The sequence below is a fragment of the Brevibacterium sp. UMB1308A genome (assembly GCF_030230605.1).
GTDB lineage: Bacteria > Actinomycetota > Actinomycetes > Actinomycetales > Brevibacteriaceae > Brevibacterium.
Window position 1 is genome coordinate 1 of the sequence record NZ_JASPDO010000006.1, and the last position, 57,671, is coordinate 57,671.

48 protein-coding genes, 1 tRNA gene and 1 pseudogene (1 of these 50 running past the window's edge) are annotated in these 57,671 nt (G+C 57.0%); 29 read left to right on the forward strand and 21 right to left on the reverse strand.

From position 1 onward, the window contains the following. Positions 1-358 (reverse strand): annotated as a pseudogene (locus QP868_RS04360) (HNH endonuclease signature motif containing protein); the annotation flags it as partial. A gap of 598 nt (positions 359-956) precedes the next feature. Here QP868_RS04360 and QP868_RS04365 point away from each other — a divergent pair. Then, positions 957-1,469: a hypothetical protein gene (locus QP868_RS04365; RefSeq protein ID WP_284925398.1), complete on the forward strand. Its 513-nt coding sequence runs from the start codon at positions 957-959 to the stop codon at positions 1,467-1,469. On the opposite strand, the gene dapD is transcribed toward QP868_RS04365, so the two are convergent. Continuing rightward, on the reverse strand, positions 1,386-2,318 hold the full coding sequence (gene dapD, locus QP868_RS04370) for a 2,3,4,5-tetrahydropyridine-2,6-dicarboxylate N-succinyltransferase (protein WP_284925399.1): 933 nt from the start codon (positions 2,316-2,318) through the stop codon (positions 1,386-1,388). The two genes, QP868_RS04365 and dapD, sit on opposite strands and share 84 nt — an antisense overlap. 51 nt (positions 2,319-2,369) lie before the next feature. Here dapD and dapE point away from each other — a divergent pair, with 51 nt between their 5' ends. The 5 genes from dapE (at position 2,370) to QP868_RS04395 (ending at position 6,023) form a co-directional block, all read left to right on the forward strand. Continuing rightward, the gene (gene dapE / locus QP868_RS04375; RefSeq protein ID WP_284925400.1) at positions 2,370-3,461 is read left to right on the forward strand and encodes a succinyl-diaminopimelate desuccinylase; all 1,092 of its coding nucleotides are present in this window, start codon (positions 2,370-2,372) and stop codon (positions 3,459-3,461) included. Further along, a complete protein-coding gene (locus QP868_RS04380) occupies positions 3,458-4,204 on the forward strand; it encodes an LOG family protein (RefSeq protein ID WP_284925401.1) in 747 nt (248 codons plus the stop codon). Before dapE ends, QP868_RS04380 begins: the two co-directional genes overlap by 4 nt. 2 nt (positions 4,205-4,206) lie before the next feature. Beyond that, positions 4,207-4,605 carry a hypothetical protein gene (locus tag QP868_RS04385; RefSeq protein ID WP_284925402.1) on the forward strand — a complete coding sequence of 133 codons (399 nt, stop codon included), beginning with the start codon at positions 4,207-4,209 and terminating at the stop codon, positions 4,603-4,605. Beyond that, the gene (locus tag QP868_RS04390; protein ID WP_284925403.1) at positions 4,602-5,768 is read left to right on the forward strand and encodes a hypothetical protein; all 1,167 of its coding nucleotides are present in this window, start codon (positions 4,602-4,604) and stop codon (positions 5,766-5,768) included. Before QP868_RS04385 ends, QP868_RS04390 begins: the two co-directional genes overlap by 4 nt. A gap of 84 nt (positions 5,769-5,852) precedes the next feature. Next, entirely contained in the window at positions 5,853-6,023 is a 171-nt protein-coding gene (locus QP868_RS04395) for a DUF3117 domain-containing protein (RefSeq protein ID WP_239271796.1), read from the forward strand. Positions 6,024-6,130: 107 nt separating this feature from the next. Here the strand turns inward: QP868_RS04395 and QP868_RS04400 are convergent, their stop codons facing one another. Then, positions 6,131-6,763 (reverse strand): O-methyltransferase, encoded by a 633-nt coding sequence (locus tag QP868_RS04400; RefSeq protein WP_284925404.1) that lies wholly within the window; start codon positions 6,761-6,763, stop codon positions 6,131-6,133. A 53-nt stretch (positions 6,764-6,816) separates the two neighbouring features. Here QP868_RS04400 and QP868_RS04405 point away from each other — a divergent pair, with 53 nt between their 5' ends. Continuing rightward, positions 6,817-7,218, forward strand: a complete 402-nt coding sequence (locus QP868_RS04405; RefSeq protein WP_350309967.1) for a twin-arginine translocase TatA/TatE family subunit — start codon at positions 6,817-6,819, stop codon at positions 7,216-7,218. Here QP868_RS04405 and QP868_RS04410 read toward each other — a convergent pair. Next, positions 7,215-8,312 carry an Mrp/NBP35 family ATP-binding protein gene (locus QP868_RS04410; RefSeq protein ID WP_284925406.1) on the reverse strand — a complete coding sequence of 366 codons (1,098 nt, stop codon included), beginning with the start codon at positions 8,310-8,312 and terminating at the stop codon, positions 7,215-7,217. The two genes, QP868_RS04405 and QP868_RS04410, sit on opposite strands and share 4 nt — an antisense overlap. A gap of 98 nt (positions 8,313-8,410) precedes the next feature. Here QP868_RS04410 and QP868_RS04415 point away from each other — a divergent pair, with 98 nt between their 5' ends. Beyond that, positions 8,411-8,872 (forward strand): YflT domain-containing protein, encoded by a 462-nt coding sequence (locus QP868_RS04415; protein WP_284925407.1) that lies wholly within the window; start codon positions 8,411-8,413, stop codon positions 8,870-8,872. Here the strand turns inward: QP868_RS04415 and QP868_RS04420 are convergent. Together QP868_RS04420 and QP868_RS04425 are read right to left on the reverse strand one after the other, a co-directional pair. After that, entirely contained in the window at positions 8,869-9,924 is a 1,056-nt protein-coding gene (locus QP868_RS04420) for a P1 family peptidase (RefSeq protein ID WP_284925408.1), read from the reverse strand. The two genes, QP868_RS04415 and QP868_RS04420, sit on opposite strands and share 4 nt — an antisense overlap. Beyond that, positions 9,908-11,431: an aminopeptidase P family protein gene (locus tag QP868_RS04425; RefSeq protein ID WP_284925409.1), complete on the reverse strand. Its 1,524-nt coding sequence runs from the start codon at positions 11,429-11,431 to the stop codon at positions 9,908-9,910. The genes QP868_RS04420 and QP868_RS04425 overlap by 17 nt, the downstream gene beginning before the upstream one ends. Positions 11,432-11,509: 78 nt before the next feature. Here QP868_RS04425 and QP868_RS04430 point away from each other — a divergent pair, with 78 nt between their 5' ends. Continuing rightward, positions 11,510-12,349 (forward strand): PHP domain-containing protein, encoded by an 840-nt coding sequence (locus QP868_RS04430; RefSeq protein ID WP_284925410.1) that lies wholly within the window; start codon positions 11,510-11,512, stop codon positions 12,347-12,349. A gap of 17 nt (positions 12,350-12,366) precedes the next feature. On the opposite strand, the gene QP868_RS04435 is transcribed toward QP868_RS04430, so the two are convergent. Continuing rightward, entirely contained in the window at positions 12,367-13,740 is a 1,374-nt protein-coding gene (locus QP868_RS04435; protein ID WP_284925411.1) for a DEAD/DEAH box helicase, read from the reverse strand. Between the two features lie 56 nt (positions 13,741-13,796). Here QP868_RS04435 and QP868_RS04440 point away from each other — a divergent pair, with 56 nt between their 5' ends. Further along, positions 13,797-14,408 (forward strand): ferritin-like fold-containing protein, encoded by a 612-nt coding sequence (locus QP868_RS04440; protein ID WP_284925412.1) that lies wholly within the window; start codon positions 13,797-13,799, stop codon positions 14,406-14,408. Positions 14,409-14,471: 63 nt separating this feature from the next. On the opposite strand, the gene QP868_RS04445 is transcribed toward QP868_RS04440, so the two are convergent. Then, entirely contained in the window at positions 14,472-14,696 is a 225-nt protein-coding gene (locus QP868_RS04445; protein ID WP_284925413.1) for a DUF3107 domain-containing protein, read from the reverse strand. Between the two features lie 25 nt (positions 14,697-14,721). Further along, a complete protein-coding gene (locus QP868_RS04450; protein WP_284925414.1) occupies positions 14,722-15,357 on the reverse strand; it encodes a TetR/AcrR family transcriptional regulator in 636 nt (211 codons plus the stop codon). Between the two features lie 61 nt (positions 15,358-15,418). Here QP868_RS04450 and QP868_RS04455 point away from each other — a divergent pair, with 61 nt between their 5' ends. After that, a complete protein-coding gene (locus QP868_RS04455) occupies positions 15,419-18,544 on the forward strand; it encodes a PD-(D/E)XK nuclease family protein (protein WP_284925415.1) in 3,126 nt (1,041 codons plus the stop codon). Beyond that, entirely contained in the window at positions 18,541-21,852 is a 3,312-nt protein-coding gene (locus QP868_RS04460) for an ATP-dependent helicase (RefSeq protein ID WP_284925416.1), read from the forward strand. The genes QP868_RS04455 and QP868_RS04460 overlap by 4 nt, the downstream gene beginning before the upstream one ends. A 29-nt stretch (positions 21,853-21,881) precedes the next feature. Here the strand turns inward: QP868_RS04460 and QP868_RS04465 are convergent, their stop codons facing one another. Beyond that, complete coding sequence (locus tag QP868_RS04465; RefSeq protein ID WP_284925417.1) at positions 21,882-22,973, reverse strand: phosphotransferase; 1,092 nt, start codon at positions 22,971-22,973, stop codon at positions 21,882-21,884. A 126-nt stretch (positions 22,974-23,099) separates the two neighbouring features. Between QP868_RS04465 and nudC the strand changes: the two genes are divergently transcribed. Both nudC and QP868_RS04475 read left to right on the forward strand, forming a co-directional pair. After that, positions 23,100-24,080: an NAD(+) diphosphatase gene (nudC, locus tag QP868_RS04470; RefSeq protein ID WP_284925418.1), complete on the forward strand. Its 981-nt coding sequence runs from the start codon at positions 23,100-23,102 to the stop codon at positions 24,078-24,080. After that, positions 24,077-26,113 (forward strand): ATP-dependent DNA helicase UvrD2, encoded by a 2,037-nt coding sequence (locus tag QP868_RS04475; protein WP_284925419.1) that lies wholly within the window; start codon positions 24,077-24,079, stop codon positions 26,111-26,113. Before nudC ends, QP868_RS04475 begins: the two co-directional genes overlap by 4 nt. Here QP868_RS04475 and QP868_RS04480 read toward each other — a convergent pair. Further along, positions 26,074-26,970 (reverse strand): hypothetical protein, encoded by an 897-nt coding sequence (locus QP868_RS04480; protein ID WP_284925420.1) that lies wholly within the window; start codon positions 26,968-26,970, stop codon positions 26,074-26,076. The two genes, QP868_RS04475 and QP868_RS04480, sit on opposite strands and share 40 nt — an antisense overlap. Before the next feature lie 519 nt (positions 26,971-27,489). On the opposite strand from QP868_RS04480, the gene QP868_RS04485 reads away from it, so the two are divergent. After that, positions 27,490-28,038, forward strand: coding sequence for a M48 family metallopeptidase (locus QP868_RS04485; protein WP_284925421.1), 549 nt, complete (start codon positions 27,490-27,492; stop codon positions 28,036-28,038). On the opposite strand, the gene QP868_RS04490 is transcribed toward QP868_RS04485, so the two are convergent. Both QP868_RS04490 and QP868_RS04495 read right to left on the reverse strand, forming a co-directional pair. Next, a complete protein-coding gene (locus QP868_RS04490; RefSeq protein WP_284925422.1) occupies positions 28,004-28,555 on the reverse strand; it encodes an NUDIX hydrolase in 552 nt (183 codons plus the stop codon). The genes QP868_RS04485 and QP868_RS04490 overlap by 35 nt on opposite strands. Then, positions 28,552-29,862, reverse strand: coding sequence for a zinc-dependent metalloprotease (locus QP868_RS04495; RefSeq protein WP_284925423.1), 1,311 nt, complete (start codon positions 29,860-29,862; stop codon positions 28,552-28,554). Before QP868_RS04495 ends, QP868_RS04490 begins: the two co-directional genes overlap by 4 nt. Positions 29,863-30,090: 228 nt before the next feature. Here QP868_RS04495 and QP868_RS04500 point away from each other — a divergent pair, with 228 nt between their 5' ends. The 8 genes from QP868_RS04500 (at position 30,091) to QP868_RS04535 (ending at position 42,841) form a co-directional block, all read left to right on the forward strand. Continuing rightward, positions 30,091-31,122 (forward strand): YlbL family protein, encoded by a 1,032-nt coding sequence (locus QP868_RS04500; RefSeq protein ID WP_284925424.1) that lies wholly within the window; start codon positions 30,091-30,093, stop codon positions 31,120-31,122. 12 nt (positions 31,123-31,134) lie between these two features. Next, positions 31,135-34,119, forward strand: coding sequence for a UPF0182 family membrane protein (locus tag QP868_RS04505; RefSeq protein WP_284925425.1), 2,985 nt, complete (start codon positions 31,135-31,137; stop codon positions 34,117-34,119). Positions 34,120-34,242: 123 nt separating this feature from the next. Then, a tRNA-Met gene (locus QP868_RS04510) sits at positions 34,243-34,319 on the forward strand. A gap of 171 nt (positions 34,320-34,490) precedes the next feature. Further along, a complete protein-coding gene (locus tag QP868_RS04515; RefSeq protein ID WP_284925426.1) occupies positions 34,491-36,491 on the forward strand; it encodes a type I restriction-modification system subunit M in 2,001 nt (666 codons plus the stop codon). Beyond that, positions 36,484-37,584: a restriction endonuclease subunit S gene (locus tag QP868_RS04520; RefSeq protein WP_284925466.1), complete on the forward strand. Its 1,101-nt coding sequence runs from the start codon at positions 36,484-36,486 to the stop codon at positions 37,582-37,584. The genes QP868_RS04515 and QP868_RS04520 overlap by 8 nt, the downstream gene beginning before the upstream one ends. Before the next feature lies 1 nt (position 37,585). Continuing rightward, the gene (locus tag QP868_RS04525) at positions 37,586-41,125 is read left to right on the forward strand and encodes a type I restriction endonuclease (RefSeq protein ID WP_284925427.1); all 3,540 of its coding nucleotides are present in this window, start codon (positions 37,586-37,588) and stop codon (positions 41,123-41,125) included. A 69-nt stretch (positions 41,126-41,194) separates the two neighbouring features. Further along, positions 41,195-41,671 carry a GNAT family N-acetyltransferase gene (locus tag QP868_RS04530; RefSeq protein ID WP_284925428.1) on the forward strand — a complete coding sequence of 159 codons (477 nt, stop codon included), beginning with the start codon at positions 41,195-41,197 and terminating at the stop codon, positions 41,669-41,671. Between the two features lie 36 nt (positions 41,672-41,707). Further along, entirely contained in the window at positions 41,708-42,841 is a 1,134-nt protein-coding gene (locus QP868_RS04535; protein WP_284925429.1) for an aminotransferase class V-fold PLP-dependent enzyme, read from the forward strand. 88 nt (positions 42,842-42,929) lie between these two features. On the opposite strand, the gene QP868_RS04540 is transcribed toward QP868_RS04535, so the two are convergent. From QP868_RS04540 to QP868_RS04560, 5 genes are all read right to left on the reverse strand, one after another. After that, complete coding sequence (locus tag QP868_RS04540) at positions 42,930-44,156, reverse strand: aminotransferase class I/II-fold pyridoxal phosphate-dependent enzyme (RefSeq protein ID WP_284925430.1); 1,227 nt, start codon at positions 44,154-44,156, stop codon at positions 42,930-42,932. Next, positions 44,153-44,926 carry a histidinol-phosphatase gene (hisN, locus tag QP868_RS04545; RefSeq protein ID WP_284925431.1) on the reverse strand — a complete coding sequence of 258 codons (774 nt, stop codon included), beginning with the start codon at positions 44,924-44,926 and terminating at the stop codon, positions 44,153-44,155. Before hisN ends, QP868_RS04540 begins: the two co-directional genes overlap by 4 nt. Before the next feature lie 71 nt (positions 44,927-44,997). Further along, complete coding sequence (rsgA, locus tag QP868_RS04550; protein ID WP_284925432.1) at positions 44,998-46,014, reverse strand: ribosome small subunit-dependent GTPase A; 1,017 nt, start codon at positions 46,012-46,014, stop codon at positions 44,998-45,000. Further along, on the reverse strand, positions 46,011-47,288 hold the full coding sequence (aroA, locus tag QP868_RS04555) for a 3-phosphoshikimate 1-carboxyvinyltransferase (protein ID WP_284925433.1): 1,278 nt from the start codon (positions 47,286-47,288) through the stop codon (positions 46,011-46,013). Before aroA ends, rsgA begins: the two co-directional genes overlap by 4 nt. 5 nt (positions 47,289-47,293) lie before the next feature. Further along, positions 47,294-47,767 (reverse strand): DoxX family protein, encoded by a 474-nt coding sequence (locus QP868_RS04560; protein WP_284925434.1) that lies wholly within the window; start codon positions 47,765-47,767, stop codon positions 47,294-47,296. Between the two features lie 164 nt (positions 47,768-47,931). Between QP868_RS04560 and QP868_RS04565 the strand changes: the two genes are divergently transcribed. Both QP868_RS04565 and rsrA read left to right on the forward strand, forming a co-directional pair. Then, on the forward strand, positions 47,932-48,561 hold the full coding sequence (locus QP868_RS04565; protein ID WP_284925435.1) for a sigma-70 family RNA polymerase sigma factor: 630 nt from the start codon (positions 47,932-47,934) through the stop codon (positions 48,559-48,561). Then, positions 48,558-48,833: a mycothiol system anti-sigma-R factor gene (gene rsrA / locus QP868_RS04570; protein WP_284925436.1), complete on the forward strand. Its 276-nt coding sequence runs from the start codon at positions 48,558-48,560 to the stop codon at positions 48,831-48,833. Before QP868_RS04565 ends, rsrA begins: the two co-directional genes overlap by 4 nt. A gap of 68 nt (positions 48,834-48,901) precedes the next feature. Here rsrA and QP868_RS12135 read toward each other — a convergent pair whose 3' ends face one another. From QP868_RS12135 to QP868_RS04580, 3 genes are all read right to left on the reverse strand, one after another. Beyond that, the gene (locus tag QP868_RS12135; protein WP_102238326.1) at positions 48,902-48,976 is read right to left on the reverse strand and encodes a 50S ribosomal protein bL37; all 75 of its coding nucleotides are present in this window, start codon (positions 48,974-48,976) and stop codon (positions 48,902-48,904) included. A gap of 85 nt (positions 48,977-49,061) precedes the next feature. Then, the gene (locus QP868_RS04575) at positions 49,062-49,670 is read right to left on the reverse strand and encodes a GDSL-type esterase/lipase family protein (RefSeq protein WP_284925437.1); all 609 of its coding nucleotides are present in this window, start codon (positions 49,668-49,670) and stop codon (positions 49,062-49,064) included. Further along, a complete protein-coding gene (locus tag QP868_RS04580) occupies positions 49,671-53,399 on the reverse strand; it encodes a multifunctional oxoglutarate decarboxylase/oxoglutarate dehydrogenase thiamine pyrophosphate-binding subunit/dihydrolipoyllysine-residue succinyltransferase subunit (RefSeq protein ID WP_284925438.1) in 3,729 nt (1,242 codons plus the stop codon). A gap of 110 nt (positions 53,400-53,509) precedes the next feature. Here QP868_RS04580 and guaB1 point away from each other — a divergent pair, with 110 nt between their 5' ends. The 4 genes from guaB1 to QP868_RS04600 all read left to right on the forward strand — a co-directional run. Beyond that, on the forward strand, positions 53,510-54,955 hold the full coding sequence (gene guaB1 / locus QP868_RS04585; protein ID WP_284925439.1) for a GMP reductase: 1,446 nt from the start codon (positions 53,510-53,512) through the stop codon (positions 54,953-54,955). Between the two features lie 107 nt (positions 54,956-55,062). Beyond that, positions 55,063-56,370: a hemolysin family protein gene (locus tag QP868_RS04590; RefSeq protein ID WP_284925440.1), complete on the forward strand. Its 1,308-nt coding sequence runs from the start codon at positions 55,063-55,065 to the stop codon at positions 56,368-56,370. Continuing rightward, positions 56,367-57,425: a hemolysin family protein gene (locus QP868_RS04595; protein WP_284925441.1), complete on the forward strand. Its 1,059-nt coding sequence runs from the start codon at positions 56,367-56,369 to the stop codon at positions 57,423-57,425. The genes QP868_RS04590 and QP868_RS04595 overlap by 4 nt, the downstream gene beginning before the upstream one ends. 202 nt (positions 57,426-57,627) lie before the next feature. Further along, positions 57,628-57,671: the 5' portion of a M15 family metallopeptidase gene (locus QP868_RS04600; RefSeq protein WP_284925442.1), read on the forward strand. 856 nt of this gene lie beyond the right edge of the window; 44 of the gene's 900 nt are visible here — the first part of the coding sequence; it begins with the start codon at positions 57,628-57,630; its stop codon lies beyond the right edge, outside the window.

A 57,671-nucleotide genomic window follows, 5' to 3' on the forward strand; every position in this document is an offset into this window, starting at 1 on the left:
CGACACTGGCCACTGTGGCCACCTCACCCGTAGGCAACACCACACACGCCACCACATCATCCACACCCACAGACCCAAAAGCGGTCGGGGCTGCACTTGAACTTACTCCCGCGGCCTCGTTTGTTGCTCCGCCTGTGACGAGTGGGCCAGCCCCGGGATTAGAGGTAAACACTGCGTGTAAACCATGAGTGAACTCATCTACTGGGGTGATGTGGGCGCTAATCACAGCAGCTACGGCTTCGGCTTGTTTCACACTCGCTTCGTCCATCATCCGTGTGGTGTTTTTGACTGTTTCGAATAGTTCAGCAGCCGGGCCGTCGTGCATGTCGTTGCGCGTATCCGCGTGTGTTGTGGTCATGTGGGTTCACCTCCTTGATTTCTTCTATTCTATTTGCGTTCGATTGGCGGGTCAAGAGTTTCAGTCGTTTTGTTTCTATTTGTGTTCGAACGAGCGTTCAGTCGCACACACATCCGAACGGGGCTTTCAGAACGGAGGTAACAGTGCTGAATAAGAGGAGACGCGGACGCCTGCAAACGGACACCAACAGAGGTTTTGAAGGTGTGAAGGCAACAACGCTTTACTTCGCACGCCAGAACAACCTCGGCAGCGTCACTTCACTGGCGCGAGATTGCGCTTAGCGGCTAGGCAAGCTGGGCGCCCGGACAAGAAACAGCCCCAACCAGACGAAACGGCGCAAAGCGAACAAAACTGCGCAATATAACGCGCCGTATCGCTCGCTTGGCGCCCTTTGGTCATGAAAGATATGCCAAGCACAGAAGCCCCCTGCGAACAGGAATCCTGCAATCTGGCAATGAAATAACACGGCAACCCGCCCTCCGCACATAGCGTGACCGAACCCGTGTGGCTAAACAAGCACACACTTAACACCTTCTGACACTCCAGAAGTGAGAGCGTAAAAACAACGAACTCTTAACGAAGTGGAGCACAAACGAAAATGAAAACATTCAAGTGGATCGGAATTGGCTGTCTGATCGTATCCATCGCAGCCGGAATCATTGCGTGCACGTTTCATCTGACAACATGGACCGGGCCAATAGGCACCCCACTGCGTCTGCTTGACGACATCAACGCGCTTACGGTCCTGATCCTTATCGTCCTCTTTGTGCTCCCTGCCAGCGGGACCCTCGTAGCGCTCATTTACAAAAAACCGCTTACCCCAGCCATTCTCGCTGCAACAAGCGCTCTGCTCTTGCTAATAGGAACACTGACTTTGGCAGATGTGGTGACCTCAGGCGTTCTGATGTGGGACGGCCAAGCACCGGACGGCAGACCAATCGGTGGCACGGAAACAACACGGCCAGCTACAGGGTACTTCGCGCTGGTATGCGCGAGTATCCTCCAGCTGGCCGCGACTGTGTTCCTCTTAGTGCAGGTCAGGGTTGAGAGAAACGCCCGAGGTGCGAGGAAGGGCCTCGACGACACCGGACTCGGAGTTTCGGCGCAGTAGCATATCGCTCTGACCAGACAGCTCCGACGCCTTTACGACGGTTCCGTCCTCCAGAGTGACGCGGGTACCTGCAGTCACGTACAGGCCGGCTTCAACAACGCAGTTGTCGCCAAGCGAGATTCCAATACCTGCGTTGGCGCCCAAAAGGCACTTCTCACCAATTGTGATCTTGGACTTACCGCCACCAGACAGGGTGCCCATAATCGAGGCTCCACCACCAATGTCTGAACCATCGCCCACGACGACGCCCTGCGAAATACGCCCCTCAACCATCGCAGCACCCAAGGTGCCCGCGTTGAAGTTGATGAAACCTTCGTGCATGACAGTCGTTCCGGGGGAGAGGTACGCGCCCATCCGCACACGGTCAGCATCGGCGATGCGCACACCAGACGGCACTACAAAGTCGGTCATGCGCGGGAACTTGTCGATCCCGTACACCGCTACCGGCCCATTTGCCTGCAAACGCACCCGGGTGGCCTCGAAATTCTCAGGCGAGCAGGCACCTCGGGACGTCCACACAACGTTCTCCAACTGCCCGAAAATGCCATCCACATTCACCTCATTAGGGCGAACCAGCCGGTGCGACAGCGCGTGCAGACGCACGTACGCGTCCTCGGCGCCCTGCGGAGCCTCATCCACCGCAACGGTGACGGTCACGATCTCGGAAGACACACCTCGGACGGGGTCTGTTCCAGTCAAAGGACTCAAGTCCAAATCTTGAACGGCAACCTCTGCGGCACTTTGGGCTTTTTCTTCCGTGTCTTCAAGCACGGGAGCCGGGTACCACACAGCAAGCGTCGTGTCCTGATACTTGGTCGCCACACCTGTGGCAGAAATATACGAACTCATAACACCAACCTTAACGGCCACGCGAAAGTCAGGCAGGTAGGCTTAACAAACATGACTGATGTTTCACGGCTCATCCCACATTTGGCAGACCCAGTAGGCCTGACGCGCGAACTCATTGACATCGAATCCGTGTCGGGCAACGAAAAACCAATCGCCGACTCTGTTTACGCGGCTGTCGAACACATCAGCGACACAGGCGTTGAACTGGAACTCCTGCGTGACGGAGACACCATCGTTGCTCGCACCCACCAAAACCGCGGGCAACGCATCGTCATCGCAGGCCACCTAGACACCGTCCCCATCGAGAACAACGTCCCCTCCACCCAAAGCGACGACACCATCTACGGACGCGGAGCCTGCGACATGAAGTCCGGAGTCGCCATGCAGTTGTGCGTAGCCGCCGCGCTACGCCAACCCGCATACGACGTGACCTGGGTGTTTTATGACCACGAAGAAGTCGACGCCTCACTCAACGGCCTGGGGCGCGTGGCGCGCAACCACCCCGAATGGCTCCTCGGCGACTTCGCCATTCTGGGCGAACCTTCAAACGCAGGAATCGAAGGTGGCTGCAACGGAACCATCCGAGTAGAGGTGCGCGCACAAGGCGTGCGCGCCCACTCAGCACGCGCTTTCGTGGGAGTCAACGCGATCCACAAAATCGCCCCTGCACTGGCCAAACTTGCTGACTTCGAAGCCCCCACCATCACCGTTGACGGGCTGGACTACCGCGAATCCCTTTCGGCCGTTGGGATCACCGGCGGTGTCGCAACCAACGTGATCCCTGACGAATGCGTCCTCACCGTCAACTACCGCTTCGCCCCATCGAAGTCCGTGGACGAAGCTGAACAGTTCCTGCGCGACTTCTTCGCCGACTACGACGTCACCGTCACAGACGTGTCACCGGGCGCTCGTCCCGGCCTGGACCAAGACATGGCCACCGAGTTCGTGAAGACCGTCGGGCAGGAGCCCAAACCCAAGCTGGGCTGGACCGATGTTGCGCGCTTCTCAGAACTGGGCATTCCCGCGGTCAACTACGGCCCAGGCGACCCGCTGTATGCCCACCGCGCCGATGAGCAGGTGCCCGTTTCCGATATCATCACGGCAGTTGAAAAACTTCACGCATTTCTTGAGGCTGATGCATGACCGACCAGAATGTCTACCGCAAGGGGCCCATGTACTTCAAGGGCCGCCACGTCCCAACCACTACAACGGATCAGCGACTTTTAGCTCCGCAGTCCGAGGTGTCATGGCTTCACGAGGACCCATGGCGCGTGCTGCGCATCCAAGCGGAGTTCGTCGAAGGTTTTAGTTCTCTGGCGGAGCTGGGCCCGGCCATTTCGCTGTTTGGCTCGGCTCGTCTGCGTGAAGGCACGCCGGAGTATCAGTGCGCACGCGACGTGGCCGCCGGAATTGCGGAGGCCGGGTACGCCGTCATCACGGGCGGTGGCCCGGGGCTCATGGAGGCGGGTAACCGTGGGGCCGCCGAGGTGGGTGGCACCTCTGTTGGTTTGGGTATCGAGTTGCCGTTCGAGCAGGGCATGAACCAATACGTAGAGATCGGAATGAATTTCCGGTACTTCTTCGTCCGCAAAACCGTGTTCTTGAAGTACTCGCATGGTTTTGTGGTGCTTCCCGGCGGGTTTGGGACCCTCGACGAACTGTTTGAGGCCCTCACCATGGTGCAGACCAAGAAGATGATGGCGTTTCCTATTGTGCTCGTGGGCCGATCGTACTGGTCGGGTCTTCTTGAATGGATCCGCGAACAGCTTTTGGCTCACCAGACGATCTCACCGAACGACCTTGACTATGTGACGCTGGTGGACACTGCTGAAGAAGCGGTTGCCGCCGTCACGCGTGGGCTCGGCCCGCACTCAAAGGTGAACTAATCATGTGGATACTTCTGGGAATCATCGCCGCTCTTGCCGTGCTAGCCGTAGCTGTCGCGGGCTCAATGGGTCTGTTCGACTCGCCCATGACTCAGAATCCTGATCAGCTATCTGAACTGGACATCACGGACGAGAATCCTCGTTTCGCCCCTGCGATGTTCGGGTACAGCCGCAATGATGTGGACACGTACGTCACTCGGCTCCACGACCGTATTCGCGAGTTGGAAGGTGCGTCGGGGGAGCCGGGGGAAACCAGCGCTCCGGGTGAGCAAGGGGATCCGAAGGAAGGTTCCCCCGAGGTGGCAAAGGACTCGTCAGAGTCGGCAGAAAGTTCCCCCGAGGCGGCACAGGTTGCCGATGCCACCTCGGCTCGTGTGAAGAATTCGGCACGTGACAAGTGACACGTGACGCTGTGGCCACCCGCCTGATGCGGTCGCCTGTGTGGGCCCAGGCGCTTGTCGTTTATGTCTTGTCGCGGTTGCTTACGCTCATGATCGTGGCCAGTGCTGCGGGCCACCAAGGCGAAACCCCGTGGAACGGCCCAGGCGGCCCAAGCCTCATTGAGTACCTCAACTTTTGGGACGCAGGCTGGTATGAACGGATCTGGACCGAAGGGTATCCGGCCCCATTGCCTCTGAGGGAAGATGGCTCCGTAGCCCAAAACGCGTGGGCCTTTTATCCGTTGTACCCGTGGTTAGTGGGCGCTCTGAGCTCGGCAACGGGACTGGACTTTCAGACCCTGGCTGTTATCACCTCGGTGGTGTGCACGGGCGCGGCATCCGTAGTGATTCTCTACCTGTTCAGGAAGTTCGCTGACCCTGCCCAAGCTCTCACCGGGCTCGCGTTCTTCCTGGTGTTCCCGGCGACCGCGACCCTCATGGCAGGCTATGCGGAAGCCATGGCCATCCTTTTCCTTGCCCTTGCTCTGCTGCTCATCGCCCAGCGCCGCTATCTGCTCGCCATCCCCGTAGTTGTCCTCATGGACATCACCCGCCCCATCGGTGTGGGCTTTTCATTCTTCATGCTGATCCACTTGCTGTGGCGCTGGCTGGGCCCGGAACCGTACCCCAAGCGTGAAGTCATCACCTCGTGGACGCTAGGCATTCTCAGCTGTGTTGCGGCCCTACTGCACCCTGCGTTTGCGTGGTGGAAGACCGGCCAGTTTGATGCGTACACATCAACGGAATCTGCATGGACCGGGCACTCTGATGTGTTCATCCAGTGGATCGACCGGGCAGACCGCATGGCCGGGCCACTGGGCATCGTCGTGTTCCTAGCGCTCCTGGCCGTAGGAGCAGTGATCCTGTTTACTGCCCCCGGAAAAGCGATGGGCCACGTCAACCGCCAGTTCGTCCTGGGCTACTCCGTGTACCTCTTGCTTTTTTTCACGCCACAGACCTCAACTTTTAGGCTTCTGCTCCCGCTGTTTCCGTTGGCACTGGTGATTGCGCGCCCAGCGTCGTGGACTCTGCGGTGGGTTGTTGTAGTGGCGTCGGCGCTCTTACAGATCTGGTGGGTGACGTCGCTGTGGAGCTTGGGCGCCTCACCCGGTTCGCCACCATAAACCTGCGTTCATGACATTGTGTATGCACAACCTCGCGCGATAGTGGATAATTAGAAGCACAATTCGTGATTGAAAGGATTCTTCATGGCAGCTCAGAAGCCACGCACCGGTGACGGTCCCCTCGAAGTGACGAAAGAAGGCCGTGGCCTGGTTCTACGTCTCCCCATTGAAGGTGGCGGACGCTTGGTCATTGAGGTCAGTCAGGAAGAAGCACAGGATCTGGCTCAAACCTTGAATGAAGCTCTCGGGCAGTAACCGTCAGGCTTGTACGGGCAGAATTTCCCGCGGTTCTCCGCGGGATTTTTTGTGCCCTGGAAGCGCCCCGTTTACCCCTACTGTCCCAGCGCCCCGGCTTACACCGCTCAGTCCGCACGGATGAGCGCCAACAGTCCAGCGTCTACAGGTAACAGGACACGCTCGGTGTTGGGCACCTCGGATACGTAGGTGAGCATCCTGCGGGTCGCCGAGGTGGTCGCTGAGCGGTCTGCCGGGTTGGCGACCGCACCGGCTGCCATCGCGTTGTTCACCACGATCAACCCACCTGCGCGGAGTTTGCTTAACGCCATGGGGAAGATTTCGAGGTGATTGAGCGGCTCGGTGTCTAAAAACACCAGGTCATAAGAGTTCTCAGCCAGTCGTGACAAAACGTTTTGGGATTGGCCGGTGATCATGCGGGCGCGGTGTCGCGAAATGCCTGCCACGTCAAAAAGTTCGGGCACCACTGCTTGCCGCTGCGGGTCAGTGTCGATCGTGGTGAGAACCCCGCTGGGCGGCATTGCAGAAAGAATAGTGACCGCTGAAACTCCCGTCCCCGTTCCCACTTCAATCGCCGAGGTGGGTCGGGCTAGCCGTGTCAGCATCGACAGAACGTGGGTGGACGTGGCTCCCAGCGGGGCGCAGTGGAATTCGGAAGCGAGCGAACGTGCCGCGTCAATCACTGCGTCACTGTGGTGAAAACGGTCCGCAAACTGTGCAGCGGCTGGCAGATTGCGCACGCATCCCTCCTGTTCTTTTCCGGTTAAGTCTAACGGTAGATAGAATGGACGGCATGTTTGGCATCAACGGAACAGAGATGATCATTCTGATCGTCTTGGCCCTGATAGTCATAGGGCCATCGCGGATGCCAGAGTACGCAAAAAAGTTAGGCGAATTCGTTAAAACCTTTCGCCGGAAAGCCCTGGACGCGCGCCGTGCAGTCCGCGAAGACTTTGGCGACGAATTCGACCTTGATTGGCAGAAGCTCGATCCACGCCAGTACGACCCCCGGCGCATTGTCCGCGAGGCACTAGCCGAAGAAGACGGCCAACATGCCCAACAGATTCAGCAGGGACATCAGAGTCAAGCGGCCACCCAAACAGCAGTCACGGTGAGTCCCATTGAACGCTACATGGAACAGGCCAAGAAACGTGACCGTTCCAAACCGGCCCCCTTCGATTCTGAAGCCACTTAAGACGGGGTGACGCCCAAGGAGCGGCCGGAAAGACCTCGGGAGCGGTGGGACAGCTCATGCGCCATGTCACTGAACACAGTAGAGGCCACGGACTCCGGGTGCGCAATCACCGCGGGGGTTCCGTCGTCACCACCTATCCGAACCGGCGGGTCTAGGGGAACCTGACCCAAAACGCGCACCGAGTAATCCAGGGTGTCCGTGAGGTTTTGCGCGACGTCGTCGCCACCTCCGGAGCCAAACACGTCGAGGGTGGAACCGTCGGGCATGGTCATGTGCGACATGTTTTCAATCACGCCTGCTACTTTTTGGGACGTCTGCACTGCGATTGAGCCCGCGCGTTGCGCCACCTGGGCTGCCGCGTGTTGAGGCGTGGTGACCACCAGCAGTTCAGACTGGGGGAGCAGCTGGGCTACCGAGATCGCAATGTCCCCGGTCCCTGGTGGCAGGTCCAGAAACAGCACGTCCAAATCGCCCCAGTGAACATCGGTGAGGAACTGTTCAAGCGCGCGGTGCAACATGGGCCCACGCCACACAATCGCCTGGTTGGTTCCAATGAACATACCGATACTCATGACCTTCACGCCGTGGGCCACACGTGGCAGGATCATGTCGTCAACCCGGGTGGGCTGCCCAGTGATACCGAACATGCCCGGAATCGAGAACCCGTAAATGTCAGCGTCGATGACTCCCACTTTGAGGCCCTGTTTGGCCATTGCTGCAGCCAAGTTAGTGGTCACTGACGACTTGCCCACGCCACCTTTTCCAGAAGCAACGGCGTAAATGCGGGTCAGGCTGTCCTTAAACGGGTTGGAACGTTTGAGCTTATTGCGCAGTTCGGCCCGCTGTTCGGGTGTCATGGTACCTAAGTGGACTGTCACTTCGGTGACTCCATCGACGGCCGAAACCGCCTGTTCAGTGTCGCGAGTAATGGTGTCTTTGAGCGGACAACCCGCAATGGTGAGTAGAACAGTCACCTCAACGTGACCGGAGTCTACTTTGACGGTGTCCACCATTCCCAGCGTGACAATATCCACGCGAAGTTCAGGGTCAATGACGGTGCTCAGAGCCTTCATTACCGCGTCGCGGTCAACCACTACAACCTCCTCATAGGTCTTTTTCACTCTACCGTCTGACTGCGGCTGGCCTCAGTCGGGTGATTTAATCTGCGGGGCAGAACCACCATAATGGGAGTATGAGCATGCAACGTAACGTGATGCCCACGGGCGAAATTTTAGGCACTTATCGTAGTCGTGAAGAAGCCCAGGCTACGATCTCGTATCTCGCTGAGAACGGTTTTAACGTGCGCGCGCTGTCGATTGTGGGATCCGACGTCCGCATCGTAGAGACGGTTATGGGGATCACGTCATGGGCACAAGCAGCCGGCCGAGGTGCTCTGACAGGCGCGTGGCTGGGTCTTCTGTTCGGTTTGCTCATGTCTTTCTTTTCAGGCGAAGAAACCCTCAGCTCAGGTGGCCTGCTGCCAGGCGTCATCATTGGTGTAGGACTGGGAATGCTGTGGGGAATTGTCACCCGCGCAATCATGGGACGCAAAAACAAAGTCATCGCCCGCCCGCAGGTGATTGCAAACGAGTTTCAACTGCTGTGCAACCCCATGCAGGCAAACGAAGCGCGAGCCCTGCTGAGCAAACGCTAACTTCTGGCCGACTCCCACGCGGACACCGTTTCCGGTGCGAACTGACGCACCGCAGGAATAGCCAACGGGCCCCAATCCTCTTGCGCTTGTGCACTCAGAACCGCGTCAATGCACGCCAAACTCATCGCATCGGCCGCCGCGGCACCCACATACGTGAGCGCCGGTGACGTGTAATCGTTGAGTTTCGAAGCGTCTGCGTCAGTGGCTGGAACAGACGCAGCGAACACCGTGTCGCCGTCAAACAGTGTGTGCGACGGGTAGATCGCCCGTGACAAACCTGCGTGTGCACTGGCCGCCACGCGGGTGATCTGCGCGTCCGTTAACGGCGCATCCGTGAGCAGACACGCAATCGTAGTGTTCGTAGCTGAAGCGCTGAGCGCGCGGGCACGCTCAACCTGTTCATTCAGTACCGCCACGGGTACGGCAGGCACCTCAATGTCATACTCCGCAAGGATACCTGCAGCGTGCAACCGGCCACGGGCATCAAAAATCGACCCCATCGGATTGGCCGTCACAACAGCTGTCACTCGCCACCCATCAGAGGTGGACACGGACGCAACGCCTGTGCCGCCTCGGGCGAACCCGCGGCCAGACCACGCACCCAAACCAGCACCCACAGAACCCCGGCACGCCCCGTCACTGTTGTGCGCTGCCAGCGTGGCTGCCGCGCCCGTGTCCGCGTCGGGGGCCTGGGAGGCACCTCGGCCGAGGTCGAAAACAGCAGCCGCGGGAACGATAGGCACGCGGATCCCGGGGAGGGGCTCGCAACCAATCGAGGATGTCGCAAGCGCGTCCTGGACACCTCGGGCCGCACTGAGTCCTAAGGCAGAACCTCCGGTGAGAACCACGGCGTCAGCCCCATAACCCAAGGTGCCGGGCGCCAAAATATTCGTTTCGTGCGTGGCCGGGCCACCGCCTCGGGAATCAACCCCCACAGTGGACCCGGGAGGTAGCAACAGCACCGTGGTGCCTGACAGACCCCCAGGAACCTCGGCGCACCCCATCCGCACGCCAGCGGGCAGGCTGAGCGAAAAGTCAGCCGCGAGCGCCACGGATCCACTCCTCGATTTCAGCACGTGTGCGTGGGAAGTTCGCTGACAGGTTTTCAACACCGTCTTCGGTTACCAGAATGTCGTCCTCAATGCGCACACCAATCCCACGGAACTCTTCAGGGATCAGCAGGTCCTCGTCCTTAAAGTACAAGCCCGGTTCAATCGTGAACACCATGCCTGGCTCCAGGTGCGCGTCGGTGTACATCTCAGCGCGTGCCTGGGCGCAGTCGTGCACATCCAAGCCTAAGTGGTGGCTGGTTCCGTGCACCATCCACCGGCGGTGTTGCTGCCCTTCTGGACTCAAAGCTTCCTCGGCCGAAACCGGGAGCACCCCAAACTCTTCGAGCTTGTGGGCAATCACGTGCATGGCAGCGTCGTGGACCTCGGAGAACTTTACCGGGCGCTGGACGTGCTCGCCAGCCTTGGCGAACGCAGCCTCGCAGGCCTCGAGGACAGCGTCATAGATCTTCGCCTGGACCTCTGTGAACGTTCCGTTAGCTGGGAGTGTGCGAGTGATGTCGGCCGTGTAGAGTGTGTCCACTTCAGCACCCGCGTCTACCAGCACCAGGTCGCCGTCACGCACCTGACCTGTGTTCTTAATCCAGTGAAGCGTACACGCGTGGTTTCCGGACGCTGCGATCGTGTCATAGCCGACCCCGTTGCCGTCGGTACGGGCAGCCAGTTCAAATGCCGTTTCGATGACGCGTTCACCGCGTGCGTGCTCAATGGCGCGGGGGAGGGACTGCACAACGTGATCAAACCCGGCGCGGGTGACATCAACCGCGTGGCGAATCTGGCCGATCTCGAAATCGTCCTTGATCAGGCGCATTTCTGAAAGCGTCTGGGCGAGTTCGTCGTCACCGACTGTGGACACATCAGAGTCGGCACCCACCTGCGCCCTGGCCTGGTCGATCTGCGCATCGATAGTGGTGTCTGCGCCACGGACAACACGCACTGAGATGGACCCCAGATCTTTGGTGAACGCGTCGGAAGCAACCGCGATGTTGTCACACGCAATTCCGGTTTTGGTTGCCATAGTTTCAAGGTCCTCACGTGGACCTACCCAGAACTCGCCGTAGCGGGAGTCTGAAAAGTATTCCTCGGTGTCCGCACCAGCGCGGGGACGGAAGTAGAAGGTGACGTCGTGGCCGTCTTCTGTAGGTTCAAAAACCAGGACGGAATCTGGTTCTGAGTCCATTTCCAGACCGGTCATGTGGACGAACGCTGAGTGCGCACGGAACCGGTAGTCGGTGTCGTTGGAACGGACTTTCAACCCACCCGCCGGGATGACCAGGCGTTCCCCGGGGAAGGCCCGAGACAAGGCTTCGCGGCGTTGCAGCGCGTAGGGGGCAACTTCCATGGGTTGAGCTGGAACAGGTGTGCGGTCCCACCCGCTTGCAACAAATTCGCGGAACGCCTTGGTTGCTGGCCTGCGCGAACGGTTGTTGACGCGGTCTGACAAAGGCTGGTCGTTAGATGCGGTCGAAGAAGCGGTATCTTTTGTCATACGGCCAGTCTATGCACTAAGCCCATATGAGGCACGAAGACCATATAAGTGTCCACACGTGGGCACTAGACTTTGAGCATGATCGATCTGCACACTCACTCAGCGTTCTCTGACGGCACCCAGACACCTGAGGAGCTGCTCGCACAAGCGTCTGATGCAGGGGTGACGACGCTGGGGCTTACCGACCACGACACGGTCGCTGGATGGAGCGAAGCGGTGCAGGCAGCGCGCATCCACGGCGTTCAGCTGGTCCGTGGCATGGAAGTGTCGTGCCGTTTTCAAGGTGTGAGCGTGCACATGCTCAGCTATCTGCACAACCCTGACGGCGCTCGCCTGACAGATCAGACGGAAGAGATCCGCAAAGCCAGAGTCACCAGAACACGCAAGATTGTTGACCTGCTCAGCGCAGATTTCCCTATCGCCTGGGAACACGTATGTGAGCACGTGGGAGAAGGCGCAACCGTTGGCCGTCCGCACATTGCTGACGCCTTGGTCCACCAGGGGATTACGCGTGATCGCTCAGAAGCCTTTGCCACACTCCTTCACCGCGACAGCCCCTACTACGTTTCCATGCCGGTCATTTCGCCCATTGAAGCCATCGACATGATCCATGAAGCAGGGGGTGTGGCAGTGTTCGCGCACCCGGCGGCCAGTTCGCGCGGGCAGGTCGTCACTGATGCCGGCATGCGCACCATCATCGAAGCTGGCCTCGACGGACTCGAAATCGATCACCGTGACAACCCGCTAGCTGAACGTCAGAAGCTTCGCGAACTCGCACAGGAATACGGACTCATCATCACCGGTTCGAGTGACTACCACGGGGCAGGGAAACCCAACCAGTTAGCTGAAAACACCACCAGTCCACACATGCTTGAGCGCATCCTTGAACGTGCGCACGGTGTAGATCTGGTGGTGTAAAAGAAGCGCTTGCGCGCTTAGTTGTCAGCCTGGGAGCGCTGGGTACGCTGGGTGGGCTTGCCACCTCGGGTCCGGCGCCGAGGTCGTTTCTGCGCCCGCGGTTTCCGCTGAGGTGCGTTGCCCCGAGCCGAACGGCCCTTAGCAGGCGCTTTCGAGCGGGACTGTGCGTCGTCCGCGTCCTTGGCGCGTGGCATGCGACCCTTTGTGCCCTTAGCGATGTTGAGATCGCTAAACAGGTGAGGTGACGTGGAGTACGTCTCCTCCGGGTCGTCAAAGTCGAGCCCCAGTGTGCGGTTGATGAGCTTCCACTTAGCGACGTCTTCCCAGTCGATCAGGGTGACAGCGATACCTGTGTTACCTGCTCGCCCGGTGCGTCCAATGCGGTGCACATACGTCTTGTCGTCTTCTGGGCACTGGTAGTTGATGACGTGCGTAACGTCGTCGATGTCGATTCCGCGGGCAGCAACGTCGGTTGCGACCAGCACGTCAGTGGTGCCGTCGCGGAACCGCTTGAGCGCCTTTTCACGCATGTGCTGGTTGAGATCCCCGTGGAGTGCTTGTGCCTGGAACCCGCGATCCTTGAGTTCGTCCGTCAGACGGTCGGCTGTGCGCTTGGTGCGCGCGAAGATAATGGTGCGTCCGCGGCCTTCGGCCCGCAGGATCCGCCCCACAAGTTCGGTCTTGTCCATTGAGTGTGCGCGGTAGACGAACTGTTTGGTATTGACCGAGGTCGTAGAAGTGTCCGACGCTTGCGTGGCACGGATGTGGGTGGGTTGCGACATGTAACGGCGAGCAAGCGCGATCACCTGACCCGGCATGGTTGCTGAGAACAGCATGGTCTGACGCTTCGCTGGCAGGGCAGCCACGATCTTTTCGACATCAGGGAGGAACCCTAAGTCGAGCATTTCATCGGCCTCGTCAAAGACCGCGGTAGAGATCTGTGAAAAGTTGAGCACTCGACGCCCATACAGATCCAGGAGACGCCCGGGAGTACCCACAACGACATCGGCGCCGTCCTTCAGAGCACGAATCTGCGGCTCAAAGTCCTTACCGCCGTAAATGGTGACGATCGAAGGTGAGAACGTGCGCGAAGCCACGCGCAGGTCATCAGCGACCTGGTGGGCAAGTTCACGCGTAGGCACCACGACGAGGGCTCGCGGAGCACGACCCTGCTCGCGGGACTGCTCACCCAAAATGCGCTGCAAAAGCGGGATTCCAAAACCCAGGGTCTTTCCGGTTCCGGTTTTAGCCTGACCAATAATGTCAGCACCCGTGAGCGCTACCGGAAGGGTCAAAGCCTGAATGGGGAACGGGTGCGTAATGCCGGCGTTCGTCAGCGACTCGACGATGGGCGCTTCAACACCCAGATCAGCAAAGGTTTCTTGTGTCACAAAAGTCCTCGTTGTTGTGTGTACCAGGGGATTTACTGTGCGGATAGGCTAGGAGCATGCACAACGACGCCCCAACCGCGATCCTGGCCACTTTGGCTCTCTATGAACTGTCCGTCTTCCAAAGCACTGCAACGGATGCGCAGTTCGCTCCTCATGTGCGAGACACAGTCGAGCTATCTCGCGTCAGCGGCTACGCGCTCAACCACTTTGAAGCGCTCATGGAACGCATTGGACAGTTAGGTGGCGATGCGCTGGCGCTCATGGAAGAAAGGGCGCCGTCTTTAACTGCATTCAACGAACGCACGCAACCGAAGGATTGGCACGAGAGTCTCATGAAGTCCTACGTCCACGACGGACTGTTGCGGGACTATGCCAAAAGCTCTCTTCCGGCACTCGATGCGGACAGTAAAAACGTCATCACCGCCGTACTCGATGATACACGTCGCGAAGAACTGTTGCGCGCTCGCCTGGGCGAGCTTATTAACGACCAGGATATTTTGGGGTCACGCCTCGCCTTGTGGGGGCGCAAACTCGTTGTCGAAACGGCGAAACGTCTAACAGAAATTGTCGAACTCACGACCGACCATGAGCACCTGGACGCAAAAGCCTGGCAGAGTGCCCTTACCGGGCACTCGCGACGCATGAGCGCAATTGGCCTAGTCGCTTAAGTTGGCGTAGCTGCGCTAGCTTTCGCTGATGCGTCCTAGCAGTTGTGTACTAGCCGCTGCGTCCTAGCCGATTCCGAATCCCACGCGGTGAGCAGTCTCGGATCCGACTTCGACGTACGCGAGGGCCTGAGCGGGAACCAGGACCGTACGGTTCTTCGCATCCTTAAGCGAAATCACTGTTCCCTGCGAGATTGCCTCGTTGACCTGCGCGGTGATGTCTTCAACACTTGCGTCAACATCGAGGGTAAGTTCACGGTTGGACTGGCGAATTCCGATCTTAATTTCCATGTGAGCTAGTCTAGCCGGAATGAATCTAGGATGAGTGCTGGCCCGGGGTAGGCTTGCGAGTCAGCGTGAACTGGGATTTCTCAACACCGGAGAGTCCTTCGAAGGCCATTTTGGCGGTAAGACGGGCGACTTCTTCAACATCCACGTCGTCGTAATCGATGCACACCTGCGACGCCTGTTCAGCCATGCCAGCGATCGCACGACCCATGACATAGGCTTGAACGTCGTCTAAGTTGTTCCTGTCGCGAATAGACTCTGAAATGATCTCAACGTAGGTGTCGACAGCACGGCTCCACCGCGTGCGCGCATCGCTGAGTTCACTACTGGTCCGCGACATGACGATGAAGGCGCTACGGTTTTCTTTCACGAACTCAAAGTACCCGTAAAAAGACTGGTGTACTCGTTCTTCGCGGCTGTCCACGGTTTCCAGAGTTGTCGTGAGACGCTCAGCAAGTTCTTCGATCGCACTGTCCATGATTGTGGTGAACAGTTCGTGCTTCGACTCAAAGTGCTGATAAAGAATGGGTTTGGACACTCCCGCTTCGAGCGCAATGTTGTCCATTGATGTCGCGTGGTACCCCTGACGAGCGAAAACCTCAGTGGAGACGCTGAGAAGTTGGCTTCGACGTTGTGCCCGGGGCATGCGTTTTTGGGAGGTCATAGGCGCAAGTGTAATTGACTCATATGCCAACTGTGTCAGTGCCTCGTGATGGAATGGCTACATGAAGGATTTTTTCAGCGTCCGCACCGCCACTGACGCAGTCGTCGACAGCCTGAACCGTGGCGACTCACTCGCTGTTCTGGGAGTTCCCGGGGCAGGCAAAAGTACTGTCATGAAGAACAGCTTCGCGCGTTTGGCTGCAAGCCGAAACGCCGACTCGGTGCTCGTGCTCACCCCAAACCGTGAACATGCGGACGTTTTGCGTGACGAATTGAAGTCTCCTGTTCGTTCATCTGCTACAGCGCGTTCAGTTCACTCATATGCGTTTGGAATCGTTGCCGCGCACACGGCGACTACGACGGGCGTCCCCGCACTGTTTGTTTCTGGTGCCGATCAAGACGTGCGTTTAGCTGAGCAACTTCAAGGGTATTTTGACTCCACGGTGGCAGGCCCTCAATGGACCAGGTCAATGACGCCTGAACTGGCACGCACAGACGTATTTCGCACTCAGCTGCGTGACTCTATTTCAGAAATCATGGGTCACGATTTCTCATATGACCACATTGTCGAGCTCGCGCACACTCATAACCGACCCGAATGGGAAGTTCTCTCATTCATTGGCCGTGAGTACGAGGAACTTCTCACCTTTTTAGGAGAAGGTGCCGTTGACACCTCGGCGGTGTTCACAAAAGCGAAGCACATCGTTGAAGAATCACGCGTTGTTCCGGGTAAAGCGTGGGACTTTGCGCCCGAGGTTCTACCCGCCTGGATACTGTGTGACAGCGTCCAAGACTTTCCGGACTCAGCCTTGGGATTCCTACATGCTCTGTATCAACGGGGTGTGTGTTTTGCCCTCACGTGTTCACCGGATTCCGCGACTCAGAGTTTCCGAGGTGGAAGCGGTGATGTTTTTGCGGGGCGTCACCAACTTGGGGTACACACGGACATTGCCCTCGATCCGCTCGATCCTCATATTCGGGGAGCCGGTGCAATCACCCACACGGTAGATTCGCTCATGCGTGACTCAGCCGATCCCGTTCACGCACTGGGCTATATGGCACCCAAGGGAAGCGCAGAAGGTTCTACTCAAGTGTTCAGCTGTGAGTGTTCATCTGGTTCAAATGCCGCCCGCATGATTGCGTCCATGATCTACGACCGTCACCAAGATGGCGTTCCATTTGCCGATATCGCGGTTGTGACACGTCGCGCTTCGTCAGCAGCTCAATTGAGTGACGAACTGGCCGCGTCTGGTATTCCTGTGCGTACGTCGGTTCGTGCCTTGGCGAGCGACCCTGCCACCATGCCACTTCTTCAGATTCTGAGTCTGCCCCCTGATTCCCCCGAATGGCCGAACGCTGCAACCGCGTGCGTGACTGGCGCCTACGGGGGACTCGATGCCCTCACACTCCGGTCGCTGCAACGTGAACTCACTCAACTGTCAGGCGTGGAAGGCTCGCTCGAAGCACTTATGGAGTGGGCATTAGAAACAGACACTGAGCTTCCAGCCGCAGTTGAGCGCGCAAAACGCATGGTGAAAGCGGCTCAGGAGTCCTCGCATGAGCTGGCACAGTACGCAGTGTGGGCGGTGTGGAACGCAGCCCAGGTCGCTGATGAGTGGCAAGAAAACGCGCTACGCAACCCGTCCGGACACCACTCGTCCTACCTCGACGCAGTGATACGTCTTCTGGCGTTGGCGGAAAAGCTCACTGAAGGCGCCACCAGTCAGGTGACAGGACGCGACTTCGCAATGAAGGTCATGTCGCAGAAGTTCGCACAGGACTCCTTAGCGCACACAGCGTTGAACGACATCGTGACTGTCACCACGCCTGCGGGTGTCGCGCACACCCACTTTGACACTGTGATCGTGACTGATTTGCAAGAAGGCGTGTGGCCCAACCCCACAGTGCGTGGAACCATTTTCAAGACTCCGCAACTCATGCGGGTGCTCAAAGATCCGGCATCGCAAGAGGAACTGTCTTCGGAGAACTTTTCACAGCAAGACTTCCTCGCCAGGCGGCGTGAAACTATTCGCGATGAAGGAAAGCTGTTTATCGCTGCCTTGAGCCGTGCACGTTCACGTGCTGTGGTGGTGGCAGTCAACGGGCACGGTGAGCTTCCCAGCCCTCTGTTCACAGCCGTGAAGGACATGCCGTGGACGTCCCAGTACTGGGTAGATGAGCCGGATATCCTTCCAAGCACGCTGTCTGAAATTGCTGGTTACGCCCGCTTACAGGTGAACCAAGCGCTGGAAAGCGCAGATGAGGATGCGGCGAAGCCCTGGGCGCAGTTGCTTCAGACACTGCGTTGTTCGGGTGTGAGCGCAGCCGACCCCAGCACGTGGTGGCTGAACCCCAGCTCTGAGCTTCCGGCAATGCCCACTGATGAACCGGTACGCATTTCGCCGTCGCAAGTAGAAACGTACGACCAGTGCCCCCTCAAGTGGTTCTTCAATCAGAACTCGTCACAGACTGTAGATACGTACCCGCAGGCGTTCGGTAATCTCATTCACGAAATCGCGCAGACCTACCCCGGTGGGGATCTTGCTGACATGCTGAATCACTTTGACGAAAAGTTCGAAGAGTTCACCTTTGAGTCTGAGTGGGAACGCCAGCGCGAATATGCTGACGGGCGCGCCACGGTTGAAAATCTGAGCGAGTATCTCAAGAACCGTGGGGATAAGACCTTTGTGGCCGCCGAGGTCGTCGTCAGGTCTGATCTCGATGTGCCGTTAGGGCCCGCCAGGGTCAGTGGCCGGATTGACCGTTTGGAAAAGACTTCGGACGGTGCTGCCTACATTGTCGACTTCAAGACAGGGAAAAACCTTCCTTCTAAACCAAGTGTTCAAGAGAACCCACAGCTTGCGACGTATCAGGTTGCGATCGAAACAGGCCAGGCCACTTTCATCGACGACGGCGAACTCATTGGAGGGATCACCAAATGTGCAGGCGGTGAACTGGTGTACCCCCGCAAGGCGGCCGGCCAGGGTAAAGCGCCTTCGAATGTGCGCGAGCAAGGTCCAATCAAGGACACCGAGGTGTATACAAAGACACTCGCGACCATCGAAAGCTTGGTTCGTTCAGCTCGTACGCACACGTTTACGGCAACTCCCTCAGATGACGCGTGTCGCACGTGTGCGTTTACTCAGTCCTGCCCAGCGTTTGCAATGGGTGAAAGTGAGGAATCATGAAATACAGTGCCAAGCACATCGCTGAACGCTTGGATTTGCCAGAACCCACGGATGAGCAGTGCGCCATCATTGAAGCTGACCTCACTCCAGGAATCACGATTGCCGGGGCTGGGTCAGGTAAAACCACGGTGGTGTCTCAGCGCGTGCTCTACTTGGTTGCCAACGGGCTCGTGGAGCCTCAACAAATTATTGGGCTGACATTTACAAATAAAGCGGCCGGTGAGATGAGCGATAAGATTTCATCTCACTTCGCCACATTCCGCAAAAAAGAGGGCATCACTTCGCCTAGTACCGAGATGCCTACCATTCAGACATACAACTCTTTTGCATCTGGTCTAGTAAGCGAGTACGGAGCCACGATTGGGGTTGAGCCCGATACGCAGGTTCTTGACGATGCCAGCGCGATTGAACTTGCAGATCAGATTGTTGCAACAGCTCACCCGGATTTCATCCCAGCAGGAAAATCACGTTCGAGCCTAGTGAAGGAACTCATTCAACTCGCAGGCCAAGCAAATGAACACCTGCGTACTCCTGAAGACATCATCGCGTACCTCAACACGTGCCTTTATGCGTTTCTCAACCGTGAGTTTATTGACGATTGCGTTGCGGCAATCAAACGGAAACGAACCATTGGCCCGCAGGAAAAAGAAGACCACATCAGTCTTTTGCAGGAGTTGACTGCGCCTTATCTCGACGCTCCGGGCAAGCTGTGGCCAGCAGATATCGCGGAACAGGTGTTCACCCACCTTGAGTCGCTGGAAATCTGTTCCCAGATCGCTGATGTGCGGAACAAAAAACGTCTCGCACACCTTCTGGACACGTTCGCAAGCGTCAAGAATCAAAATCGTGCCATGCAGTTCTCCGATCAAGTGTCATTCGCCTATCAAGCCATGATGGCGGACCCGAACATTGTCGAGAGCGAACGCGCTAAGTGGAAAGTGGTGTTCCTTGATGAGTATCAAGACACCTCTGACAGCCAGGTAAAAATGCTCAAGACGCTGTTCGCTGGTCTTCCCATCACCGCAGTGGGTGACCCACGTCAGTCAATTTATGCGTGGCGTGGAGCGTCTGAACTGAACATCGAAGGGTTCCCACACGATTTTGTGAGTCCGGGTCAGCGAGCTGCGTCGTTCACAATGACCACAAGTTTTCGAAACTCGCAGCGAGTACTGGCAATCGCCAACGCGATCGCAGGGCGACTCCCTGAAGACTCAGAGGACACGCGCCTTAAGCCCATCACCACGAATAATGAAGTGACCTCACCTCTAGGGGACGTCGAGGTGAGCGTGACACAAGGGAAAACCCACCCCACGTATGTGAGCGACCAACTTGAAAGCCTGGTCGAATGGATGCGGGGCCGCACGGGCCACCGGGCCGTTCTGGTTCGTAAGCGTATGCACTTCGCTCCCGTGGCTCAGGCCTTGACTGCGGCGGGCTTTGACGTGCAGGTTGTCGGTGACGCTGGTGGCATGGGTGATCCGTTTGTCGCCGATACTGTCGCTATTCTCAATGTCGCTACTGACCCACACGCGGTGGAACACCTGATGCGGTTGCTCACCGGCAGAGTCTGCTCACTAGGAGCACACGATCTCCGGGCGTTTAACACCATTGTTAAGAATGCCAACGCTGAAGCTTCCGCAACTCCACTCACAGCAGTTGAGTGCGTAGATAGCTTCGCCACGCGCGAGTATTCGGAACTGTCACAGCAGGCCAATGAGCGGTTGCGCAGTTTGGCGTTCAAACTCCGTGAAGTGCGTAAGAACCACGGGGGAGCCATCCATATGATTCGTACGATCATGCGTGTTTTTGATATGTCGTACGAACTTGCTTCACTGCCGCACGAACGAGCGGAATCTCACCGAGCAAACATCGATACATTCGTCTCAGCGGTATCCAGCTACGTCGCACGCAACCCTACTGTGAGCATGACGGCAGTCCTGGCCTGGCTTGAACTGGCCAACGAACACGACGCCATATCGCCTCCACCCGAATCACTCGATGAATCAGCAGTGACCATCATGACCGTGCACGCCTCAAAAGGTTTGGAGTTCGATGCAGTGGCACTCCCGTTCCTCACAATGGGAGATCTACCTACACAGCCACGGAATTACCAGGCATGGCTCACCCTAGGAGAGCTGCCCTATCCTTTGCGCGGCGATGCAACAAAACTTCCACACCTGGATTTGGCACAGGAACCACACGTATCAGTGTCCGAAATGAACAAGATGTCTAAACAAACTCAAGCAGACAAAGAGGACATCGAAGATTTCATCGACGCTGGGAACATTGACGAGAAGCAGCTCCCCATCAGAGACCAGATTGCGCTGTATCACCGACGCCAAGAAAGGCGCTTGGCATATGTGGCAGTCACACGCGCAAAAAAGCACCTGTGGTTAGGCGCGAGCTACTGGGGCCACCGCACAACGGCAAATCAACTTTCACCGTTTCTGCTAGAAGCAATCGGAGCGCTCAACGCTGCAGGAGCCAATATCGAGATCCCTGAGAGCGAACCTCATAAACCCGAAGGCTTACCTGTTGAAGTTCAATGGCCCCCAGTGATCTCCGAAGCTGAACAGAAGAAACAGAGCCGTACACGTGACTTTGTTCGTCAACAGGTGCCGTTGGACCTCAACAGTACTGTGAACATTGGCGATGAAGGTTTTCACCGAGTCGTCGCTCGCGTTCAGAAGATCATGCACGACGCGCGTCCACAACCACCTCGGGTTCCTCAACGCATGTCCACAACAGGCCTGGTGAAGTACCGTGCCGACGCAGAGGCATACATGCGTGAATTTCAACGGCCAATGCCGCAACAACCCAGTGAATACGCGGCACTGGGAACAGCGTTTCACGCGTGGGTTGAAAGTCACTTTGGGCAGTCGGCTCTCACCGACATTCACGAAGCTCAGATGCGAAAAGCCCTTCCGGCACATGTGCGCAAACGGTTTGATGAGTTGGTTGTCACATTTGAACGATCCGCATACGCCAACCGAGTGCCTCACGCCGTTGAATTGCCATTTGAGTTAGAACTGGGCGGAAGGAAGGTGCCTGGCAAGATCGACGCTGTTTTCAAGGATGGTGACCGCGTCACGGTCGTGGACTGGAAGACGGGCAGGAAGCCATCGGCAGACATTCTGGACACCATGGCCACCCAGCTCGCTATCTATGTTCATGCGGTGCAGAAACTGCCGGAATACGCTGACTGTGAAGTGGGGGCAGAGTTCTACTTTGTGGGAAGTGACGAAACTTTCACACCAGACACGTTGCCCACTCTCGACATCGCAGGAATCCTTGACGACGCGCCTTAAGCACGCGCGCCTGAAACACTGGAGAACAGTTACGTGTCGATCCGGTTGGTGGGGATAGAGTCCTCGTCATCCGGGTCGAGCGCGGAGTCTTTGGTAGGGATATCGGTGGTGGCAATGTTCTCGGCACTGTCTTCGGTGCCACTGACAGCGACACCGGCACTTGCGGGACGGAACTTGTCTTCCTCAATGGGTCGGCGGGAAACCTCGTCAGGGGCAACGACCTCGGCGAAATTACGCAACATTTCAGCCGCCTCATCCACGCTGTGCTTGTCACCACTGTCAACCGCGGTGAGCAAGAGCTCTACCATGACAAACTCGTTCATCAAGTCAATGCGCTGACGCAGCCCCGGGTCATCAACCTCACGGTGTGTGGCGTAGTGTTCGAGGAACTCCTCAAAACTGTTCGGCGATAGCAGAGCGCTTGCGGCGGCTAAGTCGACGGCTGGGTCGCCCACGCGAAGCCGGTGAATATCAGTGAGCGCGACAATGTGCTCACCGTCGCACCGCAGCGCGTCAACATCGATCGCGTCGTGGATAGGGGCGGGAAGGAAGTGCCACGCCGAGGCGGTTTCCAGCACCCGCTCCCACCTTTCCAAAAGCGGGGTAGGAACCTTGCGGGTGCCTGCCGCACGGTCAAGGTTGTCCAAAAGCTGTTCGCGCGTTTCCTGGGGTTCTTGCGCCACCAGCCCTGAATCCGCAACCGCGCCCGCATCGCAACTGTGCAAAATGGCCAGGGTGCGCGCGAGTGACTCGATGAGTGAGGGCTGTTCTGCAAAATCCTGGGTTGAAACGGGAACACCTGGGAGTGGGTCTGCGACCACTAGGGTGCTACGGGCATCAGTGAGCTCACCTTTTGCAAATGCCTGCGAAGCGACCGTGCGAGGAACCGTAAAAGGGGCGTCTTTGGGCAGAACTGAGCGCAAAACTGCCGATGCGACATCGCTGGCACCTGCGTCAACCGCCTGTTTCTCGTTCCACAGCGAGACCGTGTATGAAGTGTCACCTTGCGACATCAGCAATCGGAGGCCACGGGGGTCGTCCAAGGGCATCCACTTGTCAGGTGTGAACTGCTCGAGGATCGAATGGGCCGCTGCGATCATGCGAAGGTATACCGTATCCACTCTTCCAATGTACCCGCACCTGCAAACGATCACGCTGTGGAGAAAAGGTGTGTCAGACCCTTTCGCTAGGGTTGATCACAACGGACGCTGACGCGTGGATAAGGAACTTCCTGAAAGGGGCGCACCATGAAGAACTCGTACACGATCACACCAGCGAGTCTTGCGCGCTCAGACGTGTGGCGGAACCACCGTGCGCGTGGTTCAGACGGCTCCCTGACCGAGGTGCTGGCCCGGTCTGGTACGCGCATTGTGTGCTCCCACCATGGCTATCTGCTGGTGTCCTCAGGTGGCCTTCACCGGTTTTCGGTGTCTGATGTCGAGAAGCTCGCGATGACCGGGACCCGCATCTACTTGGGTGAAACAGATGCCGGTGACGTTGTTGGGATTGACATTGACGACGAAACTAAAGCGCGCATCGACAACCATGTGAACCGGCCGGGAGCATCAGCCGAGGACTACCTCGACGCGCCAGCCCAGAGCATCCACGTGAGCGATCCTGTGTGGTTTGACTTACGGACCATCGCTTTAGACCTTTCAGTCACAGATACCGGACTGGCCACAGCCCTTGTCGCGGTAGGCAATTGGCACCGCACCCACACTCACTCACCGCGCAATGGGAAGCCCACAACGGCCTCGGCGGGGGGATGGGTGCGCACCGACACCAGCACGGGCAGCGAACACTTCCCCCGGACCGACCCTGCCGTCATCATGGCGGTCATTCATACAGACCCTGACGGTACTGAACGTATTTTGCTGGGGAACAACGTCATGTGGCCGCAGGGGCGGTACTCTCTGCTGGCAGGATTCGTCGAACCAGGTGAAACGCTCGAAGCTGCGGTGGTACGCGAAGTCCGCGAAGAAGCTGGCGTGATTTGTGAAGATCCGCAGTACGTTGGTTCGCAGCCGTGGCCGTTTCCGTGTTCGCTCATGTTGGGGTTCTTTGCTCGGGCCCAGTCACGGGAGGCGTGCGCTGACTTTGATGAAATGCGGACGGTTCGTTGGTTTACGCGAAGCGAGCTTGAGCAAGAGATCGAGGCAGGCACCGTTTCTATTCCTGGACAGGTATCGATTGCGGGGCAGATGCTGGACAGGTGGATGAGTGCGTGAACGAACTACTCGATAACCTCGACCCCGAACAGCGTGAAGTCGTCACCCACGAAGGTGGCCCACTCGTTGTGCTCGCGGGAGCTGGAACAGGTAAGACGCGCGCCATCACCCATAGGATCGCTTACGGAGCACACACTGGACACCTCCCTTCTCACCATGTGCTCGCTCTGACCTTCACCGCGAAGGCGGCAGGGGAGATGCGTTCCCGGCTTCGCGGACTGGGTGTTCCTCAGGTTCAAGCGCGCACATTTCACTCCGCTGCTTTGAGGCAGTTGAGATACTTCTGGAAAGACTTTGCGCAAGGCCCGTTTCCGGAACTCATGGACGGCAAGCACCGTCCGTTGGGTCGAATCCTGTCAGGGCTAGGCATTGAACCGGAACGCGAAACCATTCGCGATATCTCAGCGGAGCTGGAATACGCTGCAGTGAATCTTGTCGGGATCGACGACTATCCGCAGTTTGCGCAGTCCCGTGAACTACCACCCGGGATTGATACCACTGCCATGGTTGAGATCATGCGCGCCTACGCAGAGTACAAGACCACTAACCGGCTCATTGATTACCAGGATGTGCTGTTGATCCTGTCCGGAGTCATGGCCAGCACACCCCACATCGCAGCCCAAATTCACCAACAGTACCGGCACTTCGTTGTGGACGAATTCCAAGACGTTTCACCTATCCAGTACGAACTGCTGAAGAACTGGTTGGGCCAGCGCGACAGCTTGTGTGTCGTGGGGGATCCGGCTCAGACCATTTACACGTTCGCTGGAGCTCGGGACAGCTACCTCATGAACTTAGGCAACGTGTTGCCTCAAGCCAGAACGATTTCGCTTGTACGTAATTACCGGTCAACGCCACCCATCGTTGAAGCAGCAAACCGGGTGCTTGCCCACACCGGACGAAACCGGATGGTTTTGCAACCTCAGAGAACCGGGGGAGTGCCGCCCTCGTTCCATGAGTACCCTGATGACGCGTCAGAGGCAGCCGGGGTGGCTCAACGTATTGCGGCTCAGATCAGCAGCGGTGTGCCTGCAAGCGACATTGCGATTCTTTTTCGGACCAACGGGCAAAGTCCCGCTTTTGAACACGCGCTCGATGAGCACGGCATCCACTATCTGGTGCGTGGCGGAGAACAGTTCTTTGCACGCCCGGAAGTTCGACAGGCTGGCGCGCTCTTACGCGCCAACATGTCACAAGGAAAGACAGGAAAACTCGATACGGTCGTGTCGGATCTGTTGACGACTCTGGGGTGGCAAGAAGTGGGTCCGCGCGTCCACGGGGCTGTGCGAGCGCGCTGGGAATCCCTCAACGCCCTGGTGAACCTCGCAGCTGACATGCAACAGGAAAGCGAACTTCCGGTACCGCTCAGTGAGTTTGTCGCTGAACTTGAACAACGAGCAGAAGCCCAACATGCGCCAAGCGTTCAGGGAGTGACCTTGGCGAGCGTACACGCCGCTAAAGGCCTGGAGTGGCCACACGTGTATCTGGTGGGAATGTCAGAAGGGCTCATGCCCATTTCATATGCGTCAACACCTCTGGAAATCGCTGAAGAACGGCGACTGTTTTACGTTGCGGTGACGCGGGCACAAGATTCGCTGACCGTGAGCTGGTCACAAGCACGCCAAGCGAGTTCGCAGTCAACCCGGAAACCCTCGCGGTTCATCAGCGAAATGCGTGGACATACTCCCACCCACCGCGAACGTCGGGGACACACTCGCAGATCGTCAGCGCGCACATGTGGGTGTGGAAATCCACTTGTCAGTGCGCAAGAACGTCGCGACAAGGTATGCCACGAATGTAGCCAGGCAGTCGACGAAAACCTGGTGAACACGTTAAAAGAATGGCGTACACAGACCGCGCGTGAACTCAGCGTCCCCGCTTATATGGTGCTCACCACGGCGACTTTACTGGCGATCGCGCAAGCGCGTCCGCACACGCTTGATGATCTGGGACAGATTTCGGGGATTGGTCCGGTGAAGCTGGGGCAGTTTGGTCAAGACATACTTGAGGTCGTGAGGTCTTCAAGCACTTGAGCCATACGGCAGTCACACGCGGTATGGAATTGCGCCACCTCGGAAGTCGTTTCGCCGGCGAGCCCTACCCGGTGGGTTTGCGGGACGGTGAAATCTTCCAGCACGTGCTCGCGAAGCACACGCGCACAGGTGACGAGTGACGACCACGCAAGCAAGGGGTCTACGCGCTGGGCTGAAGGTGCTTGTTCGCGTATGCCTCGCCACCCAGTCATCCATTCGTCATCGACATCGATCACATAGTGGGTCAGACAGGCAAGACACGGAGTGAGACTGGGGCGAACCACATGGGTGACAGTGGCCTGTGCCTGTTGCACGCACACGCTGACATGCTGCGTCCCAGAATCCTGCAGGGAACGGGCGCCCATGAGATCGGGAACCCACACTGAAGTGACAACGACGATCGCACCATCTCTGATTGTCGCCTGAAGAACGGACATGGCAGACGTGACGCTAAACCCACACGCTGAAAGCAGTTTGGCAAGCTCAGGTGCAAGAGGCCCCACGCACACGACTCTCTGGTTCTTCAGCGCCACAAGTAACTCACTGGGGTTCGCCCCGCGCGAATGTGCCACTGCGTCAACCTGGTGAGTCACCGGCGTGGTGTGTAACTGTACGCGGGGAACCAAAGCCTGCGACTCTTCCAACAAACTCAGCAGTGAGGCTGTGCGCTCATGTGTGAGACCTAGCTGCGACGCTTTATCGGCTAGAACTTCAGGCGATATCCCCATCTTGATGAGCTCGATCAGCTCGCGGTCGGCCACACTCAAACCATCGATAAGAACCGGGTCGTCAATTCCGATTTGTAAACACGAGGACGAACGCCACACCAGTGGCACCGATCTGTTGAACATCAGCATTCGTCTCACCTCCTCTTTTAGCGTAGGAAGACGCACGCTCGAAAAGAAGAGGGCCAAGAAAAATGTGGATAACCTGTTGATATTTCGCGTAAACACGCGAACGAGGAGACGTTCTAACTGGGTTATCCACAGGGAAATACCCAGATGAACAGTCTCCTCGTTCGTGGAGTCTCGCAGCCGCGCGCGGACTTCATAGACCTTCCCCTTGCCATGAAGTCCGGGTTTTCCGCGAGTCTGAGATAAAAACTTAGACCTTTATGACTCCGTGATCAATTTCGTTATCCACAGATGATGTGGAATGTTCGGGTTCTGTTGTGTACGTATGTGCGTAATCTGTGGACAACAGTGTGCGTAACGACAGAAAAATGTGCCTTTCCACGTGGGTCTCACCAACCTAAATCCCCGGTAAGTGGCCTAAAAGCCTGGCTTCCATCCATGTTCCACACGTTGCAAACCATGTGGATGAAAAAACTTTTTGTGCAACGGCGTGTTGAATGTCATCTGATACAACTGATTGCTATGGGGAACAGCTTCACTGCACAAGACGTAGCTCGCATGCTCGAAACTGGCGAACTGAATATCAAGCACTCAGCACGCCGAAAAAAGACCGTGACACTCAAGCGAAGTGGTGGTCGGTGGGAACTAGCTGCCCCCGTACATTACGACCCTCGGAACGACCTCGGGCAGATCGCTCAGTTGCTCACTCGGGTGAGCGCCAAAAGCGGTCGCGAATCTTCAGACGAGGACCTTCTGTCCCGCGCCCGCGAACTTAACACCACGTACTTCAACGACGGAATTGAACCGGAGTCGGTGAAGTGGGTCGAAAATCAGAACTCCCGCTGGGCTTCCTGTTCCACGGTCACGCATAGCATTCGCGTGTCCCATCGCCTCCAAGCCGTGCCCGAGTGGGTGCTTGACGCGGTGCTCATCCACGAACTTGCGCATTTACGTGAAAGCGACCACGGGCCACGCTTCCGTGAACTTACAGACCGGTATGCGCGGTCCCGTGACGCTGATATCTTCCTCGAAGGTTTCAGCCGAGGTATTGATTACGGGTCGAACGAATAAGGCCAGGCAGGCGTTGGGGCAGATCGTCAACGACCGTATCTGGTAGTTCATCAACCGGGAACCACTTCACATCGAGTGACTCGTCTGAAACGTGCGTGTGCGCATCAGGGCTGAGAATCGCCCCGTACACCACATCGTGATGCGTAGCGCACTTTCCGAACGCTCCAGGCAAGTCATGGGAGTGCACGTCAATGGGGTGCGCAGAGAGCCAGAGGAAATCCTGCACACCGGATTCTTCGCGTGCTTCGCGAAGAGCCGCCTCCCGCACAGTCGCGTCATCCGGTTCCACATGCCCACCGAACTGCACCCAAAACCGTCCCTTCGCGTGATGCGTCAGGAGCACATGGGTGAAGTCGGGGGAGAAGACCACGCAGCTAGCAGTCACGTGAGCAGGGCCCCCGGAGCGGTCCAGCGGGCGGGGGTTGCTGGACACAAATTCGGTGACGGAAAGCGCCGAGGTTGTTGCCACCTCGGCGAGGGCGCGCACCGTGTGCGCGGCGCGAGGGTCAGCTGTCACGACTCTTCTTCAAGGAGGCGGCGCAGAGCTTCGTCCATGTCGTCCTCCGTTTGGGCCTGTTCTGTGTGGCGTTCAGAGTAGCCCAAGGGGTCGTCGAGGTCAGCGGTGGTGGGCAGCGCGTCGGGGTGAGAGAACACCGCGTCCCGTGCCTGTGCGCCTTCCGAGGATTCCAGGTAGGTGAAAAGTGCGGCCGCGTCTCGCAGACGAGTAGGCGTGAGATCCAAGCCGATCAGTTGGCTCAGAGCGTCTTCCGAATCGGACGTCATCGTGGTGCGGCGCCGGAGTGCTTCACGGATTTCGTCGCGCTGTTCCAGGGGTTCGCACGCGTTGTACGCCACGACGTCAGCCCACCCAGCGACTGTGGATACGATTCGGGTGAGCGACTCTTTTGCCTGCTCGCCTTCTTCGGTGGACACCGGTTTGAACATTCCGTTGCGCAGCTCTTCAGTTGCCGCTTGGAGGTTCTGGGGGTCGATATTGCCCATCATGTCGTGAATGCTGGAAGAGTCGACTTCGACATTCGAAGCGTACTTGGCAAACGCGGTCCTGATGTGACCAGCCAACCACGGAGTCGAAGCGAACAGGGCACGCTTGGCCAACTCAACACAGGCCACGAAAATGCGCAGCTGCGTGTGGTCCAGATCCAGTTCAGCTGACGCTCCGGCAATGTTGGATTCGATCAGCGCGGGCGCGTCAAGAATTGGGAGGTTGTAGTCCGTTCCGGTGAGGACGCTTCCAGACAGAGTTCCCAGCGCTTCGCCGATCTGTGCCCCGAAAAGTGATGCAGACATGTTTGTCATCATCGACGACATTGACGACATGAACGGGCGCATTTCTTCAGGAATCTGATCGGACAGCGAGTCGGTGAACGTGTGCGACATATTGGCCTGAATGGGCTGCGCGAGCTCGACCCAACCGTCAACAGAACCCGTTGCCCAAGCTTTACGTGTCAAACTCTGAGGCTCGTTCGTTGTGGTGAATTCGGTGACCCGTTCAAGCCACAGTTCAGCCAAACGGAAGGCATCGTGAGTGGCGCGCGAAACCTCGTCTGTCACGCTGGGGTCCGGGGTGGGAACTTTGCTGGCAGCAGTCTGACGCGCCACATCACCGGCGCTTCCTGACTGTCCCATGAGTCCCTGGATCTGACCGAGGAAGGACGACAGCATGTTTCCGTCGATCGGGATTCCCCCTGCAGGGAACTGTCCCTGGGCACCTCCCTGAGCACCTCCGAGGCCAAAAAGCATGCCAAACAGGTTGTTCAGTGGGTCGTCGCCCGGTGAATCTTTGTCGCGATCCTTGTCGCTCATCGTTTCTCCCTTAGTTTGCTTGTCTAAAAGCGTAACGATCTAAATTGAAAAAGCCTTCCACGTGGAACCCGCGTCTGAGTGTTTTTCGTTCTGAGCGAACGTGGTGAGGGGAGGCATCTTTCGATGTCGGGAGTTATGTGTGTATCGGCTAGACTAGTTGTGCTTTAAAGAAAGGACCGTCGCGTGACAACGAGTGCCCAGGCTAATACGCCTAAAAAGCGACTCCACGTGACAACTATCTCCACTCTCGTTACATACGCGCTCGTCATCATCGGGGCAATCATCCCTGTTCCGTACATGGTTGAAATGCCCGGCCCTGTTTTTAACACGTTGGGTAAGCATGAAGGGGCCGAGGTGGTGACCATCTCGGGAGCGAAAACCTACCCCACCTCGGGAACCTTAGATATGCTCACCGTCGCCGTGGCCGGAGGGCCCGGCCGGAAGGTGTACCCTTCGCAGGCCTTCTGGTCGGTCGTCAAAAAGCAGGACACTGTCGTGCCCAGTGAGGCGTACTACCCGCTGACTACCACGCGTGACCAGGTCACGCAGGAAAACAACGCGCAAATGGCCACGTCGCAAGACTTTGCGGTGGCGGCCGCTCTGAACCACCTCGGCAAGAAATACGAAACGCGCTTAGGCATTGGAAGCGTGGCGGCAGGCGCGGCCGTTGAAGGAGTCGTGGAGCCAGGTGACATCATCACCAAGCTCAACGGCGAGAAAATCAACGGGAGTGCGGAAGACATTGCCCGCGTACAGGACACTGTTGCTAAGGGTGACCCGGTTGAACTGGATATCGAGCGCGACGGCAAGAAGCTACACGAAAAGATCACGCCTAAGGGCACGGCTGACGGTCCCAAGCTGGGTGTTGTTCTGGCTCCCACGTACGACTTTCCCATTGACGTGAAATTCAACCTGGAAGATGTGGGTGGGCCCAGTGCCGGATTGGTGTTTGCACTCACCATTATTGACAAGCTGGAGCCGGGTGACATGACCGGTGGGAAGCGGATAGCGGGCACCGGTCAGATCGCAGAAGACGGGACGGTGAGTCCCATTGGTGGCGCTCGGCAAAAAGTCGTGGCAGCCAACGAGGCAGGAGTCGAGTATTTTTTGAGTCCAGCCGGAAACTGCGCTGAAGCAGCTCAGGCCGCAAAAGGACTCGACATGAAAGTGGTTCGCGTCGACACCTTGGACACGGCAGTCAACGCAATCGACGCAATGACAAACGATGACATCGGCACAGTCACTCTGTGCTCTGGTTAGCGAGGAGAACGGTTGAGTACACCAAGCCAAAAAACGAAGAAGCCTTCACCGCTTTTGCTCACTCTTGGAGCAGTAGCTGTACTTCTGGTTTTGTTCGTGGTGTTCGCGCAAGTTTTCACGGAAGCCTTGTGGTTCCAACAACTTGGATTCCTGCAGGTCTTCACCACGGAGTGGATCGCTAAGATCATTCTCTTTTTTGTTGGTGTGATCATCATGGGAGGAGCCATTTGGTTCCCGTTGATGCTCGCGCATAAGAAGCGCCCGGTGTACGCCCCAACGTCTCCGCGCCAAGAAAACCTCGACCGGTACCGTGAAGCGATTGAGCCCTTGCGTCGCGTTGTCACCCTTGTTGTTCCAGCCGTTATTGGTGTCATGGGTGGAATCGCGTTGTCAGCTGCATGGCAACAAGCCCTTCTTTTTGTCAACGCGAGTGAGTTTGGACAGAAAGATCCTCAGTTCAACATGGATCTGGGCTTCTACATGTTCCACTTCCCGTTGCTCCGCACGGTCGCAGACTACGTTGCCATGGCATTGTTGCTGTCCCTCATCGCGGCCGTTATCGCGCACTACCTCATGGGAGGTATCCGCCCAGGCGATGACTCCAAACTGACCGTGTCGAAAACAGCGCGCTACCACCTCGCGATTTCAGCTGGTCTGCTCATCCTGGTGCAGGGTGTTCGCATGTTCCTCCAGCGGTACTCTGTCCTGACGTCGACGGGCGGTCTGATGACGGGTGCGTCGTACAAAGACGTGAACATTACGCTTCCTGCGATGTTGATCGTAGCGATCGCAGCTGTCGTGGTTGCGCTGATCATGGCGGCTAACGCGTTCCGTAACGTGTGGAAACTGTCGATCGTGTCTGTTCTGATGTTGTTGATTCTGGGCGCGGTGTCGATCATTGCGCTTCCCGCAACGGTGCAGCAGTTGCAGGTGCAACCGTCAGAACAGAGCTTGGAAAAGGAATACCTTCAGCGCAACATTGATGCCACGCGTCACGCGTATGGAATTGACGATGTTGAAGTCATTCCGTACACGCCTTCAACGGACGGTAAATCGGGTGCCTTGCGTAAGGACGCTCAAACAGCGGCATCGATTCGCCTGCTGGATCCGAACCTTGTGTCGGATACTTTTCGTCAGATCCAGCAGCAACGCCCGTTCTATTCGTTCCCGGAACAGCTCGACGTTGATCGCTACAGCATTAACGATGAAATGCAGGACACGGTGATCGCGGTCCGCGAACTCAACCCCGCATCACAAGCCGATTCGTCGTGGCTGAATCAGGCCGTTGTCTATACACACGGCTTTGGTGTGGTTGCCGCATATGGTAACCGTCAAGGTGGCGATGGACAGCCCGCGTTCTTGGAAGCGAACATTCCACCTACCGGTGAGCTGGGGGAGTACGAGCCACGTATTTACTTTGGTGAGCGGTCACCTCGGTACTCAATTGTGGGTGCCCCTGAAGGTGCAGATCCACGCGAAATTGACTACCCCGCCGACAACGAAGACGGTGGTGCCCAGGTGTACAACACCTTCAAGGGTGACGGCGGGCCCAGCGTGGGCAACTTCTTTAACCGTTTGCTGTTTGCCATTAAGTTCCAAGACGAACAGATTGTTCTGTCGGATGCGCTGAACTCAGAGTCACAGATTCTGTTTAACCGCTCGCCTCGTGAGCGTGCGCAGAAGGCTGCGCCATTCTTGCAGATCGACGGTGATCCGTATCCCGCGGTGGTTGACGGCCGTGTGCAGTGGATTATGGATGGGTACACCACGTCGAAGGAATACCCATATTCCACGCCGCAGGTTCTTGAGGACGCTACGCAGGACTCGAACACGCAGCGTTCAGGCACTACGGCGGCCCTGCCTCCCCAGCAGGTGAACTATATTCGTAACTCGGTCAAGGTCACTGTTGACGCGTATGACGGATCAGTCAACCTGTACAAGTGGGATGATGACGATCCTGTGCTTAAAACATGGTCCAAGATCTTCCCTGGCATGGTGAAGCCCATGTCAGAGATGAGCGGGGATCTCATGAGCCACGTGCGGTACCCAGAAGACCTGTTTAAGGTGCAGCGTTCCTTGCTGACGCGTTACCACGTGGATGATTCGAACTCGTTCTACACGGGGCAGGACTTCTGGACAACCCCGACCGACCCTACGGTGAATCAAGAGTCGCGTCTGATGCAGCCGCCGTTCTACTTGACGTTGCAGATGCCGAATCAGGAGTCGCCAGCGTTCTCGCTGACGTCGTCGTTCATTCCGCGACCCACTGAAGGTCAGACGCGTAACAACTTGACTGGCTTCTTAGCGGCCAATGCGGACGCAGGTGGCGAGAAGGGTGTTAAGAACGAAGACTATGGAAAGTTGCGTCTGCTTCAACTTCCGCGTAACACGACGTTCCCTGGTCCGGGACAGGCGCAGAACAACTTCAACACTGAACCCAATGTGCAGTCGAGCTTGAACCTGCTGCGTCAGGGTGAGTCGAAGGTGCAGAACGGTAACTTGCTGACGCTGCCCGTTGCTGGTGGTCTATTGTACATCCAGCCGGTGTATGTGCGTTCGGCTGGTGAAACTTCGTACCCTGTGCTTCAGCGTGTGCTTGTGGCGTTCGGTGAGCAGATTGGATTCGCGCCGACTCTTGACGAAGCGCTTGACCAGGTATTCGGGGGAGACTCCGGTGCGCGTGCCGGTGACGCTGACTCTTCTGGTGAAGCCAGCGAAGGCGAGAAGGGCGGTGCCGACGCCGGCGAAGAGAAGGGCAAGCCTGCGCGTGAACCTAATCTTCAGAAAGCGCTTGAAGACGCTCGTAACGCCATGAAGGAATCTGATGATGCGCTGAAGGATGGCGACTGGAACAAGTACGGTGAAGCCCAGGAGCGCCTACGTAAGGCACTCGACGAAGCAGGAAAGCTCCAGGACCAACAGTCCGGTGGTGGTCAGGGTAACCAGGGTGGCGAAGGCCAGGGCGATGGCCAGGGTGGCGAAGGCCAGGACGGCTAGAACTGGCAGCGTGTTCGTCAACCGGTGATGAACCAGTTGGCAAACACGCGCCCGCCTTGTGGTGAGGATCACGTGCTGTTTGTTTGGTGGTTACGCATTCTTAACGTATAGTTGTATGTGCGCCGCGGGGTGGAGCAGCTAGGTAGCTCGCCGGGCTCATAACCCGGAGGTCGGAGGTTCGAATCCTTCCCCCGCCACCAAGACAAAGCCCGCTTTACCAAATCTGGTAAAGCGGGCTTTCGCGTGACCTGCGAAAACCCGAGTTTTCGGCCTATAGTCCGAGCTTGTGGCGTGGCAAACGAGCTGTCGACTTCGACTGTGAGAAGCTCAAAGTGTTTCGTGGATAATCTCGTAGAAATAAGGGCGCCTCTATGTCTGACACTTCAGAAATTCTCGACTCGATTACCCCGAAGCAGACTGCCAAAGTCAACAGTCTCAACGCCGCAATCTGGCAAACTGCTGACGACTACTTGCGTCTGATCGTCCCGGCTGAAAACTACGGTGACTACATCATCCCGTTCACTGTACTTCGTCGTCTCGAAGGTCGACTGGCACCCACCAAACAGGCTGTGCTGAATCTTGTCGAACGTGAAAACGCTCAGGGAACCGACCCCGCGATCGTGGGGCTCAAGATTGAGAACATGTTCAAGCTCCGCTTTTGGAACACGTCTGAACTGTCTCTTGAACGTCTCGCGAACTCCGACGATGCACTTAAACCAGGGTTGAAACAGTACCTCAACACGTTCTCTCCCAACATTTTGGAGATCTGGAATGCGTTCGAGTTCGACAAGTTGATCGATCTTTTGGACCGTAACAATCAGCTGTGGAACGTCGTTCAGCACTTCGCTTCTATCGACATGTCTGATGAAGCGCTTCAAGATCAAACCATGGGCGACATCTTCGAGAACCTGATGTATCGCTCGTTTGCGCGAAAGGGTAAGGACGCTGGTGAGTTTTACACCCCGCGTGATGCGATTCGTCTGATGACCTCCATATTGTTCACGTCTGATGACACCGAACTTGAAGAAGACGGCATCATCCGGTCTGTGTACGATCCCACCGCTGGGACATGCGGGATGCTCATTGCAGCTCGTGACGCGCTTCGCGCGATCAACCCCGGTATCGAGGTGGTTGTTGCCGGACAAGAGTTGAAGGAGTCTTCCTTCGCGATGGGGAAGTCTGACCTGCTGATGCAGGGGTTCAAAGACCCGGAAGTGCTCAAGTTCGGCAACTCACTGACCAATGATCAGTACCAAGGTGACACGTTCGACTACATCATGGCGAACCCGCCGTATGGCTCATCCTGGAAAGCGTTCCAGAAAGATGTAAAGGAACTCCAAGAACAGGGCGATCCTCGTTTCTCCGAGGGGCTTCCTGCTGTCAGCGACGGACAAATGCTGTTCCTGATGCATATCGCGCACAAACTTGCTCCTGCTGATGGAGCCACCAAGGGCGGGCGCGCTGCTGTGGTTACGAATGGCTCCCCACTGTTTACCGGAGATGCCGAAAGCGGTCCGGACGGTATCCGTAAATACTTGATGGGTGCACAAGGTGGCACCGAAGTGCTGGATACAATCATTGCGCTGCCGAATGACATGTTCTACAACACCGGCATCGCCACCTACATCTGGATTTTGGACCAGAACAAGGAACCCCGTCGCCGTGGGAAAATCCAGTTCATCGACGCGACTGAGATTTGCGCGCCAATGCGCAAGAACATGGGACAAAAGCGCGCTGAGTTTACGGAAGACAACATCCGAGAGATCACGAAGATCTACAAGGATTTTGAAGAGACTGACCGCTCCATCATCGTCACTGCGAACGATCTCACCTACCGCGACGTGCCAATGTTTAAGTTGGCGCACTACGCAGTCAGTGTGACTGATGAAACCGTGGCGGAAGCCATGAAGCACAAGTCCGCGTTCCCGGAACATGAAGCGGTCATCCGCGAGATGCGGGGACGCGATTACAACGATCTTCCCAAAGCGCTGAAGGCTTCTGCGAAGGAACACGGGGTGAAAATGGGCGCTCCACTGCTTCGCCACATCATGAAGGCGTTGGCTGTGGAAGACGAGAACGCGCCCGCTTCACTGGACGAGAAGGGGAATCCTGTTGTGGATGCATCCTCAAAGGTGATTGAGCGCGTGCCGTACCTAGAGGACGTGTCTGAGCACATGGAACGAGAAGTGCTCCCGTTCGTTCCGGATATGCAGTGGGATGAGTCTTTGGCGAAAGTGGGAACGGAACTGCCGTTGACGCGCCTGTTCTACAAGCCGGAGGAGTCCCGCTCCCTGGAGGAACTGGATGCGGATATCGCTAGTTCCCTGGATCGTATCTACGCCATGTTCCGGAAAGTGCGTGAAGATGACTAGATGGCAAAGTGTTCCGTTCCATACGCTTTTCCGTAGAGTTCCGAAACGTACTGGTTTCCCTGCTGAGGAACTTCTTTCCGTTTACAGAGAATACGGGGTCATCCGCAAAAGCGACCGGGACGACAATTTCAACCGTCCGGGAAACTTAAATGATTACCAGTTAGTGAAGACTGGCGACTTAGTGCTCAACAAGATGAAGGCTTGGCAGGGAGCGCTAGGTATCTCACCCCACACTGGCATTGTTTCTCCTGCATACTTTGTCTACACACCTGTTTCTGACAACGATGAAAGCTTCCTTCATTACGCGCTTCGATGCCGGGACGCAATTGATTACTACGCAGCTCACTCCACCGGGATAAGGGTAAACCAGTGGGACGTCAGCCCTGAACGGTTGGACGCAATGCCGGTCCCCGTACCTGATCTCGCAACACAGCGCCGGATCGCTGATTACCTCGATAAGGAAATCAGCGAGATGGATGCACTGATCGAAGAGTTTGAAGGGCTGGTTGCCAGCTTGGAATCCCGCCAGAGAGTATTTGCAACGAAGCTTGTTCAAAACTGCGATTATCCTCTCGTTCCACTTTCGACCCTCGTGTCTGTGGTTTCAGGAGACTCGATCGAATCTGACTTCATAAAGGCTGAAGGCAAATTTCCCGTCTACGGGGGTAACGGAATACGTGGCTACACAGATTCGTCCAACTGCGATGTTGAGCGCATTCTAGTGGGCAGGCAAGGAGCGTTGTGCGGAAACGTCCACCTAGCCAAGCCAGATTTCTTTGCTACTGAACATGCGCTGATTGTAAAACCGCGACAGGAAGTCGATCTCGTTTGGTTGGAACACACGTTGCGCGAGCTGAACCTCGGGGAGCTATCAACATCTGTCGCACAGCCTGGGATCACTGCTACAAAGGTGTTGCTTCAGCGGGTCAAGCTGCCTCCAATAAGAGAGCAGAGAAGGATTGGCCGAATACTTCAAGACGAGACAGCGCGCATGGACTCGCTCATTGAGGAGTCCACGCGCCTTATCGAAAACCTGAAAGCACGCAAAACCGCACTTATCACTGAAGTCGTTACCGGGCGGAAAGAGGTCTGAAATGGTCAATCCGATTCTTGAGGAAGCGATGGAGCTAACCATTTGCCGGTCCCTCAACTCTCAAGGCTGGATTTGGAACGAAGGCGCTAATGACGTTGGGTTCGACCCTGAGCTGGGGCTGTTCCCAGAAGATGTGTTGCACTGGTTGAAAACGCAGCACCCAGAGCAATACGAACGCGCAATTCCACCCACTGCCAATGACACCGAACGCCAGTCCCGTGAACGAAAACTCCTCACCCGTCTGACAAAAGAACTCGACTACACGCCGATCCTTGACGGCATCACCAAAAAGGTCAACGGCGGACTCTTGGGCACTCTGCGCGACGGTTTCTCGTTTACCCAAGCCGACCTCGGCACCGTGAACTTCCCAGACATGGCAGGGTTCTTTCCATACGATCCCGCGAAAACAGATGTGATCGAGAAAGCCACACACAACCGCTTACGTGTGCTCCAACAAGTCCACTTCGAAAAAGGTGACGGGGGCGAAATTGACCTGGTTCTCCTGGTTAACGGTATCCCCGTCATCACAATGGAACTGAAAACGGACAACACTCAGTCCATTGAAGATGCAGTCCTCCAATACAAACACGACCGCAAGCCGCACCGATCCAAACGCCCACTACTCAACCCCGGACGCTGCCTTGTCCACTTTGCCGTGTCCTCCCGCGAAGTCATGATGACCACGGAACTCAACGGTGCCAACACCGTATTCCTTCCGTTTAACCAAGGAACCGAAGACGGGCGAGCTGGTAACCCAGACAACCCCAACGGTTACAACGTGTCCTACCTGTGGGAATGGGTGTGCTCACCGGACCTGCTCTTGCGCATCCTCAAGGACTACGCCCTGTGGGAACCCTCAACTAAAGGTAACGAAGGACGCCTGATCTTCCCCCGCTTTCACCAACTGCGCTCCGTGGAGCGAGTCACCAGCGACGTTGCAGTCAACGGCACCGGCAGGCGCTACCTCATCCAGCACTCGGCCGGATCCGGCAAGACCAAAACGATTGCGTGGTTGGCACACCGTGCCAACAAGATGATCCATAGTGACGGCACGAAACTGTTTGACTGCGTCATCGTGGTCACCGACCGTACCGTGCTCGACAAAAACGTGGCAGACGGGCTTTCACTACTTCAAGCATCTGAAGGCATGGTCATCAATATCACCAACGATGACACCTCCAAGTCCGAAAACCTGAACCACTACCTCACCCAAGGCAAACGCATTCTGTCCTGCACGCTTCAGACCTTCCCCGCACTGGCACAAACGATCGACCGTTCGCCAAAACTACGAAACCGTCGCTGGCTTGTCATCATCGACGAAGCACACTCCTCACAGCACGGCAAGGCCTCACGCACACTGCTGGAAACACTTTCAGATACGCCTGATGAAATCGCAGAAGCAGCATCACGCGCGGCTGCTGACATAGAAGGCGGGAAAGATACCGACGGAGGGGAGGAGACGCACAACGAAACACTGACCACCACCTCGGCAGCAAGACTCACTCGCGCTGATAAAGACCGCTTGCAACAGCAGCGTGACTCCGCTGTAGCGCGCTCATCCAACGTCACTATTGTGGCTCTGACCGCCACCCCCAAAGCGAAGACCCTTGCCGTGTTCGGAGAACGCTCACCGGACAACCCGGAAACACGAGTGGCGTTTGACCTGTATTCCATGGCGCAGGCTATTGATGAGAAGTTCATCCTAGATGTGCTTCAGAACTACATATCACTCTCGCTCTACGCAAAAATTGAGGACAAACTTGGTCGAGAAGATGAAGTGGTCCTTGGGGAAGCAAAATCTGCACTCAAAAAGTTTGTCCGCTCACATGAAAAAACGATCCATTCAAAAGCTGAAGTAGCCGTTGAGCACTTTAACAACAACGTACGCAACCTGCTTGGTTCAACAGCGAAAGCAATGGTGGTCTGTGACGACCGAATGAGTGCCTACACCTGGTTTAGAGCGGTCCAGGATGTGATTAAGTCCAACGCCACGTACCAAGGATTAGAAGCACTCGTGGCGTTTTCTGGCTCACTCGATGTGTCCAAGGATGAAGATGTCGAAGAGATTGTCACAGAATCTTCCCTGAATAACGAGAACGCGCCTGATGGTAAGCGCCGGATGGAAACCACCAAGATGTTTGACGGAGCTTCGTACAAGTTCCTCATCGTGGCAAACAAGTACCAAACCGGTTTCGATGAGCCTCGGCTGTCTGCCATGTATGTGGACAAACCACTTTCCGGTGTTTTAGCGGTGCAGACGCTTTCACGCTTAAACAGGACCATGTCGTCCAAAAACAAGTCCAAAACATTCGTGGTCGACTTTATTAACGACCCCGAATCGATCCTGCATGCGTTCCAACCGTACTACTCGCAGGCGTCGATCGACACCGATGTGGACCCGGACGTGCTCACTGATCTCGCGCGAGTACTGGACACGTCTCAGTTCTACGACATTGAAGAGATGGAAGCCCTAGCCAACGTGGTCATGGACCCGGACGTAGACGTGAAGAAAAAAGACTCCTTGATCCGGGCCGGGATTGACCCAATTGTCACCCGCTGGGCCGACTTCTACACCGAAGGAGTGGTGAGTGGAAATAAGGACAACGAGGTCGTAGCGACGGACTTCCGCACGAACCTAAAAAAGTATGTCCACGCGTGGGACTTCCTCAGCCAGTTCATCGACTTCCAGGACGTGACCCTACACAAGCGAGCCGTTTTTGCGGACGTCCTGGTGCGCAACCTCAAACTTGGTAAGAAAACGCGCGAAGAGGATTACATCACCGGCGTTGACGTGGTGAAATCTGCAGTCACAGGTGATGTGGAAAAAGGGACGAAACTCGAGCTGAACATCGAAGACGCGCAGACTCCGCTACCTGTTCCCGGCTTTGACGGGCGCATCTCATCAGGTGGCGCCTCCGATCCCTTGCAAGGAGCATTCCGCAAAGCAGTAGAGGAAGTCAACGAGTTGTTTTCTGCAGCGGGAATTGACATGTCGAACTCCGCGAACACCCGCATGGTCCACGCAGTGTGGGAAGCACTGGCAAATGACGAAGAAGTGGAGATGCTCGCAACTAAGAACCCACAAGACACCCTGGCAAAGTCTTCGAGACTGCGTGAAAAAGTACTATCCGCAATTCTTGGGGCGGGCACTCAGCATGAGAAGTTCACTAACCTCATGCTCGGAGGCGACGATGCACTGAACGTGCTGACTGCTGCCATGTCACGCTTAGCCGTGGCCGCAATGGAAGACAAAGTACGCGGGATCAAAGTTCCTGACAACGCTCTGATCAATGACACTGAGGAACGCTCAGAAGAGTCACCAGCTACGCGTCGTGTCGAAGAACTACTCGATGTGATGCGCATGCATGCCGGAAGCAACCGCGTTGAAGCACACTTAGCGCGAGTGCTGGATGACGCGCTGGTGAAGCGTGGAAACTCCAACGTGTTCGAGACTCTACGCGCCGAGTTCTTGAAACATTCACTACCTGTGGACGGGGAGCTTTACCAAGGTGTCGTGATGTACGCGGTTAAGCGCTATTAAGAAGTTGCGGGCTTTCGCGTTCCCGTGAAGACTACAGACGCACCCATCGAGAATCCCCCGGGAGTTAACATGGCTCAAGCTCACTCCATAGTCCGCGTGACACCGGATGATTGGTCCCGTGTGCGTGCAATTCGCCTCGCATCGCTCAAAGACGCCCCGGCAGCTTTTAGCGGATCATATGAGCGCGAATCTCAGGTAGACGAAGCAAAATGGCGGCAACGCCTCCAAACGCTCACCATCTTCATGTGTGTAAAGCAGGGACACGACATTGGATTCGCAACCTTCACGGTCAGGGACGGTTACGCCGACCTCGGCGGCACGTGGGTACACCCTGCACACCGTGGCCACGGTGCCGTAGACGCACTAACGAACGCGGTCTTCACAGAAGCCCAGCGCGCGGGATACACGGAAATCCAACTACGAGTTTTTGAAGAAAACCAGCGGGCAATTGGCGCATACCTCCGTTCAGGTTTCCGCATGACCGGCGAGATCGACCGCCTACCCGACGGTCGTGAAGCCGCATACATGGTCCGGAAGTTTGCCTAAATTCCTTTACTGAAATAAACGACTATTGTGAATGTCATGACTGCTAATGAACTGCCTCGCCCAGATGTCGACCCCGGTGGCCTTCTCGAATACTCGGTCGTGTTCACCGACCGGTCGCTAAACCACATGTCCAAACGCTTTGTGAACGTCATGCAGGAAACCCTGCAGATCCTGCGTTCGACGTATAACGCTCACACGGCAACTGTGGTCCCTGGCGGTGGTTCATATGCCATGGAATCTGTAGCCCGCCAGTTCGCCAATGACAAAAACGTTTTGGTTGTGCGAAACGGGCTCTTTTCCTACCGCTGGTCACAGATTTTTGATGCCGGCAAGATCCCTGCGGGTCATGATGTCCTCAAAGCCCAGCACGTGGGCAACCACCAGTTCGCGCCAGCACCCATCGACCAGGTGGTGGCTCACTTTCAAGACACAGCACCCGACCTGGTATTTGCACCCCACGTGGAAACCGCCGCAGGCATGGTCCTGCCTGATGACTACGTGCGTGCCCTGGCCGACGCAACGCACAGCGTAGGCGGACTGTTTGTTCTTGACTGCGTAGCCTCCGGTCCACTGTGGATCAACATGGAAGAATCAGGCGTAGACATCCTGGTCAGCGCACCCCAAAAAGGGTGGAGCGGCTCTCCTGCATGCGGGTATGTCATGTTCTCAGAGGCGGCACGCGAACGCCTCGACTCCACCGAAACCTCGAGCTTCGCACTGGACCTGAAAAAGTGGACCAACATCTGTGACGGCTATGTCACCGGCGCACACGGCTACCACGCCACCATGCCCACCGACACCATCCAACACAACCTGGGCCTCATGAAAGAAGCCCTAGACGCCGGACTGGACGTGCTGCGCGAACGCCAGAACGACCTCGGGACGCGGATCCGTGAAGCACTCACCGAACGCGGTTTCACCTCCGTTGCTGCACCCGGGTTCGAATCCCCAACCGTCGTTGTTGTCAACACCGACCGCGACGACATTGTGCCTGCTTTTGCACGCGCCGGTGTGCAGGTCGCCGGGGGAGTACCACTCCAGGTGGACGAACCAGCGGACATGAAGACGTTCCGGATTGGCCTGTTCGGCCTAGACAAGTGGGCTGACGTCGACGCGGCAGTAGAACGTTTCACTACAGCACTCGACGCTGTGCTGGACGAAAACCAGTAACCACAACGAAAGCGGGGGCGGGTTCGGCCTCGACCGGTGTAACCAGCCTCAGCCGGGGTAACACCCCAACCACGGCCTGCCCCGCCACCTACTTCAACGTGTCCATGTTCTGCGCGAGGCGGTCAATGCGAGTGGCCACCTCGCGCATTTCGTCTTCCGTTTTACAAAACGACAAACGCAACGCGTGCTCCAAACGCTGTGCCACCGGGGAGCCCGCCCGGCACAAACGGTTCACCGGAATCCCCGTGAACCCAAACTCGGTGGTGAGAAGCTCATTCAGCGCGTGCGAATCACGCGTGGTGACCTCAGCAAAATCCACCACAGTGAAATAACCGGCAGCCGGGACATTGAACGTAATCCCTGGCACGCGCTCCAAAGACTCCATGAGCACATCCCGGCACCGCTTCAACCCGGCACGGTTCTGCTGGGCGAAATCCTCATGCTCGCCCAGCGCCCGTGCGATTGCCGGCTGAAGTGGGGTGCCCGACGTGTACGAAAAGAACTGCTTAAGCGCCTGAAGGTGCTGCCGAACCTGCGGGTGCGCTACGAGCCAGCCGATCTTCCACCCAGTCACATTGAACGTTTTACCAGCAGACGACACCGTGACAATCCGGTGCGAATCCGGGAACAGCGCTGCCACCGACACGTGCTCAGCTGGGTCAAACACCAGGTATTCGTACACTTCGTCGGTAATGAGCCACGCGTCTGCGTCCTCACACGCCTGAAACACCCGGACTATGTCGTTTCGGCCCAACACCATTCCCGTGGGGTTGTGAGGGGTGTTCAGCAACACCGCATCGGCAGAGCTCACCGCAGCCTCAAATGCGTCCCAGTCCGGCTGCCACACCGCCCCGTCAAAGACCAGCGGTACGGTCACCAACCGCGCCCCGGCCATCTCGCAGGCCGCCGCGTAGGAGTCGTAGAACGGTTCAAAGGTCAGCAAAACTCCGCCAGCGGGCACCAGGGCCATAATCGCTGAGGTGAGAGCCTCCGTGGCGCCCACCGTCACCAATACATGGTCCCGGGTGACAGTGTGGTTGTACCGGCGGGAACGCTGAGCCACGATCGCGTCAAGCAGTTCCGGCACCCCGGTTGGCGGTGCGTACTGGTTCATGCCAGCTCGCATGAAGTGAGCGACGTCGTCGATGAGGAAGTCAGGGGTAGGGCTCGACGGTGCCCCTTGCCCCAGGTTAATCGCACCGTGCTGCGCGGCCAATGTGCTCATCTCGCCAAACACCGTGCCGCGGATATTGCCCTGGGCATCCAGAAGCCCCGCTGCTTCACTCACCCGGTAAGGCAGAGTCTGTTCGTTCACGAAAGCAACTCCAGTGCGCTACTGTGCACGAGCCCGTTGGAGGCGAGCGCATTGCCGTCAAACGGGCCAGTCTTTCCGTTGAGGCTGGTGAATGTGCCACCGGCCTCGGTCACAATGGGAACCAGGGCGCCCATGTCATAGATTTCCAGTTCCGGTTCAGCAGCGATGTCTACCGCGCCTTCAGCGACCAACATATATGACCAGAAGTCCCCGTAGGCGCGGGTTCGCCACACTGTGTCACACAGTTCAAGCAGGGCGTCACGTTTGCCCAGGTCTTTCCACCCGCCCAGGGATGCGTAGGAAAACGACGCGTCTTCCAGCTTTGACACGTGCGACACGTGAATCTGTACGGGAGCCGGGTCGTGTGCCACCGTGGTCCAGGCGCCTTCGCCCTTACTTGCCCACCATCTGCGGTTCATCGCCGGGGCGCTCACAACTCCAAGCAGGGGAGTTTCACCGTCATAAAGTGAGATCAGGGTCGCGTACACGGGCACGCCTCGCACAAAGTTCTTCGTCCCGTCGATTGGGTCAATAATCCACTGGCGGGTGCCTGTGCCGGTGGTGGGTTCGAACTCTTCGCCCACGATCGCATCGTCAGGAGCGTGCAGGGCGAGCAACTCACGGAGCTTTTCTTCAACCGCCCGGTCCACTGTGGTCACCGGTGTCATATCGGGTTTTGTGTCCACGGTGAAGTCGCGGTTATAAAACGAATCAAGTGTCAGGTGATCTGCCGCGTCGGCAAGAGCGATCGCAAGATCAAGATCTTTCACGGGTCCTCCACGTGGTGCGGTGGCCTCAACACCGAAGCCAGCATCGAGCTAGCACAGCGCCAACACAACAGTCAGTACTGTGGTGCAGAAGCCAGGTTTGTCAGTAGCCGTCTGAGCGAGTTGAGCCGGTCGGGGCCAGCATCTCCAGCTTTACCATTTGTAACCCATGCGTCGAGCGCGCAACCGGGGGAGTCCTCAGTGTGAGAACAGCCACGGGGGCAGTCAGCGGTTGCAGGGACCAGCTCTTCGAACGCGCTCAGAACAGTTTCTGGGGTGACGTGTGCGAGACCAAAACTGCGCACACCAGGGGTGTCAATGAGCCAGCCACCGTCAGGAAGTTCGACTCCCAAGGCCGATGAAGACGTGTGCCGCCCCCTACCCGTCACTTCGTTCACCGACCCAGTGGCGCGACTCACATGGGGAATAAGCGCGTTCATCAACGTTGACTTTCCAACCCCTGAGTGCCCCACCAGCACACTGACGTGACCGTCCAAAAGCCCGCGTAGCTGATCCACACGAGGCTGCCCATGATCGTCAAATCCGCACTCAACGATCTGCACGCCACTGTGAGCGAAGCGTTCGCGCAACGTGTCAGCCGGCTTCAAATCAAGTTTGGTAATCGCCAGAATGGGCCTGATTCCTGCGTCAAAGGCGGCAATGAGTGTGCGGTCGATGAGCCCTTCCGACGGGTCCGGGTCCGCAGTCGCCGTCACGATCACCAGTTGATCGGCGTTGGCTACCAAGACCCGCTCGGTGAGGTCGGTGTCATCGGCTGTGCGTCGCAAAACCGTAGAGCGGGGTTCAATCTCCACAATCCTTGCTAAGGTTCCTTCCGCGCCCGAGGTGTCACCCACCACCCGTACCCTGTCACCGGGGACTATGGGCCGGCGACGGAGGTGGGAGGCTCGCACTCCTGTTACGCGGGTGCCGTCTGGCAGGGCGAGGCGGTAACGACCTCGGTCGACAGAAAATACGAACCCCACCTGGGCGTCAGAGTAATCTGGCCGGTCCTTAGTGCGGGGCCGGGACCCACGACGGTTGGGGCGCGGCCGGTAGTCCTCTTCTGTGAAGTGAGAGTACCGACTCACGTACTCACCACACGCTCGAACATGTCAGTGAACTGGGGCAGGGTCTTGGCCACAGTGTCGGGGTCTTCGATGGTGACATCTTGTGTGAGTCCCACAAGGGCGCCCGCCATGACCATGCGGTGATCGGCGTAGCTGCTCCACGTACAGCCCGTGGAAACCGGTGAGGTGATGGTGAGGTAGTCGGGTCCTTCTTCCACCTGCGCTCCGGCCTTGGTGAGTTCGGTTGCCAGGGCGGTGAGGCGGTCGGTTTCGTGGCCGCGCAAGTGCCCGATTCCACGCAGGTGCGACGTACCGTGCGCGTGTGCGGCAATGGCAGCGACCACAGGGGTAAGTTCACCTACTTGGGAAAGGTCAAGGTCAACCGGTTGCACGGCGCCTGAGCCTGTGACGGTAAGACCTGCGGGGGTGAGCTCCGAGGTGCCACCAAACGCCCGCGCAATGTCCATAAACGCGTGTCCGGCTTGATCCGTGCGCTCCGGCCAGTGCGGAACCGTGACAGAACCGCCCGCAATAAGCGGCACACCCAAGAACGTGGCCGCGTTAGACAGGTCTGGCTCCACGGTGACATCGGTAGCCTGAATGGCCCCGGGTTCCACAATCCAGGTTGTGGGATCAGGCTGTGTGACCTCTACGCCGTACTGCTTGAGTGTGGCGATCGTCATGTCGATATGTGGCTTTGAGGGAACTGACTCGCCGAGGTGCTTAACAGTGAGCCCGTCCGGGAACCGGGCCGCGGATAGTAAGAGCCCTGAGACGAACTGGGAAGATTGGGAGGCATCGATGGTGACAGTGTTGCCTACGTGGTCACCGGTCGTGATCGAAAACGGAAGGAAACCGTCTTCCGAATCCACCGTGGCACCCAGGTCCGCGAGTGCATCGAGGATAGTCTGCATAGGGCGCACGCGCGCTTGAGGGTCGCCGTCAAAGTGAGCGCGGGCGCCTGTTGCCAAAACAACTGGGGGCACAAAGCGCATCACCGTGCCAGCTAGACCGCAGTCGATCGTGGCAGCACTGCCGCTGTTGTCACCACCCATGATGGGTTCGACGCTTATATCGTTGCCGTGTGGCGTGAAAGTTGCCCCCAGCGCGTCAAGCGCGCGCATCATGAGTTCGGTGTCTCGCGAAACCAAAGGCGCGCGCACAATGGACGGAGCATCAGCAAGGGCCGCAAGCACAAAGTAACGGTTCGTCAGCGACTTGGACCCAGGTACATCGCAGGTGGCCCGCACCGGTGCAGTCGCACGCGGAACGGGCCAGTGAGTGCGGTTTACCACCGCTATCAGTTGGGGGAAACTGCGTCGACAGCCTTCGCCGAGGTGCGTTCGACTTCGCGCCACAGGTCTTCGGCTGCGTGCTGTGCGCGCCATGCGAGGCCTGGCTTACCGGCGGTATCGACCGAGGCGAGGAGGGCACCACCAAGAATCGCGGTCTTTGCCAAAAGGCCGTCAGTGGAGCGGGTTTCTTTGTTGAGTTGCTGTCCGACGACCTCGACCAGGTATGTGGTCACGAGGATGCTGGAGGACAGGCGTGGGAATTTGCCGATCGCTAGAAGAGAACCGGCGGTCACCTGTGCAACCCCAGTCGCGCGGGCAATGAGTGCGGGGTCGACGTCAACGTCAAGCTTTTTCTTGGCAAGTGCTGAAATGGGCTGAACAGAGCTTGCAGCTACGTCGGGGTTTTTTACGCGGACGAGTCCGTTGGCGATGTATGCGGAAGCCAACATTGGGCGAGCAATCAACCTTACAAGTGACACAGAAACAACCTTTCCGATTGGAATCGCTACGTTCAGCATAGCGCGGGGAATAACCAGGAAAGCAAAACGGTTGTAACAGATACGTACAAAGCGTCGGACAAACCCATACGCGGGATACTCCAAGCGAGGTGACAGTGACGGCGACCTTAGTAGACTGGGAGCTGATGGAGAAAAATACTATGAGTGCTCCCAGCGACAACGACGTTGATCTCACAACGGAAACGGAAGACGAACGTCGTGCGCGTTTTGAAAACGAGGCACTTGAATACGTCAATCAGCTCTACGCCGCTGCCCTGCGGATGACGCGTAACCCGGCAGATGCTGAAGATTTGGTTCAAGAGGCGTATCTCAAAGCGTATGCCGCGTTTCACCAGTACCAGCCGGGAACCAACCTCAAAGCCTGGCTGTACCGCATCTTGACGAACACCTTTATTAATTCGTATCGAAAGAAGCAGCGTCAGCCTCAAGAATCCAGTGGAGACACCATCGAGGACTGGCAGATCGCCCGGGCTGCGAACCACACGTCTTCTGAAGGTAAGTCAGCTGAGATTGAGGCGCTTGAGCGGATCCCAGACTCTGATATTAAAGAAGCGTTGCAAGCACTTCCGGACGACTTCCGCATGGTTGTGTACTACGCGGATGTGGAAGGTCTCCCGTACAAGGAGATCTCCCAGATTATGGACACACCCATGGGGACTGTGATGTCGCGCCTGCACCGAGGTCGTCGCCAGTTGCGCGAAATGCTGGCTGATTACGCTGCTGAACGAGGATTTGGAGAGGGGGTAGGTTCATGACACGCGAAACGTCCTGGTCGCAAAGCCGACTAGAGTCGCTTGAACGGATCTACGCGTTTCTCGACGGTGAGGCGAACGACGAAGCGATCCTCGCCATAAAAGAGCACTTACAGTGTTGCCCGGAATGTGAACGTGAATACAAGATCGAAGCGCTCATGAAGGAGCTTGTGCGCCGGTCGTGTTGCCAAGAACAAGCGCCGCAGGATCTTGCTGAACGAATTCGTGCTCGTATCACGGTAGAACGCACGCGCATTACGTATCACCGCGAGTAACCGGAGCGCGCCAAGCCGCGAACAAAAGGATGGGGCAGGTGTTTCAACCTGCCCCATCCTTTATGTCTTTATGCGTTTGGACGCTTGCCGTGGTTCGCCTTGTTGCGCTTACGGTCGCGACGCTTGCGTGCACGCTTGCTCATCTATCTCTCCTTTACTAGACCACCCTATTTTTCCATAGAGGGGACACCACTTCAACAATCCTGGATGGACGCACGGCAGTGTGGGCTAGCCTTCCATGACGTTGTGAACGCCCAACCAGTCAAACCATCCACGGTTGAGCACAAGCCACGCGATGAGCCCATAACCCTCTTGTGCGGGAAGCTCGCGGGAGCTGGAAGCAAGATCACGCTGCCACACCGGATGGGATTTCAACGGAGAAAAACAATCGACGTACGGAACTGCACGGCGGTGAGCCACATCGGCAAATCCCGTAGACAACTGCGCGACCTTTTCATTCCGGCTCTCACTGCGGCCAGGAGTGGGGCCCACGACAAAGGTTGACACCTCGGCGGCAAGAGCCTCATCCAACACATTGGCAAGATTCAAACGCGACCGAGCCGTCGAAAGCCCCGCATCCACATCACGTGAGCCGGGAGCGAGAACCAAACGGTTAATCCCACCGTCGCTAAACCGAAGCGAAGCTTCCGCAAAAGCTCGCTGCGCGAAAGCACCCGTGTCTTCCTGCGGAACAGCAAGAGTATAAAACTCAGCGTTGGCCAAAGACGGGTGCGTGCGCACGGCGACCCTTCCGGCCCACCCAAGACTCCGAGCATCGCCGTGGCCGGCGACAAGTTCGTCACCGGCCACGACAATAGTAGTTTTCTTCAACGTCACTTACTTGAAAGTCCGTTCGATCACATCAGCCTGTTCAACGTCGTGCTGCTTCTTCAGACCAGTTGAAGGTGAGGCAGACGCCTTACGGCACACAACCTCGACCTTGCGGTCTGACAACAGCTGCGAGAACTTGTAGTGCATGAACGGCCAAGCACCCTGGTTTTCAGGTTCTTCCTGAGCCCAGACCAGTTGCGCGTCCTCAGGGTACATGCCCAAAACTTCGTTGAGCGCGTCAACTTCGAGCGGGTACAGCTGTTCGACGCGCACCAAAGCAGTGGTGGTGTCTTCCAGCTTCTGACGCTTGGCCAACAGGTCCCAGTACAGCTTTCCAGCAACCAACACGACACGCTTGACGTTCTTCGCGTCGACTGACGTGTCCGGAATGATCGGTTCGAAGCCACCGGAGGTGAACTGCTCAACATCCGTAGCCGCAGCCTTGAGACGAAGCATCGACTTAGGCGTGAAGACCACGAGAGGACGCTTGACTTCAGCGTGTGCGTGGCGACGCAACAGGTGGAAGTACGAAGCACCGTTGGACGGGTACGCAACTGTCATGTTGGCTTCAGCGCACAGCTGCAAGAAACGCTCAATACGCGCTGACGAGTGGTCAGGTCCCTGGCCTTCGTAACCGTGAGGGAGAAGCAGGACAATGCCGGAAGTCTGTCCCCACTTCTGTTCCGAACTCGAGATGAACTCGTCAATGACCGACTGAGCGCCCTGTGCGAAGTCACCGAACTGGGCCTCCCACAGCACCAGAGCGTTGGCGCGTTCCACGGCGTAACCGTACTCGAAGCCCATCGCCGCGTATTCGGACAGGAGCGAGTTGAACACCCAGAACTTGGCCTGGTTGTCGGTGAGGTTAGCCAGCGGAGTCCACTCGTTGTCGTTTTCGTGGTCGATGAGGACCGCTTGACGCTGCGTGAAGGTTCCACGACGTGAGTCCTGACCTGCCAGGCGAACCGGAACGTCTTCCATCAGAAGCGAACCGAATGCCAACAGTTCGGCAAAGCCCCAGTCGATGCCACCTGAACGCGACATTTCCTTGCGCTTTTCCAGAAGGCTACGGAGCTTCTTGTGCACATTGAAGCCTTCGGGAACTTCAGTGTGAGCATCACCGATGCGCTCCAGCACTGACGCTGGGACAGCAGTTTCGAACGTGGAGTCGGACTCAAGGTCGTCTGGGCGCTCCCACGGTTTGGTCACGCCGAGGTTGTCGGAAGCTCCCTTCTCAGCTTCCTTGGTCTCAGCGAACGCTGCCTCGAGCTTGTTCTGGTAGTCCTTAACTACCTCGGCGGCTTCTTCCGTGGAGATGCAACCGCGTCCCACCAGCGAGTCTGTGTAGAGCTTACGTACCGACATCTTCTTTTCGATCAGCGAGTACATGACCGGCTGGGTCATCGATGGGTCGTCACCTTCGTTGTGACCGCGGCGACGGTAGCACACGAGGTCGATCACGATGTCGCGGTTGAATTCCTGGCGGTAGTCAAATGCGAGCTGCGCTGCGTGGTACACCGCTTCAGGGTCATCACCGTTGACGTGGATGACAGGTGCCGAAATCGCCTTGGCAACGTCGGTGCAGTAGTACGACGAACGCGACGAAGCCGGAGGCGTGGTGAACCCAACCTGGTTGTTGATGACCACGTGAATGGTTCCACCCGTGGTATATCCACGCAGTTCGGACAGGTTCAGGGTTTCGTACACAACGCCCTGGCCGGCGAATGCGGCGTCACCGTGGACCAACACCGGCAGGATCGAGAAGTCCTGAGTGTCACCGGACGACACGTCCTGCTTAGCGCGGGTGATTCCTTCAAGAACCGGGTTGACGGTCTCGAGGTGGCTGGGGTTAGCAGCCACGGACACCTTGGTGGTGTTGCCGTCAGGCGAAGTGAAAGAGCCTTCCATGCCCAAGTGGTACTTCACGTCACCGGAGCCCTGGAAGGAATCAGGTGACTGAGTTCCGTCGAACTCGCGGAAGATCTGAGTGTAGCTCTTTCCAGCGATGTTGGTCAGAACGTTCAGGCGACCACGGTGGGCCATACCGATCGTGACTTCCTGCATGCCGGAGTCAGCTGCACGGTTGAGAACCTCGTCGAGGAACACGATGGTGGATTCGCCACCTTCGAGCGAGAAGCGCTTCTGACCGATGTACTTGGTCTGCAGGAACGTTTCGAACGCCTCAGATGCGTTGAGGCGACCCAGGATGTGGCCCTGTTCAGCACGGCTGAGTTCCTGCAGTGGAACTTCGAGCCTCTTCTGGAACCAACGGCGCTGTTCAGGGTCAGCGATGTGCATGTATTCGTAGCCGGTTGTACGGCAGTACGAGTCACGCAGGATACCCAGAATGTCGCGCAAGCGCATCTGTGAACCATCGCCAAGTCCACCTGTGGAGAACTTACGTTCCAAGTCCCACAGGGTGAGGTCGTGGTTGTTGATGTCGAGGTCTGGGTGGCTACGCTGGCGGTACACCAGTGGGTCGGTGTTGGCCATGAGGTGACCGCGGGTGCGGTAGGCATCGATCAGTTCGATGACGCGTGAAGCCTTCGAAACGTCGTCTTGGTCGCCGGTGTGAACGTCAGGCTGCCAGCGAACTGGTTCGTATGGCAGGCGCAGTGACTCAAAGACTTCGTCGTAGAAGCCGTCGGCTCCCAAGAGGTATTCGTGGACGAGTTTGAGGAACTCACCGGAACCTGCACCCTGAATCACGCGGTGGTCGTAGGTGGAGGTGAGGTGCATGACCTTGGAAACACCCAAGCGGTCAATGGTCTCTTGGCTCGCACCCTGGAATTCTGCTGGGTAGGTCATAGCACCAACACCAATGATGCAGCCCTGACCCTTGGTCAGACGTGGAACCGAGTGAACGGTTCCGATGCCACCGGGGTTTGTGAGTGAAACTGTGGTGCCCGCGAAGTCGTCAGCCGTGAGCTTTCCGGAACGAGCGCGGTTGACGAGGTCGTCATAAGCGTCCACGAACTGCTTAAACGTGAGAGTTTCGGCCTTCTTGACGTTGGGCACCAGAAGCGTACGGGTGCCGTCCTTCTTGGGAATGTCAATGGCTAGACCAAAGTTCACGTGAGCTGGCTGAACCATGACGGGCTTGCCGTCCTGGATTTCGTAGTACACGTTCTGGGTTGGGAAAGCCTTGAGCGCACGGATGACCGCGAAACCGATGAGGTGAGTAAAGGACACCTTGCCACCACGGGTGCGACGCAGGTGGGAGTTGATGACGATGCGGTTGTCAATGAGTGCCTTGGCGGGAAGGGCGCGCACCGAGGTGGCGGTCGGAACTTCGAGGGAGGCATCCATGTTTTCTGCGATGAGCTTGGCGGGCCCGCGCAGTTTAGTGACAACGTCCTCGGCCTCTTCGTCGCTGGCCTTAGGAGCCGACTGGGTGGGGGAGGACTTCTTCTGCGAAGCGACCTTGGACTCAGCCTTAGTGGTTTCCGCTTCGTTGACCGATGGTTCAACGCCCTTGGTTTTTGCTTCTGCCTTAGGTTGGGCTTCTTTGGAGTCCTTCTCGCTAGTCTTGCTGTTCGCAGAAGCCTGCGACTGTGACTTTGGTTTGGAGGCTGTTGAGGTGCTTGCCGGCGCGCCCTCATACTTCTCAAAGAAGGGCCACCATTCCTTGTCGACTGAGTTCTTATCGTTCTTGTACTTTTCGTACAGTTCTTCGACCAGCCATTCGTTGGAACCGAAGTCTCCAGCGAGATCAGTAGGTGTTGTTTCGGACACGGCGCGAATCGCCCTCTTCCTCAACTCGTAGCAATGTTCAATCAGAGCAATTTTAACCCTACACGGCAAACTTCTTTGTTGTTTGAACACACCTTGTAGAGAATGGTCACATGCGCTTTATTACTGAACCAGGATCTCACGATTTAACATACTCCGATGTCTTTATGGTCCCCAACCGTTCGGCTGTCGCTTCGCGGTTTGACGTGGATTTGAGTTCAGTAGACGGAACGGGCACCACAATTCCTATTGTCGCGTCGAATATGACCGCTGTTTCCGGCCGCCGAATGGCCGAAACGGTTGCGCGTCGCGGAGGAATAGCGATCCTTCCGCAGGACATTCCGGTCCCGGTGGTGGCGCAAACGATCGAATGGGTCAAAGAACGCCACCCTGTTGTTGAGACTCCACTGAAACTGTCTGTCACAGACACTGTTCTGCAAGCCATTCACCTTATGCCCAGGCGTGTTCACGGGTGTGCAGTGTTGCTGGAAGACGGCAAGTTCGCCGGAATAGTGTCGCAGGAAAGCCTCCAGGGAGTTGACCAGTTCACCTCGCTTGGTGATGTTATGGAGCAGCCACAGGTCACGTTTGACATTGCAGAGTTCAGTGATGCGGGCAACCGTCGTGACTTATTCGACAAGCTTGTTGACGCTCGCTTGGACTATGCTCCGGTTCTTTCGGGCGCCGAGGTGGTTGGCTGTGTGACGCGGGCGTCGATTTTGCGCTCCACGATTTACTCTCCGGCTGTGGATGCGCGCGGGCAGTTGCGCGTGGGAGCGGCTTTGGGTGTCAATGGCGACGTTGTGGCTCGCGCGCAAGCGCTCGCGGCAGCGGGCGCTGATGTGCTTGTTCTAGATACAGCACACGGGCATCAAGAAAAAATGATCGAGGCGCTGAAAGCCGTCAAAGCTGAGAATTTGGGGCTTCCTTTGGTTGCCGGAAACGTGGTGACCGGTGAAGGTACCCGGGATCTCATCGAAGCCGGGGCCGACATCGTGAAAGTGGGAGTTGGGCCGGGAGCCATGTGTACGACCCGCATGATGACAGCGGTAGGGCGTCCACAGTTGTCTGCCGTGCTCGAATGCGCGCAGGCCGCAACCGAACTGGGCAAACACGTGTGGGCTGACGGTGGAGTGAAATATCCACGTGATGTGGCTCTTGCATTGGCAGCTGGGGCTAGCCAAGTCATGATTGGTTCGTGGTTCGCTGGTACCCATGAAAGCCCTGGCGACATGCTTGTCGATGAAAAGGGGCAGCGCTATAAGGAAAGCTTTGGAATGGCGTCTGCGCGTGCAGTTGCCAACAGAACGCGCAATGAGTCGCCATTTGACCGTGCACGTAAGGCTCTTTTTGAAGAGGGCATCTCTTCTGGGCGCATGTTTGTCGATCCGCAGAACCCCGGAGTTGAAGACCTTATTGACTCGATCACTTCCGGTGTGCGTTCCTCTTGTACCTATGCAGGGGCGCGCTCGCTGCCGGAATTTGCTGAACGCGCAGTTGTGGGTGTCCAGTCGGCTGCAGGTTATGACGAGGGCCAACCACGCTTACAGAGCTGGTAAACTCAAGGTCTATGACGAGTGACAGTCCCGGCCGGCGTGAGGCCGGCATCCGAACGTTTCGGCATACTGCCGTCTTTTCCTTTCTCCAATTCGGAACTGTGCAATAAATGGAGTGGCTCTATCTTGCTTTGGCGCTCCTCCTCATCGTAGGCACAGGAGTTTTTGTTGCGGCTGAGTTCGCGCTTCTGACTCTTGACAAGCACACTGTCGATGAAGCTGTGCGGAACGGGCAGCCAGGTGCTAAATATCTAGAAAAAGGTCTCCATCATCTTTCGACGCAGCTGTCTGCTGCGCAAGTAGGTATCACGATCACCACTCTGCTCACCGGTTACCTAATGCAACCGTCTCTCGGCGCTCTTCTTATCCCGGTGGTTGAGGGTCTTGGGGCCAGTGAAGGCGTATCGAGCGCTGTGTCCTTGACGGTGGCTCTGATCATTTCCACCATTTTGTCAATGGTTGTTGGTGAGCTAGTTCCTAAAAACCTTGCAATTTCTGCACCCATGAAGGCCGGTAGTTTCGCGGTACCTGTGCAGTACATGTTTTCGATTGTGTTCCGTCCTGTCATTGCGTTGCTCAATGGGACTGCTAATAAGGCTCTCGTGGCTATGGGGATCGAACCCCAGGAGGAAAGCTCCGCGGGCCGCTCAGCTGAGGAACTGACCAGCCTTGTCCGCCACTCGGCAGACGAGGGAACCATGGACGTCCAAACCGCCGATCTTTTGGCACGTACCCTCAGCATTTCTGAGCGCACAGCGGAAGATGTCATGACACCTCGGACGCGGATGGCCACGGTCGACAAGGACACCACCGCCGCGCAGATCACCGAACTTGCCCGCCAAACCGGTTTCTCCCGATTCCCTGTCGTGGGGGATTCGCGCGACGACATTGTGGGTGTCGTGCATGTTAAGCAAGCAGTGGCAGTGCCGTTGGCTAACCGCGAGGACGCGTTTGCGGCAGGGCTCATGACAGAAGTATCCGAGGTACCCGAGACAATGCCGGTGGACCACTTATTAGTGGTGTTACGCAGCCGCGGTAACCAGATGGTGCTGGTGATCGACGAGTACGGCGGAACGGCTGGCGTTGCGACCCTGGAAGACGTTGTTGAAGAGCTTGTTGGTGAAGTCGTTGACGAACACGACCGGTTAAGTGTGCAAGTCCGCCCAGCGCGGGATGGTTCTTGGCTAGTCCCCGGGAGCTTGCGCCCAGACAATGTCACAGAGGCGACTGGAGTGGAGATCCCGGAAGACGTGGACTACGAAACGATGGCCGGGTTCGTCATGTTTGCCTTAGGCAAGATCCCCAAAGTCGGAGACTCCGTGCAGGTGAAGGACGCTTCACTCGTGGTTGAACGCATGCACGGGCACAGGATTGAAAGACTGCGCCTCGTTCCCGACTATCTGGGAGGTGCAGCGTGAGCGACTGGATAGGGCTAGTCTGGCTTGTTTTCCTGCTAGCCGGAAACGCTTTTTTCGTTGCGGCCGAATTCGCTGTCGTATCCGCTAAACGAGCCCAGATCGAACCGTTGGCAGAAGAAGGTCGCAAAACGGCGAAAACCACGCTGTACGCAATGGAGCATGTGTCGCTCATGCTGGCGATCTGTCAGTTGGGTATCACGGTGTGCTCACTGCTCATCGGTAACCTCTCAGAACCGGCAATTCACCACCTTTTGATAGGGCCACTCAACTATCTGTCGATTCCGGAGCAGGCCTCAGGCGTTATCAGCTTTGTTCTTGCGTTAGGAATCGTCACTTACCTCCATGTTGTGGTAGGTGAAATGATTCCGAAGAACATTGCTTTGGCGACCTCTCGTACTTCCGCTCTGTTGCTCGCGCCGCCTCTCGTTTTCTTGGCTAAGATTTTTGGGTTCGTGATTCGCCCGTTGAACTGGTTTGCCAACTTTTTGCTGAGACTGGTGGGCGTGACGCCTCGTAATGACGTGAACGCGGCGTACACCGTTGAAGAAGTCCAGCAGATCGTTGCCGAATCTAAGCGTGAAGGATTGCTCAATGACGAAACGGACTTGTTGAAGGGTGCGCTTGAGTTCTCAGACAAGTCTGTCGGTGACGTCATGGTGGGATTGAGTTCTGTTGTCATGATTGATGACGATGCAACGCCTGAATATATTGAGCACTTGGTGGGTCGAACAGGGTATTCGCGTTATATCCTCATCGACAGCGATGGGCGCCCCGACAGTTATATTCACGTGAAAGACGTTCTGTACGCCGACACTCCAGAAACGTACACCGAACCTGTTCCAGCCAAGCGCTTCCGATCCATGGTCTCTGTGTCAGTTACAGATGAGATCGAAGAAGCGCTCGCCACGATGCAGCACGCGGGTAACCACGTGGGTCGCGTAATTGACGGTGACGGGAAGGTCGTAGGTGTGTTGTTTTTGGAAGATGTTCTAGAAGAGTTGGTGGGTGAAGTGCATGACGCGATGCAACGAAACCAGCCACGGACCCCTCGTTAAATTGCGATGTGTAACACGTGTGTTCAAAGTGTGTTGTACGCGCACATGGCGTGTGACCTGCACTTTTGAACGGACCTGTGAGGTGTGGCACAATGAACGAAGCTTGAATGTCACAAAGTTATGACTTATCGTTACATTTCGTTACTATGTTGTGACATGGGCGCAACGCCACATGTGTAGTCAAAGATGTGAGGAGAAGTAGGTGGAGAACGAAACCACGCCAACTGCTGTACGGCGGCGAGACCT

Bases quoted from the DNA above. Each gene is read 5' to 3' on its own strand.
- QP868_RS04365 (WP_284925398.1), top strand. From the start codon at position 957: ATGAAAACATTCAAGTGGATCGGAATTGGCTGTCTGATCGTATCCATC.
- dapD (WP_284925399.1), bottom strand. From the start codon at position 2,318: ATGAGTTCGTATATTTCTGCCACAGGTGTGGCGACCAAGTATCAGGAC.
- dapE (WP_284925400.1), top strand. From the start codon at position 2,370: ATGACTGATGTTTCACGGCTCATCCCACATTTGGCAGACCCAGTAGGC.
- QP868_RS04380 (WP_284925401.1), top strand. From the start codon at position 3,458: ATGACCGACCAGAATGTCTACCGCAAGGGGCCCATGTACTTCAAGGGC.
- QP868_RS04385 (WP_284925402.1), top strand. From the start codon at position 4,207: ATGTGGATACTTCTGGGAATCATCGCCGCTCTTGCCGTGCTAGCCGTA.
- QP868_RS04395 (WP_239271796.1), top strand. From the start codon at position 5,853: ATGGCAGCTCAGAAGCCACGCACCGGTGACGGTCCCCTCGAAGTGACG.
- QP868_RS04405 (WP_350309967.1), top strand. From the start codon at position 6,817: ATGTTTGGCATCAACGGAACAGAGATGATCATTCTGATCGTCTTGGCC.
- QP868_RS04415 (WP_284925407.1), top strand. From the start codon at position 8,411: ATGAGCATGCAACGTAACGTGATGCCCACGGGCGAAATTTTAGGCACT.
- QP868_RS04425 (WP_284925409.1), bottom strand. From the start codon at position 11,431: ATGACAAAAGATACCGCTTCTTCGACCGCATCTAACGACCAGCCTTTG.
- QP868_RS04430 (WP_284925410.1), top strand. From the start codon at position 11,510: ATGATCGATCTGCACACTCACTCAGCGTTCTCTGACGGCACCCAGACA.
- QP868_RS04440 (WP_284925412.1), top strand. From the start codon at position 13,797: ATGCACAACGACGCCCCAACCGCGATCCTGGCCACTTTGGCTCTCTAT.
- QP868_RS04445 (WP_284925413.1), bottom strand. From the start codon at position 14,696: ATGGAAATTAAGATCGGAATTCGCCAGTCCAACCGTGAACTTACCCTC.
- QP868_RS04450 (WP_284925414.1), bottom strand. From the start codon at position 15,357: ATGACCTCCCAAAAACGCATGCCCCGGGCACAACGTCGAAGCCAACTT.
- QP868_RS04455 (WP_284925415.1), top strand. From the start codon at position 15,419: ATGAAGGATTTTTTCAGCGTCCGCACCGCCACTGACGCAGTCGTCGAC.
- QP868_RS04460 (WP_284925416.1), top strand. From the start codon at position 18,541: ATGAAATACAGTGCCAAGCACATCGCTGAACGCTTGGATTTGCCAGAA.
- nudC (WP_284925418.1), top strand. From the start codon at position 23,100: ATGAAGAACTCGTACACGATCACACCAGCGAGTCTTGCGCGCTCAGAC.
- QP868_RS04480 (WP_284925420.1), bottom strand. From the start codon at position 26,970: ATGCTGATGTTCAACAGATCGGTGCCACTGGTGTGGCGTTCGTCCTCG.
- QP868_RS04485 (WP_284925421.1), top strand. From the start codon at position 27,490: ATGGGGAACAGCTTCACTGCACAAGACGTAGCTCGCATGCTCGAAACT.
- QP868_RS04495 (WP_284925423.1), bottom strand. From the start codon at position 29,862: ATGAGCGACAAGGATCGCGACAAAGATTCACCGGGCGACGACCCACTG.
- QP868_RS04515 (WP_284925426.1), top strand. From the start codon at position 34,491: ATGTCTGACACTTCAGAAATTCTCGACTCGATTACCCCGAAGCAGACT.
- QP868_RS04520 (WP_284925466.1), top strand. From the start codon at position 36,484: ATGACTAGATGGCAAAGTGTTCCGTTCCATACGCTTTTCCGTAGAGTT.
- QP868_RS04525 (WP_284925427.1), top strand. From the start codon at position 37,586: ATGGTCAATCCGATTCTTGAGGAAGCGATGGAGCTAACCATTTGCCGG.
- QP868_RS04530 (WP_284925428.1), top strand. From the start codon at position 41,195: ATGGCTCAAGCTCACTCCATAGTCCGCGTGACACCGGATGATTGGTCC.
- QP868_RS04535 (WP_284925429.1), top strand. From the start codon at position 41,708: ATGACTGCTAATGAACTGCCTCGCCCAGATGTCGACCCCGGTGGCCTT.
- QP868_RS04565 (WP_284925435.1), top strand. From the start codon at position 47,932: ATGGAGAAAAATACTATGAGTGCTCCCAGCGACAACGACGTTGATCTC.
- rsrA (WP_284925436.1), top strand. From the start codon at position 48,558: ATGACACGCGAAACGTCCTGGTCGCAAAGCCGACTAGAGTCGCTTGAA.
- guaB1 (WP_284925439.1), top strand. From the start codon at position 53,510: ATGCGCTTTATTACTGAACCAGGATCTCACGATTTAACATACTCCGAT.
- QP868_RS04590 (WP_284925440.1), top strand. From the start codon at position 55,063: ATGGAGTGGCTCTATCTTGCTTTGGCGCTCCTCCTCATCGTAGGCACA.